This is a genomic window from Cryobacterium sp. TMT1-62, from assembly GCF_004403145.1.
Taxonomy (GTDB): Bacteria; Actinomycetota; Actinomycetes; order Actinomycetales; family Microbacteriaceae; genus Cryobacterium; species Cryobacterium sandaracinum.
Genome location: NZ_SOGZ01000023.1, coordinates 1 through 47,883, shown reverse-complemented (window position 1 = coordinate 47,883; position 47,883 = coordinate 1). Strand labels below are relative to the sequence as shown.

General features: G+C 68.6%; 41 protein-coding genes and 1 tRNA gene. 17 read left to right on the top strand and 25 right to left on the bottom strand.

Annotation, left to right across the window (positions count from 1 at the left end):
* Window positions 1-588 precede the first annotated feature (588 nt).
* The 3 genes from E3T34_RS16915 to E3T34_RS05645 are packed head-to-tail and all read right to left on the bottom strand — an operon-like array spanning window position 589 to window position 4,977.
* Window positions 589-2,796, bottom strand: coding sequence for an FAD-dependent monooxygenase (locus tag E3T34_RS16915; protein WP_370327276.1), 2,208 nt, complete (start codon window positions 2,794-2,796; stop codon window positions 589-591).
* 20 nt (window positions 2,797-2,816) lie between these two features.
* The gene (locus E3T34_RS05650) at window positions 2,817-4,070 is read right to left on the bottom strand and encodes a type III polyketide synthase (RefSeq protein WP_233191158.1); all 1,254 of its coding nucleotides are present in this window, start codon (window positions 4,068-4,070) and stop codon (window positions 2,817-2,819) included.
* 55 nt (window positions 4,071-4,125) lie between these two features.
* Window positions 4,126-4,977, bottom strand: coding sequence for a phosphatase PAP2 family protein (locus tag E3T34_RS05645; RefSeq protein ID WP_134342434.1), 852 nt, complete (start codon window positions 4,975-4,977; stop codon window positions 4,126-4,128).
* 283 nt (window positions 4,978-5,260) lie between these two features.
* Between E3T34_RS05645 and E3T34_RS05640 the strand changes: the two genes are divergently transcribed.
* Window positions 5,261-6,199 carry a phosphodiesterase gene (locus E3T34_RS05640; protein ID WP_174720204.1) on the top strand — a complete coding sequence of 313 codons (939 nt, stop codon included), beginning with the start codon at window positions 5,261-5,263 and terminating at the stop codon, window positions 6,197-6,199.
* Here E3T34_RS05640 and E3T34_RS05635 read toward each other — a convergent pair.
* The 6 genes from E3T34_RS05635 to E3T34_RS05610 form a co-directional block, all read right to left on the bottom strand.
* The gene (locus E3T34_RS05635; RefSeq protein WP_104099552.1) at window positions 6,129-7,859 is read right to left on the bottom strand and encodes a stealth family protein; all 1,731 of its coding nucleotides are present in this window, start codon (window positions 7,857-7,859) and stop codon (window positions 6,129-6,131) included. The two genes, E3T34_RS05640 and E3T34_RS05635, sit on opposite strands and share 71 nt — an antisense overlap.
* 149 nt (window positions 7,860-8,008) lie before the next feature.
* Window positions 8,009-8,212: a DUF1761 domain-containing protein gene (locus E3T34_RS16420; RefSeq protein ID WP_134342433.1), complete on the bottom strand. Its 204-nt coding sequence runs from the start codon at window positions 8,210-8,212 to the stop codon at window positions 8,009-8,011.
* 143 nt (window positions 8,213-8,355) lie between these two features.
* A complete protein-coding gene (locus E3T34_RS05625; RefSeq protein ID WP_104099553.1) occupies window positions 8,356-8,730 on the bottom strand; it encodes a DUF488 domain-containing protein in 375 nt (124 codons plus the stop codon).
* A 52-nt stretch (window positions 8,731-8,782) separates the two neighbouring features.
* The gene (locus tag E3T34_RS05620; protein WP_134342432.1) at window positions 8,783-10,786 is read right to left on the bottom strand and encodes a thioredoxin domain-containing protein; all 2,004 of its coding nucleotides are present in this window, start codon (window positions 10,784-10,786) and stop codon (window positions 8,783-8,785) included.
* A gap of 81 nt (window positions 10,787-10,867) precedes the next feature.
* Window positions 10,868-11,551 carry a nicotinamide riboside transporter PnuC gene (gene pnuC / locus E3T34_RS05615; protein ID WP_134342431.1) on the bottom strand — a complete coding sequence of 228 codons (684 nt, stop codon included), beginning with the start codon at window positions 11,549-11,551 and terminating at the stop codon, window positions 10,868-10,870.
* Window positions 11,552-11,687: 136 nt separating this feature from the next.
* Window positions 11,688-12,443: a metalloregulator ArsR/SmtB family transcription factor gene (locus E3T34_RS05610; protein ID WP_134342430.1), complete on the bottom strand. Its 756-nt coding sequence runs from the start codon at window positions 12,441-12,443 to the stop codon at window positions 11,688-11,690.
* 120 nt (window positions 12,444-12,563) lie between these two features.
* On the opposite strand from E3T34_RS05610, the gene hrpA reads away from it, so the two are divergent.
* The 4 genes from hrpA (at window position 12,564) to E3T34_RS05590 (ending at window position 19,100) form a co-directional block, all read left to right on the top strand.
* A complete protein-coding gene (gene hrpA, locus E3T34_RS05605) occupies window positions 12,564-16,460 on the top strand; it encodes an ATP-dependent RNA helicase HrpA (RefSeq protein WP_134342429.1) in 3,897 nt (1,298 codons plus the stop codon).
* A 224-nt stretch (window positions 16,461-16,684) separates the two neighbouring features.
* Entirely contained in the window at window positions 16,685-17,254 is a 570-nt protein-coding gene (locus tag E3T34_RS05600) for a hypothetical protein (protein ID WP_134342428.1), read from the top strand.
* Between the two features lie 77 nt (window positions 17,255-17,331).
* Window positions 17,332-17,991 (top strand): HNH endonuclease signature motif containing protein, encoded by a 660-nt coding sequence (locus E3T34_RS05595; RefSeq protein ID WP_134342427.1) that lies wholly within the window; start codon window positions 17,332-17,334, stop codon window positions 17,989-17,991.
* 98 nt (window positions 17,992-18,089) lie between these two features.
* Window positions 18,090-19,100: an aldo/keto reductase family protein gene (locus E3T34_RS05590; RefSeq protein ID WP_134342426.1), complete on the top strand. Its 1,011-nt coding sequence runs from the start codon at window positions 18,090-18,092 to the stop codon at window positions 19,098-19,100.
* Between the two features lie 139 nt (window positions 19,101-19,239).
* Here the strand turns inward: E3T34_RS05590 and E3T34_RS05585 are convergent, their stop codons facing one another.
* From E3T34_RS05585 to E3T34_RS05570, 4 genes are all read right to left on the bottom strand, one after another.
* Window positions 19,240-20,040, bottom strand: coding sequence for an amino acid ABC transporter ATP-binding protein (locus E3T34_RS05585; protein WP_369827922.1), 801 nt, complete (start codon window positions 20,038-20,040; stop codon window positions 19,240-19,242).
* Entirely contained in the window at window positions 20,037-21,071 is a 1,035-nt protein-coding gene (locus E3T34_RS05580; protein WP_104099561.1) for an amino acid ABC transporter permease, read from the bottom strand. Before E3T34_RS05580 ends, E3T34_RS05585 begins: the two co-directional genes overlap by 4 nt.
* A 3-nt stretch (window positions 21,072-21,074) precedes the next feature.
* Window positions 21,075-21,974 (bottom strand): ABC transporter substrate-binding protein, encoded by a 900-nt coding sequence (locus E3T34_RS05575; RefSeq protein WP_134342425.1) that lies wholly within the window; start codon window positions 21,972-21,974, stop codon window positions 21,075-21,077.
* Between the two features lie 195 nt (window positions 21,975-22,169).
* Window positions 22,170-23,033: a sulfurtransferase gene (locus E3T34_RS05570; RefSeq protein ID WP_134342424.1), complete on the bottom strand. Its 864-nt coding sequence runs from the start codon at window positions 23,031-23,033 to the stop codon at window positions 22,170-22,172.
* A gap of 37 nt (window positions 23,034-23,070) precedes the next feature.
* Between E3T34_RS05570 and E3T34_RS05565 the strand changes: the two genes are divergently transcribed.
* Window positions 23,071-24,279, top strand: a complete 1,209-nt coding sequence (locus tag E3T34_RS05565) for an MFS transporter (RefSeq protein ID WP_134342423.1) — start codon at window positions 23,071-23,073, stop codon at window positions 24,277-24,279.
* 114 nt (window positions 24,280-24,393) lie between these two features.
* The gene (locus E3T34_RS05560) at window positions 24,394-25,218 is read left to right on the top strand and encodes an aldo/keto reductase (protein WP_134342422.1); all 825 of its coding nucleotides are present in this window, start codon (window positions 24,394-24,396) and stop codon (window positions 25,216-25,218) included.
* A gap of 275 nt (window positions 25,219-25,493) precedes the next feature.
* Here E3T34_RS05560 and E3T34_RS05555 read toward each other — a convergent pair whose 3' ends face one another.
* Both E3T34_RS05555 and E3T34_RS05550 read right to left on the bottom strand, forming a co-directional pair.
* Window positions 25,494-26,489: an aldo/keto reductase gene (locus E3T34_RS05555; protein ID WP_104099566.1), complete on the bottom strand. Its 996-nt coding sequence runs from the start codon at window positions 26,487-26,489 to the stop codon at window positions 25,494-25,496.
* A complete protein-coding gene (locus tag E3T34_RS05550; protein ID WP_134342421.1) occupies window positions 26,444-27,391 on the bottom strand; it encodes an alpha/beta fold hydrolase in 948 nt (315 codons plus the stop codon). Before E3T34_RS05550 ends, E3T34_RS05555 begins: the two co-directional genes overlap by 46 nt.
* A 137-nt stretch (window positions 27,392-27,528) precedes the next feature.
* On the opposite strand from E3T34_RS05550, the gene E3T34_RS05545 reads away from it, so the two are divergent.
* Genes E3T34_RS05545 through E3T34_RS05535 form a run of 3 tightly spaced genes read left to right on the top strand, consistent with a single transcriptional unit; the run spans window position 27,529 to window position 30,940 of the window.
* On the top strand, window positions 27,529-28,425 hold the full coding sequence (locus E3T34_RS05545) for a DUF4349 domain-containing protein (protein WP_104099568.1): 897 nt from the start codon (window positions 27,529-27,531) through the stop codon (window positions 28,423-28,425).
* Window positions 28,426-28,434: 9 nt separating this feature from the next.
* The gene (locus tag E3T34_RS05540; protein WP_241977347.1) at window positions 28,435-29,601 is read left to right on the top strand and encodes an acyl-CoA dehydrogenase family protein; all 1,167 of its coding nucleotides are present in this window, start codon (window positions 28,435-28,437) and stop codon (window positions 29,599-29,601) included.
* A complete protein-coding gene (locus E3T34_RS05535) occupies window positions 29,594-30,940 on the top strand; it encodes a threonine/serine exporter ThrE family protein (RefSeq protein WP_134342419.1) in 1,347 nt (448 codons plus the stop codon). The genes E3T34_RS05540 and E3T34_RS05535 overlap by 8 nt, the downstream gene beginning before the upstream one ends.
* A 27-nt stretch (window positions 30,941-30,967) precedes the next feature.
* On the opposite strand, the gene E3T34_RS05530 is transcribed toward E3T34_RS05535, so the two are convergent.
* A complete protein-coding gene (locus tag E3T34_RS05530) occupies window positions 30,968-31,213 on the bottom strand; it encodes a hypothetical protein (protein WP_104099571.1) in 246 nt (81 codons plus the stop codon).
* Between the two features lie 186 nt (window positions 31,214-31,399).
* Here E3T34_RS05530 and E3T34_RS16695 point away from each other — a divergent pair, with 186 nt between their 5' ends.
* On the top strand, window positions 31,400-31,522 hold the full coding sequence (locus E3T34_RS16695; RefSeq protein WP_255408599.1) for a hypothetical protein: 123 nt from the start codon (window positions 31,400-31,402) through the stop codon (window positions 31,520-31,522).
* Between the two features lie 79 nt (window positions 31,523-31,601).
* Entirely contained in the window at window positions 31,602-32,489 is an 888-nt protein-coding gene (locus tag E3T34_RS05525; RefSeq protein WP_134342418.1) for a metal-dependent hydrolase, read from the top strand.
* Window positions 32,490-32,703: 214 nt separating this feature from the next.
* Here the strand turns inward: E3T34_RS05525 and E3T34_RS05520 are convergent.
* From E3T34_RS05520 to galU, 4 genes are all read right to left on the bottom strand, one after another.
* Window positions 32,704-32,776 (bottom strand) — tRNA-Ala (locus E3T34_RS05520).
* Between the two features lie 81 nt (window positions 32,777-32,857).
* The gene (locus E3T34_RS05515) at window positions 32,858-33,880 is read right to left on the bottom strand and encodes a hypothetical protein (RefSeq protein WP_104099573.1); all 1,023 of its coding nucleotides are present in this window, start codon (window positions 33,878-33,880) and stop codon (window positions 32,858-32,860) included.
* A 72-nt stretch (window positions 33,881-33,952) separates the two neighbouring features.
* Entirely contained in the window at window positions 33,953-34,612 is a 660-nt protein-coding gene (locus E3T34_RS05510; RefSeq protein WP_104099574.1) for a GNAT family N-acetyltransferase, read from the bottom strand.
* A 56-nt stretch (window positions 34,613-34,668) separates the two neighbouring features.
* The gene (gene galU / locus E3T34_RS05505) at window positions 34,669-35,562 is read right to left on the bottom strand and encodes a UTP--glucose-1-phosphate uridylyltransferase GalU (protein ID WP_104099575.1); all 894 of its coding nucleotides are present in this window, start codon (window positions 35,560-35,562) and stop codon (window positions 34,669-34,671) included.
* Window positions 35,563-35,596: 34 nt separating this feature from the next.
* On the opposite strand from galU, the gene E3T34_RS05500 reads away from it, so the two are divergent.
* From E3T34_RS05500 to mscL, 3 genes are all read left to right on the top strand, one after another.
* Window positions 35,597-36,175, top strand: a complete 579-nt coding sequence (locus E3T34_RS05500) for a 5-formyltetrahydrofolate cyclo-ligase (RefSeq protein ID WP_104099576.1) — start codon at window positions 35,597-35,599, stop codon at window positions 36,173-36,175.
* Between the two features lie 87 nt (window positions 36,176-36,262).
* Window positions 36,263-36,652: an FmdB family zinc ribbon protein gene (locus E3T34_RS05495; protein ID WP_104099577.1), complete on the top strand. Its 390-nt coding sequence runs from the start codon at window positions 36,263-36,265 to the stop codon at window positions 36,650-36,652.
* A gap of 102 nt (window positions 36,653-36,754) precedes the next feature.
* Entirely contained in the window at window positions 36,755-37,192 is a 438-nt protein-coding gene (gene mscL, locus E3T34_RS05490; RefSeq protein WP_104099578.1) for a large conductance mechanosensitive channel protein MscL, read from the top strand.
* Window positions 37,193-37,681: 489 nt separating this feature from the next.
* On the opposite strand, the gene E3T34_RS05485 is transcribed toward mscL, so the two are convergent.
* Together E3T34_RS05485 and E3T34_RS05480 are read right to left on the bottom strand one after the other, a co-directional pair.
* Window positions 37,682-37,963 carry a hypothetical protein gene (locus E3T34_RS05485; RefSeq protein ID WP_134342417.1) on the bottom strand — a complete coding sequence of 94 codons (282 nt, stop codon included), beginning with the start codon at window positions 37,961-37,963 and terminating at the stop codon, window positions 37,682-37,684.
* On the bottom strand, window positions 37,956-41,822 hold the full coding sequence (locus tag E3T34_RS05480) for an AAA family ATPase (RefSeq protein WP_241977346.1): 3,867 nt from the start codon (window positions 41,820-41,822) through the stop codon (window positions 37,956-37,958). The genes E3T34_RS05485 and E3T34_RS05480 overlap by 8 nt, the downstream gene beginning before the upstream one ends.
* Window positions 41,823-41,955: 133 nt before the next feature.
* On the opposite strand from E3T34_RS05480, the gene E3T34_RS05475 reads away from it, so the two are divergent.
* Window positions 41,956-42,975: an adenosine deaminase gene (locus E3T34_RS05475; RefSeq protein WP_134342416.1), complete on the top strand. Its 1,020-nt coding sequence runs from the start codon at window positions 41,956-41,958 to the stop codon at window positions 42,973-42,975.
* Here E3T34_RS05475 and E3T34_RS05470 read toward each other — a convergent pair.
* Window positions 42,953-43,969, bottom strand: a complete 1,017-nt coding sequence (locus tag E3T34_RS05470; RefSeq protein ID WP_104099581.1) for a magnesium and cobalt transport protein CorA — start codon at window positions 43,967-43,969, stop codon at window positions 42,953-42,955. The genes E3T34_RS05475 and E3T34_RS05470 overlap by 23 nt on opposite strands.
* 123 nt (window positions 43,970-44,092) lie before the next feature.
* On the opposite strand from E3T34_RS05470, the gene E3T34_RS05465 reads away from it, so the two are divergent.
* Window positions 44,093-44,875 (top strand): 4'-phosphopantetheinyl transferase superfamily protein, encoded by a 783-nt coding sequence (locus tag E3T34_RS05465; protein ID WP_166785839.1) that lies wholly within the window; start codon window positions 44,093-44,095, stop codon window positions 44,873-44,875.
* Between the two features lie 169 nt (window positions 44,876-45,044).
* Here the strand turns inward: E3T34_RS05465 and E3T34_RS05460 are convergent, their stop codons facing one another.
* A complete protein-coding gene (locus tag E3T34_RS05460; RefSeq protein ID WP_134342414.1) occupies window positions 45,045-46,463 on the bottom strand; it encodes a M1 family metallopeptidase in 1,419 nt (472 codons plus the stop codon).
* An 8-nt stretch (window positions 46,464-46,471) separates the two neighbouring features.
* Window positions 46,472-47,883 (bottom strand): Pls/PosA family non-ribosomal peptide synthetase (locus E3T34_RS05455; protein ID WP_370327267.1); only part of this gene is annotated, 1,412 nt, incomplete at its 5' end.

The window sequence follows — 47,883 nt, the reverse complement described above, 5'->3', positions numbered from 1 at the left end:
GCCGCGGCCCGGTCCGGCCCGTCGGCCGGCCCGGCTCGCCGCGGCCCGTCGGCCGACCCATCTCACCGTGCACACCCAGCTGCGCCTTCCATTCCGTGGCTAATTCAGGAGATTCCACGAGCAGCGGTCCCAGCCCCGCGAAGTTTCGCATGATTCTGCGGGCCGACCGCACCGTGCGCTCGTTTCTCCTGAGTTAGCCCCAACGACCTGCCCGACCGGGCCAGCCCTGCCCAGCCCGCACCACCCGGCCGGCCCGGGTCATCCATCGCCCCGGCGCATAACTCCTGCCAATTCCGGTGAGTGCCCGGAACCGCCCAGGCGTCCCGGGCATCCGTGCCGCAGCTCCGCCGAATTGGAGGAGTTGTGCGCACGGACCGACCTGCACCCCGAATCGGGCAGCAGCAGCAGCCGCCGCGCACACGTCGTGGCCAACTCAGGAGATTCCGGCGAGCGGCGGCCGAGCCCCCGCAAATTTCCGCATGTTTGCGCTGAGTTCTGCGATTCGGCCACACCATCCGCACGTTTCTCCTGAGTTAGCCCCAGCGCACCGGGCCGATCGAGTCGAGCGGGCGCACCGGCGGCGGCGAGCTACAGCCAGCGCATGGTGAAGGCGCGGGCGAGCACGGCGCTGGCGGGCGGCGCCGCGAGGGCGCGCACGAGGCCGTTCCGCGCGCGCAGGCGAAGCCCCTGCACGGGTCCGCCCATCGCCATGTTGAAGTCGGCCTGCCGGGCGGCCATCCGAGCGCTGCGCCGGCGGCGGCGGTCGTAATCCCCGAGCACGCCTGAAGCGGCCTCCGGATCCCGCAGCGCCCGCTCCAGCGCCGGGGCCAGTTGCAGCGCGTCGAGCCACCCGAGGTTCATGCCCTGCCCGCCGATCGGGCTGATCTGGTGCGCCGCGTCGCCGATGAGCACGACCCGTCCCGCTACAAGTCTCGTGGCGAGGCGCTGCTGCACCGAGAAGGCGCTGGCCTCCGCGGTCGTCGGAGGCAGCTGCGTGCCGGTGCGGGCACGGATGAGCGCAGCCAGGTCGTCGGACGTCGCATCGGCCTGCAGGGTCGGGGTCATGGCCACCCAGCGGCGTCGGCCTCCCGGCAACGGGAACGACTCGACCACACCACCCCGCTCGAAGAAGAGCACGGCCTCCCCGAGATGCTCCCCCGTGTCGGGGTAGTCGCTCATCAGATACGTCTCGCCGCCGGTGCGCGCGGTGCAGCGGATGCCGAGTAGGTCGCGCACGAGACTGCGGGCGCCGTCGGCGGCGACCACGTAGCGAGCCTCGAGAGTTTCGCCGGCAGACACGCCCCCCTCGCCCGTCCCGCCCGTCCCGATCCCCTCGACCGTCCCGTGCGTCCCGCCTGGCTTCGCCGTCTCGACTGTCTTAGCCGTCTCGACCGCGACCCGACCACCGCGCTCGGACACCCCGGTCACCGTTACGCCGCCGCGCAGCCGGCCGGGCGCGAGTTCGGCGAAGCGCGCGCGCAGCACGGCCTCGGTCTCGAACTGCGGCAGAGAGATCACGCTCTGCATCCGGTCGACGGTTTCGGTGAACGCCAGTCGGCCCAGCGTGCGCCCGTCCGAGCGCACCACACCGCCGCGGATGCGCACCGCCCGGGCGAGCACCTCTTCTGCCACGCCCAGTTGCTCCAGAGCCCGCAACGACGGCGGGTGGATGCCGATGGCCCGGGATCGCAGCGACGGCTTGGCTCGCTGCTCGACCACCTCCACGTCGACACCGCGCACCGCCAGCAGTCCAGCGAGCAGGATGCCCACCGGTCCCCCGCCGACCACGATCACGTCCCGAACCCGTGCCCCGCTGTCGTTCGCCTGCCCCCGCTCGTGCACGTGCACGCGTTCAGGTTCCCTTTCCGGTCGAGAGTGCCCGTTGCGCCGGTCACTTTTGACCGGAAAGGACACGCTCGCCGGCACCGTCTCAGCAAGAACCGACCCAGCCGACGCCGTGCCAGCAAGAACCGACACAGCCGACGCCGACACAGCCGGCGCGAGCCCGGCAGACGCCGGTCCGGTCGGCACCACCCGGCGCAGCACGAGGCGCGACGGATGTTCCCGCGTCACCTGCCACCCGGGCGGCACCACCTCGCGCAGCTCGGCCGCCGTAAAACTGCGGCGAATGGAGGTGAGCCCGTCGTCGCGGATGAACGACCGGCGAAAGAGCGGCCAGGTGCCGAGCCCGAAGCCGAGGTACGCGAACCGGCTGCGTTCGATGTCGGCGTGCAGCACCCGGTGCGCGGCGAGCCGTTCCGAGTCGGCGAGCAGTCCGCCGAGCTGTTCGCCGGTGAGGTGGTGCAGCACATGGTTGGAGACGACGACGTCGAACCGGCGCCTTTCTGCGACGAGATCGGAACTGAGCGCCCGCCGAAACGTCAGTCCGGGCAGTGGGGGCAGACTCATCGCGTAGGCGTGCGCGCGGGCATCCGGGTCAACGGCCGTGATGCGCAGGCGCAGGCCGTCCCGGGCGGCCCAGCGGGCCAGCGCCCGCGCCACGTCGCCGCCGCCGCAGCCGACGTCGAGCAGGGTGCTCTCCCGAGTGCTCGACAGCGATGGCCGGATATCGCGGCGGTACATCCCGCGCCACCCCGACACCACGCCGTTCACAAACCGGAAGTTCGCGTAGGTGCTGGCGAGTTTGACGGGGTCGCAGTCGGGGTCGTCCATGAGCTCGACGGCGTCACTCGCGCGCCGGCGCAGCGACGGAACGCGCAGCGACGGAACGCCCAGCGACGAGACGCCCAGGAAGGGACGACTCCGCGACGATCGGCGCGCCGAAGGGAAATGCATCGACGGGATGCCCACTTCCGCTACCCGGCGGTGACGGTCATCAGCCCGGATTCGACCGTGAGCCCCGGGCCGAACGCCATCGCGCAGACCCGCTCGCCGTCATCCGTGGCCGGGGAGTCGAGGATGGCCTTGAGCACGAACAGGATCGTCGCGCTGCTCATGTTGCCGTAGGTGCGGAGAGTCTCCCGCGAGGGCACGAGCTGCGCCTCGCTCAGCCCGAGCTTCGCCTCGGTCTTGTCCAGGATGCTGCGCCCGCCCGGATGGATCGCCCAGTGCGCGATCGCGGTGGCCGGTGTGGTGACCGGCGCGACGTCAACCGGTGCGACCAGGGTTGCGACCGACCCGGCCGAGACACCCTCCGGCACCCCGGCAGGCAGGAGCGACGGCACCCTGGAAGGCACAAGCGCCGGCGCCAACACTGCGCTGAGCGCGACGTCCCGCGCGAAGAGGGGTGCCAGCGCCCCCTCGATGTGCTGGTCGATGATGTGCGGCACGTAGGTGCTGAGGATCATCTCGAACCCTTCGTCGCCGATCTTCCAGGCCATGTCCCCCTCGCCGATAGGCGTGATCACGGTCTCGAACAGGTCGAGGTTGAGGGCGTTCTCGCCCGCCGCGGGGGCGCGGGAGCTGACGATCCCAGCCGCAGCTCCATCCGAGAACAGCGAGGAGGCGACGATCGTGTCCGGGTCGTCCGAGGTGCGCAGGTGCAGCGAACACAGCTCGGCGCTGACGACGAGCACGACGGCGTTCGGGTCGGCGTCGACGAACTGCTTCGCCGTGCGCAGGGCGGGCATCGACGCGTAGCAGCCCATGAAGCCGAGGTGGTAGCGCTGGGTCGCGGGGTTCAGGCCCAGCTCGCGCACGAGCATGTAGTCGGGTCCCGGAGCGTAGAACCCGGTGCACGACACGGTAACCACATGCGTGATGTCCGAGGCCTCGATGCCGGGGCACGCCTCGAGGGCCCGTCGCCCGGCCTCGACGAACAGCTTCGTCGCCTCCACGATGTAGAGCTCGTTGCGCACCCGGGTGCTCGGCTTGAGCAGCTCCTGCGTGGCGGCGTCGAAGAACTGGGGATCGGACGACGCCTTGTCGAGAGTGAGCTCGTCAATGACGGTGTGCCGGGTGTCGATCCCGGACAGGTTGAACGACGCGGTCACCAGGCGCTGGGCCAGGCGGCTGAGTCCCGGCTGGGCGGCGAAGATGTCGCGCACCTGATCCTGAATCAGTACTGTCGGGGGGACCACGGTCTGGAGCGCTCTAAGAGTGACGGGCATAGCCCAAGTGTTACACGTGGGCACGGCCCGGCACACCCCCGTAAATGCCGTCAGATCAGGGCAGTGGGGCGAACAAACGGATGCCCGTGAACCCGATCCCGAGCCCCGCGGCAACGATCGCGGTGACGCCGCCGATGTACGCGATGAGGGTTCCCGGGGTATCGCCGAACGCACGGAAGTACGTGACCAGAAACGCGGCGACCGCGACCGCGGCGAACGGGATCAGGATGCGCAGCTGCAGGCGGTCGACTCTGGGCGGGCGGGCGTTCGTCCCGCCGCGCGGTGCACCGCCCATCGACCACGGGCCGCGGGTCAGCACCAGGCCGGCCACGCAACCCCAGACCGCCACGACGAGCAGAGCCGCGATGACATCGCTGGGCCGATGCCAGCCGTTCGCCAGCGTGGCGACCCCGGCCAGGATGGCGAAGCCGGAACCGCCGAGGGCGGCGAGGCCGCGCGTGCGGGGACTCGCGACCAGGAAAACGGCGAGAGCGGATGCCGCCGCCACCGTTGTATGTCCCGAGGGGAACGAGTTGCCGTCGTAGCCCTCCACTCCGAGGTCCGGCCGGGTCAGGAGCATGATCTTCAGCAGCTGAGTGCTCAACACGGCGGCCAGCGCTACCCCGCAGGCCACGATCAGGGTCCTGCCGTTGCGCCGAACGACGGTCACGACCCCGGTGAGCAGCAGTCCGGCGATGACGGAGACCAGCGGAACGGCATCCAGCAGCTCCTGCGCGAGCGGGGTGACGCTGCGGCGTCCGAACTCCGCGCCGTCGAAGGCGAGCTGGTCCATGGTCTGGCCGGAGAGGGTGCGCACGAAGTAGAGGTAGAGCCCGGCGAACAGGATGATTGCGACGAACGCCCCCACCAGGTAGCGAACGGGGCTGATCGACGAAGAGGTGCGCACGCTCTAGCTTCGCACGCGGCGGCGCGGTTGACTCCGTTCGGACCTCGGGCCTGACCCATCCCTCGGTGAGCCACCTCGGCCGAGCAGCCGTTGCAGGCGCAAGAGGGTACGAAGGAGACCACGTCCTGATCTCGCGGTGACGACGGGCCCGGAGGCGAAACACCCGGGTTCTTCACCGTGTTCGCCTGGCATTCACCTAAGGTTCAGCTCATGCTGCTCAAATAATCAGAGTAGAGTCAGCCAACTCTTCGAAGAGCTCTTAGCCCCAACGAATGGATGCTCCGTGAACATTCGAACGGCCGAATACCCCAAGCCGGATCATTTTCTACTCCACCTCAGCGACACCCACCTGCTTGCGAACGGCGGGCGCCTGTACGACCAGGTCGACAGCACCGCCCATCTCGCGCAGCTGTTCGCGGAGGTCGAAGCCTCCTCCGGCCGACCCGACGCCATCATCATCACGGGTGACCTGGCCGACAAGGGCGAACCGGATGCCTACCGGGCCGCTCAACTAATCGTCGAGCCGGCCGCGGCGCGGCTCGGTGCCCGCGTCTTCTGGGTGATGGGCAACCACGACGATCGGGCGGCGTTCCGCAGCACGCTGCTGAACGAGCCGGCGACCACCGAGCCGATCGACCACGTCGACTACATCGGCGGCCTGCGCCTGATCACGCTCGACACCTCCGTTCCCGGCCACCACCACGGCGCCGTGACCGACGACCAATTGCGCTGGCTGGCCGGCCAGCTGAGCGTTCCGGCGCCGGACGGCACCATTCTGGCCATGCACCACCCGCCCGTGCCGAGCGTGCTCGACCTGGCCGTGTCGGTCGAGTTGCGCGGCCAGGCCCGTCTTGCACAGGTGTTGCGCGGCTCGGATGTGCGCAGCATCCTCGCCGGGCACCTGCACTACTCCTCGACCGCGACGTTCGCGGGCATTCCGGTGTCGGTGGCGTCGGCCACCTGCTACACCCAGGACCTGAATGTTCCGGTCGGCGGCACGCGGGGCCGCGACGGGGCACGCACCTTCAACCTCGTGCATGTGTTCGCTGACACGATACTGCACTCGGTCGTTCCGCTGGGTGACTACCCGGCGCTGGACTACGTCGACGCGACGGAAAGTGCGCGACGGCTCGCCGGCGACAACATCCGGATCATGCCCGCGGGTACTCTGCCAACGTTCCGCGAACCCCCGATGACCACACCGATCCCGGTTCTGCACTAGACGGCGGCGTGTGCCCGGCCTGGCCGGGAACGAGCTGGTTCTCGCGTTCCCACGGGGCGACGATCGGGAAGTAACGTTCGAGGAAGTCGGTCACGGCCGCGCGGCGAACCTCGTCGGAGATCTCCGGGTTGCTTCCGTCGTTCAGGCAGAACATGTCCTGGTCGCGGCGCTTGCGCAGGGCGTTCATCTGACGCAGTGCCAGCTTCAGCGTGGTTTCGATGTACAGTGAGCGCGCCTGGGTCTGCTCGACCGCCCGCCCGGTCATCAGCGCGTAGTAGTGGTACAGCGAGTTCGTGACCGAGATATCGGTCGCTGAGCGGAACTGGCTGGCCGCAGTGCGGGCGAAATCGCCGGGGAACTCCGCTTCGAGTTCCTGCATCACACTCCTGCGGAGCGGCGCCGCCGTGTGCTCGAGGTGCCGCGTGGTGACCTTGCCGAACCGATCGCGCAGCAGGGCGCGGTTGACCCGGGCGCCGTTCTCGAACCCGCTGCGGCTGGTGTTGTTCTCGCCGAGGCCGATCCGGGTGGATGCCTCGATGAACTTGGTCACGCCGCCCGGAGAGAAGAACAGCTCCGGTCCGACAGGGCGGCCGAAGAACATGTCGTCGTTGGAATAGAGGAAATGCTCGGCCAGTCCGGGGATGCGGTGCAGCTGACTCTCCACGGCGTGCGAGTTGTGCGTGGGCAGAACACTCAGGTCGGGGAAGAAATCCTCGCTGCGCATGATGGTGACGCGCGGGTGCTCGGCCAGCCACACAGGGGCCGGCGAATCCGTGGCGATGAAGATGCGGCGCACCCAGGGCGCGAACATGTAGACGCTGCGGAGGGCGTACTTGAGCTCGTCGATCTGGCGGAAACGGGCATCCGAATCGTCGCCGTCTCCGACGACATAGGCCTGCATGCGCTTGGCCCGTTCACGCTGGAAATCACTGGACGAGCCGTCGACCCAGGAGAAGACCATGTCGATGTCGAAACTGACGTCGCTGGCCAGGTCGTCGAACATGTGTTGCAGGGTGCGCCAGGTGCGCCCGAAGAGGTCGATCGTGGTCTCGCGGGCCTCCGAACGCGGCAGACGTGCCCGCATCAGCGAGTTCTCGACGGGCGCGACGATCTCATCGTCGCCGAAGTGCCAGAGCTCGAACTGGAAGGCCGTTTCGGCGCCGTAGCGCAGGCGGCCGATCGGCTCGATGCGCGGTCGGTAGACCCGGAAGACGGATGACTTGCGCAGCGTCGTCAGGGCGCCGTCCGCCAGGAGCAGGGCCGGGGTCAGATTCCCGTCGAGGGGCTTGGCGTAGAAGGGCTCGTTCGCGAAAGCCTCCGCAAGGATGCGGGTGAGGTTCTTGCGGCGTTTGCGGTCGACCGCGATCACCGGGCGGTCCCCGTCGCCGCGCACGAGCAGGAAGTCGATGCCGGCCCGTTCGAGCGCGTCGCGGACCGCGAGGAGGTCCTTGACCATCGACTCGTGGGGGGTGAAGTGACCGTTGATCAAGTTGATCTCGCCCTTGCGCACGACCACGTCATCACGGTCGAAACGGCGGGTGCGCGGGTCGGGTGAGAGCAGCACGAGCTCGGGTTCCTGGCTCAGCGTCAGCACGGGCAGGTTGTCTGCCGGTTCGTTCGAGGAGCGACGCTCGGTTTCCGGGCGATCGAACGTGGCCATGGTCCTCCTCGAGAAGAATTGGGAACACTCATTCACGAGGCAACCACACGCAGTGCCGGGGAGAGTGCGTCCGTTGATGCCGGACAGCAACGACCGGTTCAGAGACCGGAGCGAAGCAGCCGGCGGAACGCGGTGGCGCCGTTGTTATTCTACGTCTTCTGCGTCCCCCGCTCGCCGCGGTGACGGGACCGCCCGGTGATCGCGGTCGAACCCGTGCGCAGGCTTTCCTCGTCGTGGCCGACGGCTGTCATCCAGGAGGTACCGAACGCCAGCTGCGAGTACCCGATCGCGCCGACGACCATGCTGGACGCGGTGGCCAGGAGTACGGCCCCGATGGTGATTTCGGGAACCATCGCCGGAGTCCGTTCGGTCGTCGGCGCAGACCGATGAGGTCGGCTGGCGTGAGGTTGCCGGCTTGAGGTTACCGGCTTGTAGTTACTTCGGAGGCCCGACGGCCGGCGCGATTTCCGCTCAGGTATCGGGTCAGGCGAACGGGTCAGGCCCTGTCAATCACATACTCGGCCAGGATCCTGGCGTGGTTCACCATCGGGTCCCGAGCGCCGTAGACCAGCGTGGTTGTCGTCTGCTTCTCCTCGTCGCGGGCGATGAGCGTGCGGAGTTCCTGCACGGCCGCCGTCGTCTCGGGTGCGGTGTCGAGTTCGGCCCGGTAGCGCACCGCGAACTCATCCAGAAGTGCCCGGTCGTGGTTCCACCACCGGCGCAGCTCCGGGCTGGGCGCGATCTGCTTCAGCCAGGCGTCGAGCCGGGCTTCCTCCTTCGAGACTCCGCGCGGCCACAGCCGGTCGACCAGCACCCGGGTCCCGTCGCTCGCGGAAAGTTCGTCGTAGACCCGCTTGATCTGTATGCCCATCTGTCCATTCTGTTCCCGGCGCGGCCACCGGGCCGACCAGCCTCCGTCCGGGTCAGGCCATCGGCAGGTCGGCGGGATCGGTGACGGGCAGGCGGCAGACGAAGTCACGGCAGAGGTAGGCCGTCGGCAGACCCTGGTGTGCGACCCGGCCGCGGAACAGTTCGAAGCCGGCGTCGGCGAAGGCCTGCGCCTGAACCTCGGTGACGGATGCGACGAGCCCGCTCCCGCGTCGGCGCACCGCGTCGAGCAGTGCGGCGGGTTGCTCGGGGGCGGCCGCGTCCGGCCCTGCCCCCGGCCCGACCACGTCCGCCCCGACCACCACGAGTTGTTCCACGGGGCCGGTCAGAATGCCGGACAGTCGCAGGGCCGCCCCGAAGGCGAGCGGGCGTTCGAGTGCGCGCTCGGCGAGGGCCGCCATCGCGGCAACGGCGGCCGCGCGATAGCGGTCGTCGGCGGTCAGCAGGTAGAGCAGGTTCGCCGCCTCTGCGGTCGCCGTGATCCCGGACGGGTAGGCCCCCTCCGACGGGTCGACGTCCAGGGCGAGTCCCTGCGCGGCAAGCACCGGGTCGGGCCCGTCGGGAGCGCGAAACGGCATCCCGCCGGCGACAGTGCCGGCCGTGCCGGCGGCGTCGGTGGGGGCATTGGTACCGGGAGTGCCGGAGCCGGGGATGTCGGTGGCGGACGGTACCGTTTTGGCATCCGTTCCCCCCAGCGTGCCGTCGATGAGCCGGCGCGCGGCCGTGGCATAGCGCACCTCGCCCGTGGCCAGAGCAAGCTCGAGGAGACCCTGTGCACACATCCCGAAGTCCTCCAGGGTGGCCTGAGCGGCAGACGTGCGCCCCGCGATGGAGGCCCGCACGAGGCTGCCGTCCCGGCGCAGGTGACGCGTGAGCAGGTGGTCGGCGGCCCTCGCGGCCGCCGTCGTGAGGTCGGGATCGGCGAGGGCGAACCCGGCGCGGGCCAGGGCTCTGATGGCAAGGCCGTTCCAGCCGGTGAGCACCTTTTCATCGAGCGCGGGCGGCTCCTCCTGCCGCCGGGCGTCCTCGTCCAGGGTGTAGTACAAGCCCTCGACGCGGCGACCGGCAACGGTGCTCTCGGAGTCCTGGGCGCTGGCGAACCCGCCGCCGGGCAGGCGCAGCACGGTCGTGAGGAACCCGGCGACACCCTCCGCGACCGTCTGCGCCCATTTCTCGCCGGTGAGCTGCCAGGCCTGGGTGTAGAGGTCGAGCAGCTGCGCGTTGTCGTAGAGCATCCGCTCGTAGTGCGGGTCGCTCCAGTCCCGGTTCACGGCGTAGCGGAAGAAACCGCCCTCCACCGGGTCGCGCAGGGGCGAGGCACCCATGCGCTTCAGGGTGCGCAGGGCGAGGGCCTGCGCTTCCGGGACCTGTCCCACGACACCCGGCCGGCCGAGCAGAAACCCCAGCACCGGCGCTATGGGAAACTTGGGCGCGCCGCCGAATCCGCCGAAGCGGGGGTCTTCCAGGCCCACGAGTTCGGCCTGGACCCGGTCGAGCGCGGCGGGGCCGGGCAGCGCTCCGCCGGCACCCTGTCGTGCGGCGGCGGCCGCGAGCGTCTCGGCGACGAGGGACGCGCTCGCGGTGACCTCGGCGCGGCGGTTCGTCCAGGCATCCGTCACCGCTTCAAGCACCTGCCGGAACGACGGATGCCCCGGCAACGGCAGCGGCGGAAAGTAGGTGCCGGCGTAGAAAGCCTGCCCGTCGGGGGTGACGAAGACGTTGAGCGGCCAGCCGAGCCCGCCCACGAAGGCGCTGGCCGCGGCGAGGTAGCTGGCGTCGACCTCGGGATGCTCCTCCCGGTCGACCTTGATGCTCACGAAGTGCCGGTTCAGGTAATCGGCGAGCTCCGGGTCGCTAAAGCTCTCCCGGGCCATGACGTGGCACCAGTGGCAGGTCGAGTAGCCGATCGAGACGAGCACGGGCAGATCCCGCAGCCGAGCCTCCACGAAAGCCTCCGAACCCCAGCCGAACCAGGCAACGGGATTGTCGGCGTGCGAGCGCAGATAGGGGCTGATTGCGTCGGCGAGGTGATTGGACATGCCTCCATTGTGCCGCTGTCCCCGGCCCGACGCTCCCTGCGTATTTCCTCAACGAACCTGAGCGGAGCAGGTCAGGGCCGGTCAGAGCCGGGCGGCCACCAGGTCGACCGCGAGGGCCCTGCGGGCGCGGCGCTGCACGCTCATCCAGACGAAGAAGCCGGCGAGGGTGAACGCGCCGTAGAAGATGTAGAGGATGGCCGAGGCGTAGTAGCCGGCGCTGAGCAGCAACGGCACCCCGACGATGTCGACCGCCACCCAGATCAGCCAGAACTCGGTCCAGCCCTTCGCCATGCCGTACGTGGCCAGCAACGAGCCGGTGAAGATCCAGGCATCGGCCCAGACGGGCTCGAACGAGCCGAGCGCACGGAAGACCGGCGTGAGCACCAGAGTGCCCGCGACGAGCCCGAATCCGAGCAGGATGCGCGCGCGAGCACCGGCCCAGTGCGGGGCCACGGCAGCCTGCGCGCTCCCCCGACGATGGGTGGACCACTGGACCCAGCCGAAGATCGACACGACGATGAACATGATCTGCCGTCCGGCCTGGCCGAGCAGATTGACCGGGTTGGGCGTGCCGAACACGGCGCCGAGGAACACCGTGAACAGCAGCACGTTGCCCGCGATTCCGATCGGCCAGGCCCACACCTTACGGCGCATCCCGCCGACGGCGCTCAGGATGCCGAAGGCGTTGCCGATGATCTCGCGCCAAAGAATGGTCTGGGTTCCGATCTGCAGCTGTGCGTCGAAAAGCCACTCGATCGGGTTCATCCGTCATCTTCCTCGCCGGGCGGTTCCCGCCCTCCCCAACCTAACCCTCCTCCCGGGCTGTTATTCCCGGTGGCGGCAGGGCGGAACGAGACCGCGCGAGGCGGAGCGCGTCAGTTCACGTCGTCGGGCTGCGCGCTCACCCGGCCGGCGGGCTCGGCTCGGCCCACTCGCTTCCGAGGTGCAAATGGCACAGCTCGGGACCCACGAACGGGCGCAGCCCGACCTGGTCCGGGTCGTGGCCGAGCTCGCGGGCGACCCCGCGCACGAGGCCCAGGTGCACCGAGCAGATGACGTCGGGGGCGTCCCGCGCATCGGCGCGAAACGGGCAGGCCAGCAGGGTGATCAGCGGGGCGGCAACGTCGGCGACACCGTCGGAGGCACCGTCGTCCGCCGCGGACTCGGCTTCCGAAGCCGGAGCCGGCTCCACCGCCGAAACCAGCTCCGGATCGAAGCCGAGCCGGTCGAGGATACTCAGCAGCGGCGCGATGCCCTCCGCGGCGCTCCCCCGCAGCTCGTCGGCGTAGCTCTCGGCCCAGGTCTCACCGGCGCGGATTGCCCGGGCCCGCCCGCTGTCGGCGTCCTCGGCGAGCGCGGTGGCCAGCACCCGGCTCAGATCGTGCTGGGCGCCGCCTTCCCGGGCGGCGGGTCCAGCGGTGAAGAGGATTCGCGGGCGGCCACGCGTCCCCGCGCGCCCGACGGCGCGCCGGATCAGGTCGGCGTTCTCGAGCTGATCGAGATGGAACCGGGCGGTCGTCACGTGCAGTCCGATGCGCGCCGCGACCGCGGCGGCGTCGAGCGGGGTGGCCGATCCCATCAGGAGGTCGAGCACCTGGCGGCGCGCGTCGGAGGCAAGGGCGGCGTGCCGGTCCCCCGTCCCTTCGTCGTTGATCATTCTTTGATGCTAACATCGTGCGGTTAAAAACGCGCCGATACAGCCACAGCCGTCGGGCCGATCACAGGCGAACCCGGGCAGCATCCGTCGTTCACCGCGAGGTCATACGATGGAAGGCTCATGATCCCCGTCGAAGTCACCTTCCCACCCGAGCTCCCGGTCAGCCAGCGCCGGGAGGATATCGCGCGCGCCATCCGTGACAACCAGGTGGTCATCGTCGCCGGCGCGACGGGTTCCGGCAAGACCACCCAACTGCCGAAGATCTGCCTCGAGCTGGGCCGGGAGAACATCGGCCACACGCAACCCCGCCGTCTCGCCGCGCGCACGATCGCTGAACGCATCGCCGAGGAACTCGGACAGGAAGTCGGCCAGACGGTCGGCTACCAGGTGCGGTTCACCGACCAGGTCGGCCCGGACACCCGCATCAAGCTGATGACCGACGGCATCCTGCTCAACGAGATGCACCGCGACCGTCTGCTGCGCAAGTACGACACGATCATCATCGACGAGGCGCACGAGCGCAGCCTCAACATCGACTTCCTGCTCGGCTACCTGCGTCAGCTGCTGCCGCAGCGCCCCGACCTCAAGCTCATCATCACCTCCGCGACGATCGACCCGCAGAGCTTCGCCGAGCATTTCGCCACGCCCGACGGCACGCCGGCCCCGATCATCGAGGTCTCCGGGCGCACCTACCCGGTGGAGATCCGCTACCGGCCGCTGGTCGTCGAGGCGATGGACGGCGACGACGACGACACGACGGATGCCGCGCCCACGGTGGACAGGGACTACATCGAGGGAATCTCCGCCGCGCTCGATGAGCTCGAACGGGAGTCCAACGGCGATGTTCTGGTCTTCCTCAGCGGTGAGACCGAGATTCGGGACGCCGCGGACGCCCTGCAGGGCAAGTACGCCTCCTCGGGGCGCACCAGCCCCACCGAGATCCTGCCGCTGTACGGGCGGCTCTCCTCCGCCGACCAGCACAAGGTGTTCCAGCCGTCTAAGGTCGCCGGCGTGCGACGCCGCATCGTGCTGGCGACGAACGTGGCGGAGACCAGCCTGACCGTGCCGGGCATCCGCTACGTCATCGACGCCGGGACCGCCCGGATCAGCCGGTACAGCGTGCGCTCGAAGGTGCAGCGGCTGCCGATCGAGGCCATCTCGCAGGCCTCCGCGAACCAGCGCTCGGGCCGAAGCGGCCGCACCAGCGACGGTATCGCCATCCGCCTCTATTCGGAGGAGGACTTCACCCGCCGGCCTGAGTACACCGAGCCGGAGGTGCTGCGCACGAACCTGGCCGCGGTCATCCTGCAGATGATCTCGCTGGGCCTCGGCGACATCGCCGCGTTCCCGTTCCTCACCCCGCCCGACTCGCGCGGCATCAAGGACGGCCTCGACCTGCTCGCCGAGCTCGGCGCGGTGGCTGCGCTCACCGCCGGCCACAAATCCGGCATCTCCAAGCCCGGCATCTCCACACTGACCCGCATCGGCCAGCAGCTCGCAAAGCTGCCCATCGATCCTCGGTTCGGACGAATGGTGATCGAGTCGAAGACGCAGGCGGTGAGCCGCGAGGTGATGGTGATCGTCTCCGGGCTCACCATCCAGGACCCGCGCGAACGGCCCCTCGAGCGCCGCGCGCAGGCCGACCAGCAGCACGCCCGGTTCACCGACCCGACGAGCGACTTCCTGAGCCTGCTGAACCTCTGGAACTACCTCGAGACGCAGCAGAAGGAGCTCGGTTCCAGCGCCTTCCGACGCCTCTGCAAGAACGAGTTCCTCAACTATCTGCGCGTGCGCGAATGGCAGGACGTGTACAAGCAGTTGCGCCAGATGGCCAAGCCGCTCGGTCTCCACATCGGGGATCCCAGCGTGAATCCCGATGGGATCCACCGTTCGCTCCTCGCCGGTCTGCTTTCCCACATCGGTCTCAAGGACACCGCCAAGAAGGACTACATCGGCGCGCGCCAGCAGCGTTTCGTGATCTTCCCGGGCTCGGCGCTCGCGAAGAAGCAACCGAGCGCCGTGATGAGCGCGGAACTGATCGAGACCAGCCGCCTGTTCGCCCGGATGAACGCGGTCGTCGACCCCGCGTGGGCCGAGCCGCTCGCCGGCGACCTCTGCAAGCGCAGCTACTCCGAGCCGCACTGGGAGAAGAAGCAGGGCGCGGTCGTCGCCTACGAGCGGGTCACCCTGTACGGGGTGCCGATCGTGCCGCGCCGCCGGATCCAGTTTTCCCGGGTCGACCCGGCCTACGCTCGCGACCTATTCATCCGGCACGCGCTCGTCGAGGGTGAATGGGACCTTGACCGAATCGACCAGCGCGTCACGGCCTTCGACCGGGCGAACACGAGCCTGCGCAAGGAACTCGCCGAACTCGAGGAGCGCACGCGGCGCCGTGACATCCTGTTCGACGACGAGGCCGTGTTCGAGTTCTACCAGAAACGCATTCCCGCCGACGTATGCTCATCGCGCACGTTCGAAACCTGGTGGCGCCAGGCGCGCACCCAGACGCCCGATCTGCTCACGATGACCGCCGAGGCACTGGTGCCCGAGGACGCGCCGGAGATCGACGAGGCCGTGTTCCCGCCGATCTGGCGCCAGGGCGACCAGAAGTTCGCGCTCAGCTACCGGTTCGAGCCCGGCGCGGACGACGACGGCGTGACCGTGCAGATCCCGCTGGCCCTGCTCGCGAGGCTCTCTCCCACCGGCTTCGACTGGCAGGTACCGGGCCTCCGCGCCGACCTGGTGACCGCACTGATCAAGTCGCTGCCCAAGAGCATCCGTCGCAACGTGGTGCCGGCGGGGGACTGGGCCAAGCGACTGCTGAACGAGTTGCCGCCGGCGCCGGGCGAGGTCTCGGTCGGGGTGTCGGGCCTGGGCGAAGCCACCCGCGGCTCCATGTTCGACCGCGACGATGTCCCCTTCACCGAGACGCTCGCCGCCCTGATCCAGAAGCTCACCTACGTGTCCGTGAAGGCGAACGACTTCGAGCTGGTCCGGGTTCCGGCCCACCTTCGCATGACGTTCCGTGTCGTGGACGAACGCGGTCGCCCGAGCGCCTCCGGCAAGGACCTCCTGGAACTGCAGCGCCGGCTCGGCACCCAGGCCCGCGAGAGCGTGGCCGCGGCATCCGCTGCCACCCCCACCAATGCGATCGAGCGCACCGGACTCACCACCTGGGATTTCCCGGAGCTGCCCCGGTTCCTCGACACCAGGCAGGGTGACAACACCATCCGCGGCTACCCGACCCTCGTCGACGAGGGTGCGTCGGTGGCGATCCGCATGATGAGCACGGAGGCCGAGCAGGCCCGCACCCTGCCCGATGGCGTGCGTCGCCTGCTGCTGCTCGCCACGCCCTCCCCGGTGGCCTACGTGCAGCAGCACCTCACCGGGGCAGAGAAGCTCAGCCTGGCCACCAGCCCGTATCGCACCACCCAGGCGCTGTTCGACGACTGCCTCGCGGCGAGCGTCGACGACGTGCTTTTCCGGGTGAAGCCCGGCGGCCAGGTGTTCATGCACGCCGAGTTCGACACCATCCGGGACCGGGTGTCCGGCGTCGTGATGGATTCCATGTTCGATACGGTGGGCCTCGTCGCCCGCATCCTCGCCGCCGCGCGCGTCGCCGACAAGGCGCTCAAGGCGTCCACCAGCATGGCCCTGCTCCCGGCTTTGACGGATGCCCGCGCGCAGCTGACCGGGCTCGTCTACCCCGGTTTCGTGAGCGCCACGGGACTCGTGCAGCTGCGGCACTTGCCGCGATACCTCGGCGGCATCACCGCGCGCATCGTGAAGCTCAGCGACAATCCGAGCCGCGACCGGGTCTGGATGAATGAGAGCCAGGCAGCCACGGGCCGGTTCGAGGATGCCGGCGGCACGATCCCCCTGCAGGCGAACGCGGCCGCCAACCTGGTGCGTGCGCGCTGGCTGATCGAGGAACTTCGGATCAGCCTCTTCGCCCAGGAACTGAAGGCCGCGGAGCCCGTTTCCCTCCAGCGGATCCACAAGGCCCTGACCGGCTGAGGTCTCCGTCGTTCTCGGTATCCGGCACCGCTGCGCTGGATCATCGGTAGCCCACCTGCTTGAAGTCAGCGTTGAGGTGGTCCTCCAAACGATCCCTCATCGATACGGGTCCGGGCTGGGCTCCTGGCGGGGCTCCCTTGGAAGGCGTATATAACTACGATAAATCCTTAGTTTTTTCCAGGCTTACATGGTTTATTTGTTCACAATGAGATAAACTCGGGTTGGTGATCAACCTCCTGGAACAGCCCGAAGCGAATGCCGCGCACGGCCTGTCCGCGGCGGCTCGGGCGGTCGCGGGGCTGCATGCTCTCGCGGCGGGGCTCGGGGAATCCCTGCGGTGCTTGGCGGTGCGCGGTCTCGACGACGACGGCCTCCTGCAGGTGACCACGGCGGTCGAGGTCCTCGGCCGGCGGGTCGACGCGCTGCGGGTGGCGGCCGCGGCGGAGGTCGCCGACCGGTCCCGGCCCGAGCTCGGCACCGGGCAGCTCTCGGCGAAGCGGGGCTGCCGCACCGCCGGAGAACTACTCGAGCGCCTGACGCTCGTCTCCGGGCCGACCGCGGGGCGACAGATGCGGTTGGGCACGCAGCTGCGCACCGGCCGCTCCTTGGGGTGGCGAACCACTGCCGCCCACCTTCCCCGCCACGGCCATCGGCCTGGCCGCCGGGGCGATCGGCGTCGACACGGCCGACGCGATCCTCACCGCGTTGACGCCGACGCTGCGGTACACCGACCTGGACTCGGTGCAGGCAGCCGAGAGCGAGCTGGTCGCCTCGGCCACCGGCACCATTTCTGAGACCCCGGTTCCGGCGTCGGTGCCGGCGTCGGTGCCGGCGTCGCTGCCGGCGTCGCTGCCGGCGTCGCTGCCGGCGGATGAGATCCGGTTGCAGGGTGCGGTCTGGAGGGCCGTGCTCGCGCCCGACGGGTCCCGACCAGCGGCGCCACGACGTGCTCGCCGTGATCCTCGACGTCGTCTCCCGGGCCGGGGAGGCCCCGACCATCGGCGGCGCCCCGGCTACGGTTCTGGTCAGTGTGCGGGAACAGGACCTGAACGCGGACTTCGGTCAGGGCCGCGGCGTCGGCTGGATCGACGGCGTCGAAACCCCGATCTCGATCAGCGCCGTCACGGACCTGATCAGCAACGGCGGTCAGCAGAAAGTCGTCATCACCGACGAGGGACGCATCATCGCCCTCGGCTCACCCGAACGGTGCTTCACCGCCGCGCAACGCCGGGCGATTCAGCTCCGCGACGGCACCTGCGTCATCCCAGGCTGCAAAATCCCGGCCGGGATGACCGAGATCCACCACGTGATCCCGCACTCCGAGGGCGGACCGACGCACACCGACAACGGCGTCTGTTTGTGCTGGTGGCATCACCGCTACCTCGCCGCCTCCGGCTGGGCAATCCGGATGGTCCGCGGCGCCGTGCAGATCATGGCACCACCCTGGCTGGAGACCGGGGCCCGCAAATGGCGGAACGAGACCAAGTCCTGCCCCCGAATGACGGACGCGGCCGAACGGGAAAACGGATAGGGGGTCCCTGGCCCCTGGTCTCGACATGCTCGACAGGCTCGACATGCGTTCGCTTTTTCACCCAGCGACAGTGGGACCGCTCCGCTTAGGCTGTAGGCATGGAATTCCGCTATCTCGGTTCATCAGGCCTGAAAATCTCCGAAATCACCTACGGCAACTGGCTCACCCACGGTTCGCAGGTCGAGAACGACATCGCCACGCAGTGCGTGCATGCCGCGCTCGACGTGGGGATCACCAGCTTCGACACCGCCGACGTCTACGCCAACACGAAGGCGGAGTCCGTTCTCGGCGACGCCCTCAAGGGCCACCGCCGCGAAAGCCTCGAGATCTTCACCAAGGTCTATTGGCCGACCGGCCCGCGCGGCCACAACGACGTCGGGCTGTCCCGCAAGCACATCATGGAGTCGATCAACGGTTCTCTGACCCGACTGCAGACCGATTACGTCGACCTTTACCAGGCCCACCGCTTCGACACCGAGACCCCACTGGAGGAGACGATGCAGGCCTTCGCCGACATCGTTCGGCAGGGCAAGGCGCTCTACATCGGCGTCAGCGAGTGGACCGCCGCGCAGCTGCGAGCCGGCCACGCCCTCTCCCAGGAGTTGGGCTTCAGCCTGATCTCGAGCCAGCCGCAGTACTCGATGCTGTGGCGCGTCATCGAAGACGAGGTCGTGCCGACTTCGCGCGAGCTCGGCGTCGGCCAGATCGTCTGGTCCCCCGTGGCCCAGGGTGTGCTCACCGGCAAGTACAAGGCAGGCCAGGCCCCGCCGACCGGCTCGCGCGCCACCGACCTCAAGGGCGGCGCCGACATGATCAGCCGCTTCATGAACGACGACGTGCTCACCCGGGTGCAGAAGCTTGAGCCGATCGCCGCCGACCTCAACCTGTCGATGGCGCAACTGGCCGTGGCCTGGGTGTTGCAGAACGACAACGTCTCAGCAGCCCTCGTCGGAGCTTCCCGCCCCGAGCAGGTGCGCGAGAACGTCGAGGCCGCGGGAGTGAAGATCCCGGCCGAGAGCATGAGGCAGATCGACGAGGTACTCGGCGACGTCGTGGAGCACGATTCCGCGATGACCGCGGCTACCGCACCGCAGAGCCGCCCGGCGTAGGGCAGGCTCGGCGTCACACTGCTCGGCCCGAACGAGAGTCGCCGTTTGTGCCGAGAGTCGCCGCAACGGCGGGGACTCTCGGCACAAACGGCGACGGTCGCTGCGGTTTTCCTAGAGCAGCATTTCTAGAGCACCATTTCTAGAGCACCTTCGACAGGAACGCCTGCGTGCGGCGGTGCTGCGGGTTCGTCAGGATCTCGTCCGGGTCGCCCGCTTCGACGACCACACCGCCGTCCATGAAGACGAGCGAGTCGGCGACCTCCTTGGCGAAGCCCATCTCGTGGGTGACCACGATCATGGTCATGCCCGATTTGGCCAGACCCTTCATCACGTCGAGCACCTCGCCGACGAGCTCAGGGTCAAGCGCACTGGTCGGCTCGTCGAAGAGCATGAGCTTGGGTTCCATCGCGAGTGCGCGGGCGATCGCCACCCGCTGCTGCTGCCCACCCGACAGGTGCGCCGGGTAGTAGTCGGCGCGTTCGGCCAGACCCACCCTGGCCAGCAGATCGAGAGCGCTCCGCTCCACCTGGGCCTTCGGCAGCCCCTTCACCCGGATCGGCGCCTCCATCACGTTCTCTAGCGCCGTCATGTGCGGAAACAGGTTAAACCGCTGGAACACCATGCCGATGTCCCGTCGCTGACGGGACGCTTCCTTGGGTGCCATCTCGTAGAGCTTGCCGTTGGTCTCCCGGTAGCCGATCAGCTCGCCGTCGACGCTGAGCCGACCGGCGGAAAGCACCTCGAGGTGGTTGATGCAGCGCAGGAACGTGGACTTACCCGACCCACTGGGCCCGACCAGGCACATCACCTCGCCACGCTTCACCTCGAGGGAGATGCTCTTGAGCACCTCGTTCGAGCCGAAGCTCTTCGATACCTGCTCGGCCAGAACCATGGGAGGAATCGTGACGGATGCCCCGGCCTGCGTGTTCACGTCGGTCATTTCACGCCTCCGGGGTTGGCTGGTGGATCGTTCTCGCGCGGCGGTGCGATCACCGACGGCTGCCCGGAACCGATGACGGGGACGACCCCGGTGAGGGTTCCCGTTCCGGTGCCGACGGCATCCTTGCGATCCGGCTGCCGGTCGCCCACGCCGCGGGCGAACCGCTTTTCGAGGAAGTACTGGCCGACCATCAGGATGGACGTGAAGAACAGGTACCAGATCGAGGCCACGATCAAAAGCGGGATCGGGTTGAACGTCTCCGCGGAAATATCCCGCGACCGGGTGAACAGCTCGAAGCTGAACGGCACGGCGGTGACGAGCGACGTGGTCTTCAGCATCGAAATGACCTCGTTGCCCGTCGGCGGGATGATCACGCGCATCGATTGCGGCAGGATCACCCGCGTCATGGTCTGCGACCAGCTCATTCCGAGCGCCGTCGCAGCCTCCTCCTGGCCGCTGTCCACGGCCAGGAGGCCGGCGCGCACGATTTCAGCCATGTAGGCCGCTTCGTTCAGGGCCAACCCGATGATGGCGATGGTGAACGTGCTCAGTGCCGCGTTGGTCGAGAAGGACACCCACGGGTCCATGAACGGGATGCCGATGTCGATGCTCGAGTAGATCAGCGAGATCAGACCCCAGATCGTCAGCTGCACGTAGACCGGGGTGCCACGGAAGATCCACAGGTAGAACCAGGCCAGGCTCTTCACCACGGGGTTGGGCGAGAGCCGCATGACGGCCAGGATCACCCCGAGGACGATCGCGATGACCATGGAGTACACGGTCAGCTGCAGGGTCACGACGGCCGCCTGCGAGATGCGGCGGTCGAAGAGGTACTTGCCGACGGCGGGCCAGTCGTAGGCCGGCCGGAGCGCGGCGTCGACGACGATGGAGACGAAGACCACCACGAGCAGAATGGCGAACACCATCCTCCACGGATGCCGCAGCTTGATGGCCTTGATCGGCACCGATGGGGCCGGTTCCCCGGGCGGGCGGGTTGCCCCGCCCGCCTTCGGTGGAGTTGTGATGCTCATACGTTATCCGTTCGACGCGGCGTTGATCGTGATCGTCTCGATCGCACCATCCGCGACACCCCACTCGTCGAGGATGTCACCGTAGGTGCCGTCGTCGACCATGGACTGCAGCGCAGCCTGCACGGCCTTGGTCAGCTCGGAGTCCTTGGCGACCACGATGCCATACGGCGCCACATCGAAGGTCTCTCCGGCCGGCTGCAGCTTGCCCTCGGTCTGGGCGATCGCGTAGAGAGTGACGGGCGAGTCGGCGCTGAGCGCGTCGGCCTGGCCCAGCACGACCGCGTTGGTGGCCTGGTCCTGGGTGTCGTACTTCAGCTTGTCGATCGCCGGCTTGCCGGCCGCGACGCAGGCGTCACTCTTGGCCGGCACTTCGTCGGTGTCCTCATACGTGGTGGCCTGCACGGCGACCTTCAGCCCGCAGGCGTTGTCCGGATCGACGTCGTTGCCGACGGCCGAGGCCCACTGGATGCCGGCGACGAAATAGTTGACGAAGTCGACCTGCTTCTCCCGCTCGACGTTGTCGGTGAAGGAGGACACGCCGATATCGGCCTTGCCGCCGGTCACGCTCGGAATGATGTTGTCGAATTTCGCGACCTGGAATTCCGGCTCCAAGCCGAGCTTGGCTGCGACGGCCTCAGCGATCTCGATGCCCCAGCCGATCGGCTCACCGGCTTCGTTCTTGAACTCGTTGGGAGCGTAGGTCGGGTCGGTCCCGATGACGAGCGTGCCGGAGTCGGCGACCTCGGCGGGAAGCATCGCGGCGGCGGCGTCGTCCACGGCGATCTCACTGGCGGAGGAGTCGGCCATCGCTCCGCCCGTGGTGTCCGTGGAGTTGTCCACGCAGCCGGTGAGCAGGAGTGCCGTGACGGCGGCGAGAGCCGGGAGCAGGTATTGAGCGCGCATTGCGTAACCTTTTTCGTGGTTGTCGGATGTGTCTGGTTCGTCTTTGAGGTCCGTTAACGGAATTCGACAAAAGCGAGCATATAACAGCACGCTCACGCGGATTCCGTGCGCAGATAACGTTTTGGGCCAGCCCTACTGAGCGTGGACGGGCTTCCCCGTGTCTCAGTATGACCGGAAGCGTGTTTCGCGCGGATTTCATGCCCGCGGGTCGCCCGTCGCGACCGGGCGGCCCGGCAGGTTGGACCACTGCGACCACGAGCCGGGGTAGAGCGCCGGTGAGAACCCGGCGATGGCCAGAGCGGCCGCCTCGTGCGCGGCGGTGACGCCGGAGCCGCAGTAGACGCCCACCGTGCCGCCCGCCGTGACTCCGAGCGCCTCGAACCGGGCGCGCAGTTCGGCGTCCGGGAGGAAGCGCCCGTCGAGGGTGAGGTTGTCGGCCGTGGGCGCGCTGATCGCGCCGGGGATGTGGCCGGCACGAGGATCGATCGGCTCCGTGTCACCACGGTAGCGCTCCGCAGCGCGGGCGTCGAGGAGCGCGCCGGTCTGCGCGAGCGCGGCGGCGTCATCCGTGTCGAGCACAGGCAGCACCCCGTCGGAGAGGGTGATCGTGCCCGGACGGACCGTTTCCGCGCTCAGCTCTGTCGTGGCCAGCTCGCCGACCGCGAGCGGCAGGCCGGCGGCGCGCCAGGCGGCGAGCGCCCCGTCGAGAAGCAGCACGTCGCGCACCCCGGCGTGACGCAGCAGCCACCAGGCACGGGCTGCCGACACCCCGCCCAGGTCGTCGTAGACCACGGCCGTGTCGCCGTCACGAAGCCCCCAGCGGCGCGCGGCTGCCTGCAGCGTCGCACGGGTGGGCAACGGATGCCGCCCGTCGGCCGGTTCGCCGGGCCGGGCCAACTCGGTCTCCAGGTCGACGTACACGGCGCCGGGGATGTGGCCGGCCCGGTATTCGTCCGGCCCGGGCGGGCCACCCAGCTTCCAGCGCACGTCCAGCACCCGAACGTCGCTTCGGGACTCAAGCATGGCTGCCAATTCGTCGGCCGTGATCAGTATTCGCACGCGCTCACGCTACCTCGGCGGACGTAGACTTGAGTAAGTGAGCAGCTATTGGACCCTTTTGAAGACTCCGGGCGTTGCTCGCGTCATCGCCGCACAACTGACAGCTCGGTTCCCCTTTGGGATGCTGTCGCTCGCGTTCCTGATCCACATCGAGCAGGTCTTCGACTCCTATGGCGCCGCCGGCCTCGTGCTGGGCGCCATGAGCATCGGCCAGGCCGTCGCCGGGCCGCTCACCAGCCGACTGATGGGCCGCTGGGGCATGCGTCCGGTGATCACGGCCACCCTCGTCGTCTGCGCGACCTCCATCGTGACAATGGCTCTGGTCAGCATGCCCATTTATGTTCTGATGGCCGTGGGGCTCATAGCCGGGTTGTCCACACCGCCGATTCAGCCGGCCGTGCGCACCATCTACCCGAAGATCGTCAACTCCCGCCAGCTCACGCCGCTGTTCTCGCTCGACGCGTCGGCCCAGGAGATCATCTGGGTGCTGGGCCCGGTGATTGCCACGTTCGTGGCCATCCAGGTCAGCCCGGTCGCCGGCATCCTGCTCGCCGCCCTCTTCCTCATCGGCGGCGGCGTCTGGTTTCTGGTGCTGCCCGAGGTCGGCCGGGTGCGCATCCCACGTAGCCGCCGCAAACTCGGCGTCGTTCTCAAACGCCCGGCGGTCATGCTCAGCACCATCGTCGGTTTCATGCTGGTCGCCGCCTGCGCCTCGGTCGAGGCGGGTGTGGTGGCCGCATTCGGGCACGGCAGCGCGGACTCGGGCTGGGTGCTCGGCATCTTCGCTCTCGGCTCGCTGATCGGCGGGCTCGCCCTCGGCCACGCCCCGATCGGCCCTTGGGCGTTGGCCGCACGGATGCTCATCGTCACCGTCGGCCTCGGGCTCGCCACCCTCGGGCTCAGCTTCTGGTGGCTGGCCGCCACCCTGCTGCTGGCGGGAATCGGAATCGCGCCGGCCTTTGCCGTTCTGTTCGGCATCGTGTCCGCGAGCGTCAAGTTCAGTGACACCGCGGAGGCCTACGGCTGGGTGGGCACCGGCCAGCTGATGGGCGCCGCCCTGGGTTCCGCCATCGCCGGTTTCATGATCGACCAGAGCGGCGCCACGGCGGCCATCCTGGTCGCGGCCGGCTTCGCGGGGCTCGGCACGATCATCCCCGCGCTCGGCCGGCGCTGGCACCCCGACCTGCGCGGCCGCGATGCGAGCCCGCTCCCCGACACCGCACCGATCCAGGTGCAGGTCTCCTAGCCGCCTCCGCTCATCGCGCGGTGAACCGACACAATTGCGGGGTTGAGCGTCCCGCGCACCCCTCAATCGTGTCGTTTCACGCCTCGGCGCAGTAGGACGAGGTTAGATGGGGGAATGACGCTCTCACCGTTACTTCCCCTGCATGACGGACACGGTATCCCCCAGCTCGGGCTCGGCGTGTACAAGATCGCGGATGCCGCGGCGGCCGACGCTGTGCAGGTCGCCCTGGAGGCCGGTTACCGCCACATCGACACCGCGGCGCTCTACGACAACGAGACCGGCGTCGGCCAGGGTATCGCCCGCTCCGGCCTGCCCCGTGAGGACGTGTTCGTCACCACGAAGGTCTGGAACGACCAGCACGGCTACGACAAGACCCTGCGCGCCTTCGACGTGAGCCTCGGCAAACTCGGCCTCGACTACGTCGACCTCTTTCTGATCCACTGGCCCGCACCCCGCCAGGACCTCTTCGTCGATACCTGGCGCGCCCTCGAGACGCTGCGCGCCTCAGGTCGCGCCCGGTCGATCGGGGTGTCCAATTTCCAGCCGCACCACCTGGACCGTCTGCTGGCCGAAACGGATGTCGTTCCGGTCCTCAACCAGGTGGAGCTGCACCCGTGGCTGCAGCAGTCCACCGTGCGCGAGTACGACGCGGCCCACGGCATCCTCACCGAGGCCTGGTCGCCGTTGGCCCGCGGCCGCGCGATCGGCAACGAGACCCTCGACGCCATCGGCGCCCGGCACGGCAAGACGGCCGCACAGGTGGTCATCCGCTGGCACCTCGAGCTGGGCAATGTGGTGATTCCGAAGTCGGTGACACCGGTGCGCATCCGGGAAAACTTCGACGTCTTCGACTTCACACTCAACGCCGGCGACCATGCCGCCATCGCCGCCATCGACGCCGGCCAGCGCACCGGCAGAGATCCCGACGACCTGGACTGAATCTCGGCTCGACCCGGATCGGTGCCCGCGGGTCGCGCTGAGGGCCCCGCGCCACTCTCCCGCGCCCCTCTCCGCACGCCTGACGAATTCGACGGAGATTTCGACCGAATCCCGCCCAAACAAGCCGGAAACCGGCTTCAACCCAAAAATCTCCGTCGAATTGGTTCGCCGGAGCCGCAGTGCCTTGCGACAATGCCGCCCCCACAGGTCCACGCGAGAGTCCCCGTTCCGGTCGAGAGCGACCCGCGGAACGGGCACTCCCGACCGGACAGGTGCTACCAGCGGCGGTGGATCTGCTCGCGCAGCATCCGGTCGTAGATATCCTGCACGCCCTCGTTGAGCCCGAGGCTGAGCGGGGCGACCGAACCGGCAGCGGCGTTGCCGCGAGCCTGCTGCACCGATCGGGCCCCGGGGATGACCGAGCTGATGCCGTCAATCTGGGCCACCCAGGCCAGCGCGGCCTGCGCGGGCGTGAGCTCCTCGGTCAGGGAGCCCACGAGCGCCGCGAACTCCGCGGCGGCTGCCAGGCCGGTCTCATAGTCCACACCGGAGAAGGTCTCGCCGACGTCGAAGGCGCTGCCGTCGCGGTTGTAGTTGCGGTGGTCGTTCGCCGCGAAGGTTGTCTCCCGGGTGTACTTTCCGGTCAGCAGGCCGCTCGCCAACGGAACGCGGGCGATGATGCCCACACCGGCGGCGCGCGCGGCCGGCACGACGGCCTCGAGCGGCTTCAGCCTGAACGCATTCAGGATGATCTGCACGCTGGCCAGGCCGGGCCGTTCGATGGCTGCGAGAGCCTGGTCGCAGGTCTCGACGCTCACCCCGTAGCCTGCGATGGCTCCCTCGGCGACGAGTGTGTCGAGCGCGTCGTAGACCTCGTCGGATTCGATCACGTCGCTCGGCGGGCAGTGCAGCTGCACGAGGTGCAGGGTGTCCATGCCGAGGTTCGTGCGGGACCGGTCGGTCCAGGCCCGGAAGTTGGCGAGCGTATAGTTCTCGGCCAGCTGGTCGACCCGTCGGCCCATCTTGGTGGCCACGGTGATGCCGGCTGCGGCGGCGCTGCCGGCCAGGAATCGACCGATGATCTGCTCGCTGCGGCCGTCACCGTAGACGTCGGCGGTGTCGAAGAAGGTGACGCCGGCGTCGACGGATGCCGCGAGCACCGCGGTCGCGTCGGCCTCCGACACGTCACCCCAGTCCGCTCCCAGCTGCCAGGTGCCCAACCCGATCACGGAGACGATTCGGCCGGTTTTTCCGAGGGTTCGTGTGTCCATGTCTCCAGCCTAGCCACGGAAGTCAAAGTGGAAGCAGTGACCGACGAGGCAGCAGCCGCGGACAAGGCCCCGGCCCCGACCCTGTCGTCCGCGTCGATGACCCGGGCCAGTGCCCGGGCGAGCCGCGGCCGGATGAGATGGTCGTTCGCTTCGACGCGGTGCATGGTGACGTGGAGCATCCGTTCGATCACCGTCATGGAGCCGGCCGCGATGAAGGCGTCTAGCACACCGTAGACCACGTCGACCGGCACTCGCACGGCCGCGATGTCGCTGACCACGGTCTGCGATTCGATGCAGTGCTCCAGCGATTTCACGAACGGGGTCCAGTTGCGCTCCGTCAGCTCGAAGATGCCCTTCGGCAGCAGCCGTGCGATGATGGCCGCGTTCGCGAGAGTGAACTCCTTGTTCAGCCGCAGGAAATCGTAGGCGCGCAGGTAGGCGTTCACCCGGGCCCGCACCCAGCGTTCACCGATGTCGGTCGGCGACAGATAGACCGGTGGCCCCACGAGCACCACCCGGGACACCTGGGTTCGACGGGACGCGCGGGTGCGGGGCATCGCCGCCAGCCGGGCCGCGATCAGGCTGCCGAGGGAGTGGCCCACCAGGATGAACGGCTCGCGGAGCTTCAGCGACCGGATCGTGGTGGCCAGGGCCTCGACGTGGTCCTCGAGCCGATACTCGCACCCTTCGGGGATCGGTGATTCGCCGAAACCCAGGATGTCGACGGCGATGACCCGGTGCCTGGGCACAAGCAGTGGCACCAGTTCCCGGAACGTTTCCGAGGAGGAGGCGATGCCGTGCACGAGAATCACGACCGGACCGGTTCCCTCATCGATTGCGATGTGCAGCAGCGGCGGGCGTGTCCAGCCGAGCCGTTCGCAGAGGGTCGCCCACCAGGTCATGGTTCCAGTATCGCCGTGAACGGCGTCCCCGATCCATTCAGCGACCGGTGTAGGCGGCGCATGCACGCGAAGCGCGCGCCGCATGCCGAGACTCGATTGTGATCCAGAGCCGGCGACAGCGGTCGTACAGTGGGGCCATGAAGCGTTTGCCCGCGATCGCCGCGGTACTCCTGAGTGCACTGCTGCTGGCCGGATGCTCCGTGCCCGGCGCTTCCACCGACTCCGGCGGCCCCGCCACGTCCCCGGGCCTCGCCGAACCGGGCGTCGTCAATCCGGGGACCGTCACACCCGGCGCCGAACCCGGCGAGTCTCTCGACTCGCGCACCTTCCCGGACGGCAGCACGGGCGAGATCGCCTCCAGCCAGCGCGACGTGATCACCACCGGGATGGTGTCGATCACCGTGAAGGACCCGATTGCATCCGTGCAGGATGCCGTCACCATCACCGAGCAGGCCGGTGGTCGGATCGACAGCCGCACCGAGAACCCCGCCACCGGCAACCAGCCGGCGAGCGCGAACCTCACCCTGCGCATCCCCTCGGATGAGCTCGACCGCACGCTGGCGGAGCTGAAGCAGCTCGGCACCGTCAACTTCGTGTCACTCAATGCCTCGGACATCACCCAGCAGACCCAGGACCTCGATGCCCGGATCACCTCGCTGCAGACCTCGGTCGACCGGTTACTCGCCCTGATGACGAGCGCCACGAACACGACCGACCTGATCGCCGTCGAGAACGCGCTGGCCGAGCGGCAGAGCGAGCTCGAGGGGTTGCAGGCGCAGCGGGACTACCTGTCCGACCAGGTTGATTTCTCGACCATCACGCTCGACCTGTACTCGACCGGCACAGTGGATCCCGGCACCCCGGACGACTTCTGGGATGCCATCGCGGCCGGCTGGAACGCCCTCCTGACAGCCCTCGGTACCGCGATCGTGGCCATCGGCTTCGCGCTGCCCTGGCTGCTCGCTCTCGGCCTGGTCGCAGCAATCGTCTACCTGGTGATCCGGTTAGCACGCAAGCGGCGCACGCCTGCGTAAACTTATTTGGTGTACACGTCTACCGAACTCTCCCCGCTCGGTGACGAGCTGCTCGAACGCATCCGTTCTCGTGCCGCGAAGCATGACCGGGACAATACGTTCCCCGCCGACGATCTGGCCGACCTGATCGCCTGCGGTTACCTCCGCTCGCTCGTGCCTGTCTCCCATGGTGGCCTCGGGCGCAGCGTGCAGCAGGTCGCCGACGACCAGATCCGGCTCGCCGCCCACGCCCCGGCCACGGCCCTCTCCGTCAACATGCACCTCGTCTGGACGGGCGTGGCTCTCACCCTGCATCAGCGCGGCGACGACAGCCTCGCTTACGTGCTGCACGGCGCCGCCGCGGGCGAGATCTTCGGCTTCGGCGTGAGCGAGCCGGGCAACGACCTCGTGCTCTCCGATTCGATCACGACGGCCACCCCACAGCCAGACGGCGGCTACCGATTCACCGGCACCAAGATTTTCACCACGCTCTCCCCGGCCTGGACCCGGCTCGGCACCATGGGGATCGACCGGGACTCCGTTGACGGCCCGAAAATCGTCTGGGCGTTCATCGATCGGGGCGACCCGGGCGTCAGTCAGAAGAATGACTGGGACACCCTGGGCATGCGAGCCAGCCAGAGCCGCAGCACGGTGCTCACCGGCGCATCCGCCCGCCCGGAGCAGGTCTTCCGGCGGCTGGATCCCGGGCCGAACCCTGACCCGCTGATCTTTGCGATCTTCGCCAATTTCGAGATCCTGCTGGCGGCCGTGTACACCGGCATCGGCCGGCGCGCGGTCGAGCTGGCCGTGCTGGCGGCGAAGCGGCGCACGTCGCTCAAGCACGACGGCCGAACCCTGGCGCAGGACCCGGACATCCGTTGGCGCGTCGCGGAGGCCGCGATGATGATGGATGGCCTGTACCCCCAGCTCGACGCCCTCGCCCACGATCTCGCCACTCAGGCCGACCACGGCCCGCGGTGGTTCCCGCTCCTGTCGGGACTGAAGTATCGCGCCACCGAGACCGCGCGCCTGGTCGTCGACCAGGCGCTACGGGTCAGCGGCGGCTCGTCGTACTTTGCCGGGAACGAGCTCGGGCGACTGTACCGCGACGTTCTTGCCGGGCTCTTCCACCCGTCCGACGCCGAATCGGCGCACGCCACCGTGGCTGCCGCCTGGCTGGGTCCGCTCGATGTCTGATGTCACCCGCGCGATCAACGTCTTCGACAGCGCCGCCTACACCCGCTCGGTCCTCGACCTCACCATGCGGCTCGCGGAGGTCATCTTCGCGGCTGGCGCCGGAGCCGAAGACGCCACGGCCGCCATGGAAGCCATCACCCGCGCCTACGGGCTGAGGGGAACCGAGGCCAACGTCACGCACACGATCATCGCGCTCACCCACGAGGACCCGGCCACGCACGAGTCCATCACCCGGAGCCGCAACGTCAAGTACCGTTCGCTCAACTACAGCAAGCTCGCGGCCACCTCCGAGCTGATCGCCGAGATCCTCGACTCGCCGCCGGATGTCGCCGATGCCCGCAAACGTCTGGCCACCATTGTCAGCGCCAAGCCGCAGGTACCGGCCCTGTACCGCCGGCTGGGCTGGAGCCTCGTCGGAGCCGGGGCCGCCGTGCTCATCGGCGGCGGCCTGGTCGTCTGCGTCGCCGCCTTCGTCGCCACCTTCTTCATCGACCTGATCACGACCTCGCTCGACCGCCGGCAGGTTCCCGTCTTCTACCAAAACGTGGTGGGCGGGGCGATCGGGCCGATTGTCGCCGCGATCGTCGCACTCATCGACACCTCGGCGAATCCGTCCCTGGTCGTCATCGCGACCATCATCATGCTCCTGGCCGGCGTCACCACCTTCGGCGCGGTCCACGACACACTGTCGGGCTTCTACCTGACCGGCACGGCACGGATGATGGAGGCCCTGTTGATCACGGGCGGCCTGGTCACCGGCGTGGCCGGGGCGTCACTGCTGGTGGCCCGCTTCGGGTTCCAATTGCGCGTCGATGCCAACCTCACGCCGACTCTGGCCGACTTGCCCGTGATGCTCGCCGCCGCCATGGTCATCGTCGCCGGTTTCGGCCTCGCCGTGCAGGTGCCGTGGCGGGCGTTCTGGGTGGTCTGCCTGCTCGGCGCCGTCGCCGAGCTGCTCTATCTGGGTGGGGCGAGCGCCGGCTTCGGCCTGGTCTGGTCGTCGGCTCTCAGCGCAATGGGTGTCGGTCTGCTGGCCGCGATCGCGGCCCGGGTCGTGCGCACTCCCCCGCTGGTGATCGTCGTTTCCGCGCTCGTCCCCCTCGTTCCGGGGCTGATCCTGTTCCGCGGCCTGCTGCAGCTGTCCGACGGCAACATCGACGGCCTGCTCAGCATGCTGACCGCAGGTGCCGTGGCCGCCGCGCTGGCGGCGGGCGCCATCCTCGCCCAGTACGTGGTGCAGTTCGTCTGGGGTCCGGCGCGCAGGCTGCAGCGCCGCTTCGTGGGGCCGCTGATGGCTTTGCCCGTTCGGCTCGGCCGCGGCCCCGGCACCCGGATCTGACCCGGTGGACGAATCAAGCGGTTCCGGCTAGTTGGGAATATCCGCTTCGCCCTGCGGGTCTTCGGTATCCTCCTCAACGAAGCGGTAAGGGATCGGTTCCTCGGTTTCGTGGCCGATCCGGAAACTGCGGCGCACGGTTGAGCCGTCTTCCGTCTCCTCGAGCACGACCTCCTGCTGGTACTCGCCGTTCACGTACTCGAGTTTCCGGGGCGTGCCGGCGGCGATCACGTTGGGTCCGTAGAAAATGGCCTCGTAGGTGGTCGTGTCGCTCATATTTGGATCCCTTTCTCCGGGTGGAGACGTCTGCCTCTCTGGCGGGGCGCGTCGGTCTCAGCCTACGGCCGGGCGCGCAAGTTGCACAGGCCCGGGTGCCGGTGCGAGCGGGAAGGTGCCGTTTCGCGGCAACCCGCGTAGGGTCGAAGTCACGGTGCCGCTGGGGCTCGGTTCGAAGGAGTACACATGGCTGACAAATCACCCAAGAAGGACGCATCCAAAAAGGTTGCCGGCAAGTCCTTGAAGGAGAAGCGTGCCGACAAGCATGCCAAGGCGAACGAGACGACCGAGAAGGCGCGCAAGGCCTAGCGCCTGCTCCACGATTAAACTCAGGGTGTTGCCGCGCTAGCCGCGGCAACACCCTTTTATGTTCCGAAAGGACCTGCCGATGACCCTTCCCACCATGGACACCCAAGTGAGCTACCCGGCCGGGCAGACCGAGAGCACCGCGACGGTGCTGCACGTCGAGCCGCTCCCGACCGGACTGCTCGCCGTGCTCCTCGACACCACCCCCGTGCACCCGGTTGACGCGGGTTGGCCCGACCAGGGTCCCGACCGGGCCGTGCTGCGCGCCCAGGGAATCGAGCTGCCGGTGCTGGACTGCGTCGTCGGAGCAACGGACGGGTCGGCGCTGCATCTCGGCCGGGACATCCCGGTGCCGAAGGGAACGCCCGGCTGGGCGTTCGTCGTGGCCCACATCGTGCAGCCCCATGCCGCCCTGATCGAGGGGCAGCCGGTCGACGCCGTCGTTGACACCGGCTACCGGCGACGGATGTCCGCGGGCCACACCGCGTGCCACCTCGCCTCCCTCGCCCTCAACCTGGCTCTCGCAAACCGGTGGAAGAAGGACGTGCGCACCGACGCTCTCGGCAGCCCCGACTTCGACGGCACCGCGATCGACGTGTCCCTCATCGGCGAGAACGAATCCGTGGACACCTACCGGCTCGGCAAATCCCTGCGCCGCAAGGGCTTCGTCACGGAGGAACTGGCCGACCAACTGGCCGAGATCGAATCGATGCTGAACACCTCTCTCGCCGGGTGGGTGGCTACGGACGCGAGCGTGCGCATCGACCGGGACGGCCCACTGCTGACCGACCGCCGGTACTGGGTCTGTGAGCTGCCGGCACACGACGTGCGCATCCCCTGCGGCGGCACCCACGTTTCCTCCCTGGCCGAGCTCGGTGCTGTGCGCGTGGCGCTGTCCACAACCGACGTGGAGGGCACGACCGTGCTCACCATGGAGACGTTCGTCGGCCGATCGGCGCTCGGCGGCTGAGGCCGGCGCAGGTCGGCACGTGAACTCGGCTTGGATCAGAAACTCCCATTTCGGAGATTTTTGCGACACGCTGTTCACCACGGCGCACCACGCCGCATGAACCGAAATCTCCGAGTTCGGCGACGGAATGGCTCGTCGGCCTGAAGACGAAGACAGAAAGAAGAAGGCCCCCGGTTTCCCAGGGGCCTGCGACTGACGATTGTCACTATCTCGGTGGAGCTAAGGAGATTCGAACTCCTGACCTTCTCATTGCGAACGAGACGCGCTACCAACTGCGCCATAGCCCCTAACCGCTTATGCAGAATATCACGCGCGGCGACCGAGTTTCGCCGAACCGCCCGCTAGAGCCCGAATGGGCCCGGGTTCGGTCAGCCGACGGCGCGGCGACGGCGTAGCACGTCGTCGAGGTCGCTCATGCCGGGAGCGGTGTCTCCGACGACCCCCATCGACGCGAACCGGCTCGCTGCGGGCACGGCCGGAGCATTCTCGCGACCGGGCGCCGCACGCGTGAGCGGGGTGACGGCCACCTCGAGGGCCGCGGCCCGGCGGGCGAGTTCCGCCTCTGCGGCTACCTTCCGCAGCTCGGCGGCGGCATCCACGGATGCCATCGCCGCCTGGGCGACGGATCCGCGCGACAGGTGCATCGGCCGAGGCAGCGGCAACGGCGTCCAGCTCGGAGCGACGACCGGCGTCTCCTCGAGGTGCACGGACTCGAAGGCCTGCCCGACACGGGCGGAGGGGTAGCTGACCTCTGAGCCATTCGCGGCGGCAGCGTGCTGGTGGGCGCGGCGAGATGTGCGGGCGAGGCGCGACAGCGCCCCGACAGCGAGCGCGACCGTAGCCAGGCCGGCGAGGACTGCGGTCCAGGCTCCGCCCGCTGCCACCGCGAGAACCCCGGAGACGAAGAAGAGGATGCCCCCGAGCAGGATCAGGGAGGTCAGCGCTCGCACCCGGCGCAGACGCAGAGCGCGAGCGCGACCCGGCAATCTGGCCACGACCCCGGCGCCCACTGCGCCGGCACGCACTGCGGAAGCCTGGGCAGCGACCTCTCGGGCGGCAGCGGCGCGGTTTGTGGCGGCCAGGGCCGCGGCGGAGCGCCGAGCGGACGCGGCGGCATCCGTCACCGCCTTCGCCTCGGCTCGGGCATCGTCTTCGGCCTGGGCCAGCAGCTTGCGTTGGGTCAGGACGGTTCGGGCATTCGCTTCGAGCCGCACCTGCTGGGGCACCTCGGACGTCTCCGCCAGAATGCGCATGGTCTGCTGCAAGCGAACAGCGTTGCGCTCGGTGGTGAGGTACTGGCGTCGGCGCGCCCAGGTCGGCATGAGGTAGGTCACCCACAGGGCAGCCGCGACCGCAATCATCACTCCCCCGCCCAGGATCTCGCTACTCATAATCTCTAAGGTAAGAGGGCCGTAGCCATGCGGTGATGATTATCGAGGGTGTGTCACGGGCAATTCTTGCACTCATCGGTCACTCACCGTCAACGGATGCGCGGCCGCGGCCCGATCGACGTCCGTCACCCGGGCGGCGTCGGCCGGCGCCTGGCCGAACTGCCAGCGGTGCAGCACGCCCTGGCGCACCTCTTCGGCCACCAGCCCGAAGCAAAAATGGTCGCGCCAGTCGCCGTTAATGTGAATGTACCGGCGACGCAGACCCTCGTAGCGGAAGCCGAGTTTCTCCACGACCCGCAGCGAGGGCACGTTCTCGGGTCGGATGCAGATCTCCATGCGGTGCAGCCCGAGCTGGCCGAAGCAGTAGTCGGTGGCCAGGGCTACGGCTGTGGGCGTGATCGCCTTCCCTGCGAATTCCTCGCCAACCCAGTAGCCGATGGTGGCCGACGACAGGGAGCCCCAGGTGATCGACGACACGTTGAGCTGGCCGGCCAGCTCGCCTTGGTATTCGACCAGGAACGGCAGCCCGCTGCCGGCACGAGAGTGCGCAAGCAGGCTGCGGATGCTGGCGCGGGTGTCGAAGGACATCGGCGCATAGGGGCTGGTGGCCTCCCAGGTGCGCAGCCAGCCCCGGTTCTCCATCAGGGAACGGTCGAGGTTGCGGTCGTCGCGCAATCGGATCGGTCGCAGTGTGACGGGACCCTCATGAAGCGTCGGTATTGCGATCGCCACAGTGTGCCCGTCTACTCAATGCCGAAATGGTGTTCCCTTAATCTACCGCGCGTGTTTTAGTCGAGAGTGGCGACGAACTCGTGCAGCCAGGGCCGCAGGTCCGGTCCGAGGTCCTCGCGGTCGACGGCAAGCTGCACAATGGCCTTGATGTAGTCGAGGCGGTCGCCGGTGTCGTAGCGGCGGCCACGGAAAATGACCCCGTACACGCCGCCGCTGGTGACCGGGTTCAGCGCCATCTCCTGCAGCGCGTCGGTGAGCTGGATCTCGTTACCCTTGCCCGGCTGGGTGCGCTCGAGCACCTCGAAGACCTCGGGGCGTAGCACGTAGCGGCCGATGATGGCCAGGTTCGACGGGGCATCCTCGGTGCTGGGCTTCTCGACCAGCCCGGTGACCCGCACCACGTCGGGATCGTCGGTGGCCTCGACCGCGGCCGCCCCGTAGAGGTGGATCTGTGAGGGCTCCACCTCCATCAGGGCAATGATGCTGGTATTGCGCGTGCTCTGCTCGGCGAGCATCTTCGACAACAGCGGGTCGCGCGCGTCGATGATGTCGTCACCGAGCAGCACCGCGAACGGTTCGTTGCCAACATGCATCTTGGCTCGCAGCACCGCGTGGCCGAGGCCCAGCGGGTCACCCTGGCGGACGTAGTGGATGTCGGCCAGGTCGGTGGCGTGGTTGACCTTCTCCAGTCGGCTGTGGTCGCCCTTTTTCTTCAGGATCGCCTCGAGTTCGGTCATGCGGTCGAAGTGGTTTTCCAGCGCGTTCTTGTTGCGCCCGGTGACCATCAGCACGTCGGTCAGGCCCGCGGCCACGGCCTCCTCCACCACGTACTGGATCGCCGGTTTGTCGACGACCGGCAGCATCTCCTTCGGCATGGCCTTGGTGGCCGGAAGAAAACGAGTGCCCAGTCCTGCAGCAGGAATGACGGCTTTGGTAATTGGTGTCCCCATGGTCCCTACGATATCGGCATCTAGGATGAGATATATGGATTCCGTTATCGGTCACCGAAAGCGCGCGCTTCGCGCCGAGCTGCGGGAGCGCCGCCAGAACCTGACCTCGGTCGAGCGGGAGGCCGCGACGGCCGGATTCACTCAGAATCTGCAGAGCATCACTCTGGATCTGTCGGCCCGGTCCATCTCCTGCTACCTGTCCTCCCGCAACGAACCGGACACCCGCCCGTTCGTGAACTGGGCGGAGGCCCAGGGCATCCGGGTGCTGTTTCCGGTGTCCCGCGATGACGGACTCCTCGACTGGACCGTCGGCGAGGACCAGACCGAATTCGAGGGTCTCTCGGGCGCGCCCGAGGCAGGCGGCAGCCTGCTGGGCCCGATCGCGATCAACGACGTTGACCTCATCATCGTGCCGGCCGCCGCCGTCGATGCGACCGGCCTGCGCATGGGCTGGGGTCGCGGCTACTACGACAAGACCCTAGGCTCGATGGAGAAGTGCCCGCCGGTGTATGCCGTCGTCTTCGACAACGAATTCGTCGACGAGGTGCCCCGTGAGGTTCACGACCAGCCGGTCGACGGCCTGGTCACCCCCACGCGCATCATCGCGTTCTGATCGGCACTCCCCCTACTTCCTGTTCAACGAAAGCCATTTCATAATCGGAGATTCCGGCCCACGGGCCGGTCCCCCATCGGAGTTCCAGTGCCTACCTATTCCTACCGCTGCACCGAGTGCGACACCGCGTTCGACATCCAGCAAGCATTCACCGACAGCTCGCTCACCACGTGCCCGACCTGTGGCGGCAAGCTGCGCAAGGTCTTCTCGTCGATCGGCGTGACCTTCAGCGGTTCCGGCTTTTACAGCAACGACGCCCGATCGGATGCGAAGCGCTCGCTCGAGCGCTCGTCGAAGACCCCAGACAAAAAGTCAGATAAGAGCTCAGACGCGAAGTCGGGCGATTCCGGCTCCGGCACCGGTTCCGGCTCCTCCAGCGAGAAGTCCGCGGCCCCCGCGAAAGACAGCTCCGGCCCGACGAAAGTCGCAAGCACCAGCACCAGCAACACGCCCGCGTCCGCCGCGAAGGCCTCCTAGCCCCCAGCACCTCACCGCCTCAGCACCTCAGCACCTCAGCACCTCAGCACCTCAGCACACCACTCGCCTGTCCCGGCGCCGAGACCTCACCGGAGTATCACCATGATCCAGGGCTTCAAAGAATTCATCATGCGCGGCAACGTCATTGAGCTTGCTGTCGCCGTGGTCATCGGCGCGGCGTTCACCGGGGTGGTCAGCGCGATCGTCACGGGCATCTTCAACCCGCTGATCGCGGCGATCTTCGACTCGGAGAGCCTGACGGAGGCAATGGTCATCGGCCTTCCCGGCGGGGGCGGCCTGTCGTTCGGTCTCGTCCTCGCCGCGGCCATCAACTTCCTGCTGGTCGCGGCCGTCGTCTATTTCGTCTTCGTGATGCCGCTCAACCACCTCAAGCACACGCAGGAGCGTCGCCGTGCAGCCGGAATTCCCTCCACCGCCGATGCCGCCGCCCCCACAACGGAACTCGACCTCCTGACCGAGATCCGGGACCTGCTGGCCGCCGGCGCGACACTCGACCAGGGTCCGAAGCACACGCTCTAGATGAGTGAGGCCTCATCGATTGGTTATCGCTCCCGGCAAGCCAATTCTGACCGGCCCCCGTTGACGCTGCTCAGTACAGGCGGAAGGGCGTGTCCGGGGTCGAACCAATTCGACGGAGATTCTGACGTTTGAGCGGGATTTCGGCCTGTTTCCGGACGATACGGGCAGAATCTCCGTCGAATTCGTTCGGGCCGCGGGCGGAGCGCGTGGTGGATACCGAGCGGCACAAGCGCTGCTGCACAGCGGGCAGGCGTTGTGGCCAACTCAGGAGATCCGTCCGGCCGGGTCGGGCATCCGCGCCGGTTCCGCACTGCTCCGCGCCGGTTCCGCACTGCTCCGCGGCGGCTGGTGAATGCGGCCGACGGATGTCCTGAGTTAGCCACACACACACACACACACACACACACACACACGCGGGCTCGGCGGGCCCATCGCCCACGACGATGCGGCCTCACTCATCCACGGCAGTCACCGACTCCGTCCCTTCGGCTACCAGTGCGGCGGGCGGTCCTGACGGAGCCGTTCGTCGTTGACGCCGCGGGTGCCCGGTCCGGCGGGATCGGCGGGCACGATGCCGCCCTCCTCGCGCAGAACCGGTGGGTGCGGATCGGGGTCGGTGTCGGGCGCGGGCGTCAGCCGAGCACGCCGGGACGTGCCGGCCGATTTGACGACGGACTGCCGGGGAACGACGGATGCGTCCCGGTGGCCGACCTTATCCCGGTGGTCGAGCTTGTCGAGACCATCCCGCTCGGGTGCGTCGCGCTCAGGCACCGGGTCGGCGCACCGGACCGGACGAACCAGGCCCCGTCGAACCACGCCCCGACGAACCGGGCGCCGTCGAACCACGCCCCGTCGTACCAGGCGCGGCCGAGCCATGCGCGGAGGATCCGGCAGCCGCCGGCGGCACCGACAGGCCGACGAGTGCCGCCACGCGGGCGGCCACCGCGTCCGGGTTGCTGAAGAGTTCGAAGCTATGCACCCGCAGGTAGTGCCAGCCGAGGCGGCGCAGCACTTCGGGGCGGAGCCTCAGGGACTCGCGCAAGCTCGACCGGCCGACGACGGCATCCGTTTCGACGACGACGGCACGGCCCGCGTGCGAGCCGGCGAGGGCCAGCTTGCCGCGGTGGCCGAGCGACACGGTGAGGCCAAGGCGTTCCAGGCGGCGGGCCAGGTCGACCAGCATCGCCTCGCTCGCGTCGGGAACCTGGGCCTCGTTGCGGCGCGCCTCGGTCTCGCTGAGCACCTGGGAGAGCGCGAGGATGCCGTGGCGCTGGCGATCCTCGTCGATGTCGGAGGGGCGGAAGCAGGAAACGATGTCCATGGCCCGGCGGGCCCGGGTCATGCCGATGGCAAGCAGCCGCTCGCCGCCCGGTTCACCGAGCGAACCGAAGTTCGTCAGGAGACGGCCGTGCGGGGTGCGGCCGTAGCCGATGGAGAAGATCACCCGGTCGCGGCTCTGCGCCACGGCCTGCTCGAGGGTGAGCACAGTGAATGGCTCGGCCCGGTCTTTCAGGATGAAGTCGGAGAGGTCGGTACGCTTGGAGAAGGCGGACAGCACGGCCTGGTGCACACGCACGGAGTGCCGCGCGCTGGCCGTGATGACCATGAGTGATTCCTTCGGGCGCTTGACGGCGTGGTCCATGACGAGTTCGACGACCTTGGCCACCTCGGCGTCGACGCTTTCCACGGCCCCGGAGTCGGCGTCGGGCATGCCGTGCCCGCCGGCCACGTAGTTGATGGTGAGGCTGCCGTGCCCGAGGTAGCTGCCCGCCCAGGGCAGGGAGTCGATGCGCCCGCCGTAGAAACGGTGGTTGACGAGTTCCGCGAGGTCTTCGCCGCCAGCGCGGTAGCTGCGGGTCAGGGTGAGGGTCGGCAGCAGCTCGCCGAGGCGGGCCAGGGCCGAGTCGGCGTGCAGGGCGTCGACGTTGGTCTCCTGCTCGACGCGGTCGTCGGCGGCGGCCGTGATGCCGGTCTCGAACGACGACGGTGTCTGCGTGACCGGGTCGCCGAACGCGACGATCTGCCGGCCGCGACGGATGGCGCCGACGTTCTCGGCCAGAGTGGTGGCGCCGGCGTCGACGAGCAGGACGGTGTCGAAGCTCATCTGGTCGGCGAGTGCCGCCACCTCGTAGGGCGAGGCCAGCCAGACCGGGGCGAGCACGCGGCCCAGGTGCGGGGCGGCCTTGTGCAGGCGGGTGGGGGTGGCCCGGTCGGCGCGCAGCAGGCGCCTGAGGTTGTCGGCCTCTTCGGGCCAGTCGACGACGCCGATCTTCCAGGTCTCGGCGAGCAGCCAGGCGAGGAGCTGCCCGGTGGTCGAGGCGTGCGCCTCGTCGACCAGGCGGAAGTCGGCCTCGAGCCGGTCGAGAACCTGCGTGTTGGCGTTCAGGAGGGCCTTGTCGCCGCTGAGCATGGTCTCGAGCACGGACTGCCACCAGGCGAGTTCGAGCTCGTCGGCGACGTCTCTCTCGGACACGTGGCGCTGGGCCAGGTCGGTCATCAGCGGGTCGAGATTGTGTTCGCGCAGGGTAGCGAGCAGCGCGGTGCGCTCATGTAGGTTCGCCAGCACCTCGCTCTCGGCGGCCAGGCCGGAGATCGTGTAGATGAGCTCCTTCACCGGGCGGTTCGACAGCTGACGCGTGGTTCCGGCCGCTCCGAGCGGAACGTCGAGGCTCGCGAGGTCTTCCGAGACGCGCTGGTAGGCCACGTGCACATCCGAGATGCCCACGGGCACCTCGGGGGTGACGCCGGCGACTACGAAGCGCTGCCACAGGGTGCGCTGCTGCTGGATGCGGCGCAGGCTCTCGTTCATGTCGCTCACGTGCACGCCGGGGCGCAGGTATTCCACAGCGAGCTTGCGCAGACGGCGACGGTTCGCGCCGGTCATCTCGGGCGACTCCCGGCGGGACGCGGTCGCGGAGATCAATTCGGTCAGGGACCGGTCGAAGACGGCCGGCTGGAACTTGTCGAGCGTCTCCCGGATGTCGAGCAGCAGCCGCAGGTAGACGCCGAGCTCGGCGATGGTCTCGAACGGTCGCAGTCGGGTCTGGCCGACGAGTCCGGCGGCACGCTCGAGCAGGCGTGGGAGTTCGATCTGGTTGACCCGTTTGGCCAACTGGTGCGCCGCCGAGGCGTCCGCGGTGGAGGAGAAGGAGGCTCCGTACCAGGGCGAGTCGCCCGGTCCGTAGCGGAATTCACCGAGTGCAGCCGCCTTGATCAGGGTGGCGGCGGCGGCCGGCCGACCCTGCGCCAGGCGTTCGAGCGCGCGCCGGTCGAGCCTGGCCGTGGTCGAAGGAGGTGAGGGCAGCTGCGCGAGGCGTGCCAACTCTCCGAGGGCGTCGAGAAGGGACACCCCGAGCGCCGGGTCGCGGCGGGTGAGCGCCGACCGGTAGTCGAGTAGCACCTTGCGCAGGCGCACAAGCGCGTCGTCGACGTCGCCGACCATGGGCTGGGTGGCCTTCTCGTTGCGGGTGATCGCCTGGATCAGGTCCCGTCGCAGGGTGCGCGGGGTCACGGCGACCCCGGGCAGCCCGACCTGCACCAAGCGGTGCGCGATACCGTCGAGGCTGGAACGGCGGGCGCTGACGACGAGCACGCGCTTGTGCTGAGCGATAAGCGAGCCGATCGCGTTCACAATCGTCTGCGTGCCGCCGGTGCCGGGAAGGGTTTTCACGACGAGCGAGTTGCCGGCCGCGATCTGCGCGACGACGTTCTCCTGCTCGGAGTCCGCGTCAAGCAGAAGGATGTCGGTGGCCGGTGGCCGGGAATCCTGGCCGAGCGGGACGACCGGGTTGTAGGCGGTCTCGATGGCGCGCCGGGCGTTGGTGTTGCCACCGATCGCGTCGAGCAGCGGATGGTCTAGGTTGGCCGCATCGGCGGCGAGAGCGCGGCCGACGTCGGCGAACACGGAGGCCACGAGGCGCGGTACCACGTTGAACCAGGGCAGGTGCGAGGTGAGGCCGCGCAACCGGTCGATCACGGGCTGCGGTTTGAAGGCGCCGTTGGTGACGGCCAACGCCACGAACGCATCCGCATCCAGAACGATCTCGAACTGGTCCTTCAGCGCGCGGGCCAGTTCCGGGTTGAGGAACGGCTGGCCCTTGAGCTTGAGTTCGAAATCGCGGCCGTAGCGGCGGATGGCGAGGGGGCGCAGCAGCACGGGAGCGCTGTAGTCCACATCGTTGTGGCGCCACTCGGCGAGGCCGATGGCCAGGTGAACCGATTCGATGCCGCGCATGGAGCGCAGTTCGATGCCCTTCTGGGTGATCTCGCCGGCCGCCAGCCGCGCGTTGCGCAGTGCCAGCTCGTCGCGGATCAGGTTGGAGAGCAGAGCCGTCTTGCCGGTGATGAACTGGGGCAGACCGCCCGGATGGGTGGCGCTCAGTTCGATCCGCGTGCGGGGTCCGTCGCTGAAGTGCAGCAGCGGGGAACGCCCGCCCACTTCGGCGAGTTCGTCGCGCCAGCGCTGCCAGACCGGGTCGGCCACATTGCCCACGGTGAGGGACGGATCGCCCAAGCTGACCGCGTGCGGAGCCGCGGAATCGTGCGGGTCGGTGGGCGGAGCATCCTGAATCTCCGTCAGGATGCCGTCGTCATCTAGTTTCTTATCGAGGCGCCACACACTCGACACCATAAGCCAAATCCCTCCGATTCCGCGGCAGGCGGCCCGGAATTGCGCGGATTCAGCCCCGAATTGTCTCAAAACGGGGCTTCCGGATGCGCGTGCGGCCGTCAGCGATTCGGCTCGCCTCGGCGAGAATGGTGCAATGAAACTCCCCCTCGTCGAACTCCACCTGCACATCGAGGGAACCCTCGAACCGGAGCTGCTCTTCGAGCTGGCCGCGCGGAACGCGGTGACTCTGCCGTGGGCGTCGTTGGCGGAGCTGCGCGCCCAGTACGACTTCGCCGACCTGCAGTCGTTCCTGAACCTCTACTACCGCGCCCTGGACGTGCTGCGCGAACGGATCGACTTCACCGACCTGACCCGCGCCTACCTGGCACGCGCCCGCACGGCCGGGGTGCGGCACGCGGAGCTCTTCTTCGACCCGCAGGCGCACACGAGCCGGGGCGTCCCGCTGGTCACCGCCCTGGCGGGGGTGCGCGACGCCCTGGACCGGTCGGTCGACGAGTGGAGCATCAGCACGAAGCTGATCGTGACGTTCCTCCGGGACCGTCCACCCGCCGAGGCCCTGCAGATCCTGCGAGAGATTCTCGCCGGTGGGGTGCCGATCGATGGCATCGGGCTGGACTCGGCCGAGGTCGGCTATCCCCCGGAGCTCTTCACCGAGGTCTTCGCTCTGGCCCGCGAGAACGGTTTGCGCCTGGTGGCGCATGCGGGCGAGGAAGGACCGCCCGACTACGTCTGGCAGGCCCTCGACCTGCTCGGGGTGGAACGCGTCGACCACGGCATCCGCAGCCTGGAAGACGAGGTGCTGCTTGACCGGCTTGTGCGGGACCGCATCCCGCTCACGGTCTGCCCGTTCTCGAATGTGCGACTGCGCGTGATCGACACCCTCGCCGACCACCCCATCGTGCGGATGCTCGACCGCGGGCTGCTCGCCTGCATCAACTCCGACGACCCGGCCTACTTCGGCGGCTACATCGACGACAACCTGGCCGCGGTCGATGCGGAGTTCGGCCTGGGACCGGACCGGCTGGCCCTGCTCGCCCGGAACGGGATCGAGGCGTCGTTCCTGACGAACGGGGAGAAGGCGGCCCTGACTGCCGAGGTCGATGCCTGGCGTGCTGCCCAGCCGGCGCCGGCTACAGCCATCCGTTCTTCTTGAAGACGCCGTAGAGGCCGACGCCCATCGCGAGCATGAGGGCGAGTGCGAACGGGTAGCCGAACACCCAGGTGAGCTCGGGCATGTGGGTGAAGTTCATGCCGTAGATGGTGCCCACGAGCGTGGGCGCGAAGAGGATGGCCGCCCAGCTCGAGATCTTCTTGACCTCTTCGCTCTGGACGAGGCTGGTCTCGGACAACCGCCGGGTCTCCTCGTTCTGGCGCTGGGTCACAAGGGTGCTGTGCACAGTGAGGGCATTGTCGAGGAGTTGGCGGAACGCATCGCCGCGCTCGACAACCCGAAGGGTGTGGTCGAGCACGTCACGCAGGTGGTGGCTGAGCTCCGCGGGGACGTTGTAGGTGGTGAAGCCCTTCTGCAACGACTCCAGCATGCCCACGAGCGGCTGCGTCGCACGCTGGAACTCGATGACCTCGCGGGAGAGGTCGTAGATGCGCCGGGCGACGGCCTGATCGCCGTCGAAGAGCTGGTCCTCGATCTCGTCGATGTCGTTCTCCAACCCGGCGACGACCGGCCCATACTCGTCGACGATCTGGTCGAGGATGGCGTAGAGCACGGCCTCCGGCCCGAGGGCCAGCAGCTCCGGCGTCTTCTCCATGCGCTCGCGCACCTGCGCGAGGTCGGGCGACTCGGCGTGGCGAATGGTGGCCACGAAGTCCGGGCCCACGAAAACGTGCAGCTCGCCGAACTCGACGCGTTCTTCCTGGTCGAGATAGCGGGCCGGACGCAGCACGACGAAGAGGATGTCGTCGAAGCGTTCCAGCTTCGCCCGCTGGTGGCCCTTCAGCGCGTCTTCGACCGAGAGGTGGTGCAGGCTGAATTCGGCCGCGACCGAGCGCACCTCGTCGGGTGAGGGCCGGTACATCCCGATCCAGGCGAAGCCCTGGTGGGCCTTCATCACCTCATAGGTCTCGTCGAGCGTCGTCGGGTTCGCGGCCCGGCGGCCCTTCACATATACAGCGTTGTCGATCAGTGCCACGCGCGCTCTCCTTAGCTAACAGCTACCAGTGTCGCACCGGACGGGCCGCCCGCTGAGCGGGCTCGCGCACTGACCGGGCACACGCACTGACCGGGCACGCGCGGGGAAGATAGGTTGGGGGTCGTGAACCCTGAGCGAGCCGGCGACGTCTTCATCGTCGTCGCTCCCCGCGGGTCCACGGATGCCGACGACCGGCGGTTCCTGGCGGCCGCGGCTGCCTGGGCGCTCGGCGTTGATTCGCGCCTCGTGCGCATCGAGCGAGACTGTCCGCACTGCGGCGGCCGGGACCACGGCCGGCCGCTGGTGGCGGTGTCGCCCGGGGCCGGGACGGGGACCCGCCCGCTGCACGTCAGCCTCAGTCGCGCCGTCGGGTGCGTCGCGTTCGCCCTGACCTTCCTCGGCCCGGTCGGGGTGGACATCGAGAGCGTCGCGGACGTCTCCCGGGCCGGGTTCGATGCGGTCGCGCTCGGGCAGGCGGAGCTCACCGCCCTGGCCAGGCTGTCGGCCCCCACCGCGGGCGCCGCCGCGGGCGCCGCCGAAACCGCACGCGCGCGGGCCCGGTTGTGGACCGCGAAGGAGGCGGTGCTGAAGTGCACGGGCGACGGGCTCCGAGTGGACCCGCGCAACCTGACCGTCTCGTTGCCGGGCGGCGGCGGCCGGGGCTCGCCGCGCCTCGACGCCTGGCGCGGAGCCGACGTTGACGTTGACGTCGACGCGATTGGGCTTCGCGACTTCGACCCGGGCGCGGCGCTCATGGGTGCCGAGTACGTGGGCACGGCGTTCGTCGGCACGGTGCTAGTCGGCACGGTGGCCGTTCTCGGCGAGGGCAGGCGCGCCGCGGACGGACCGACCGTGCATATCGTGTCGAATGCGGACATCCGTCACCACCTGAATGGTCCGGCCTAGCCGGTTGAGTCCGAGACCGCCGTACAGCACTCCGCCCCGAACGAATTCGACGGAGATTCTGGCCGAAAGGGGCTCAAAAACCGGAAAATGACTCTCATTCGAGAGAATCTCCGTCGTATCGGTTCGACGCCGGGCGGGAGGGTCGGTCGGCTGGACCAGCCAACCTCGCCTAGAGCTTGGGCAGGGCGCTCCGATAGATCCAGCGGTCGACGATCCGGCGAATTTCACCGCTATCGGTGTGCACGGAAAGGAACTCCACAAGGTCCTCGGTAGTGATGGAACCGTGACGGCGCGCCCGCGTGTAGGCGCGCACGGCGCCGAAGAAGGCGTCGTCGCCGAGCGACCGGCGCACCGCGTGCAGGGCCAGGGCGCCGCGCTTGTAGACCCGGTCGTCGAACATGTCGTGCGGCCCCGGTTCGCCGACGACGATGTCCCGCGGCAGGGCCTCGATCTCGGTCCGGTGCACGGCGGCACTCGCATCGGCCGTTGGTCCACCGCCGGCCTCCGCCCACAGCCACTCGGCGTAGCAGGCGAACCCCTCGTGCAGCCAGATGTCCTGCCACCGCACGACGGTCAGGCTGTTGCCGAACCACTGGTGGGCCAGTTCGTGGGCGATCAGCCGGTCGCTGCCGTGCGCACCGTCGACGTGGTTGCGACCGAAAATGGCGAGGCCGTGGGCCTCGAGCGGGATCTCCAGCTCGTCGTCGGTGACAACGACCGAGTAGGCGTCGAACGGGTAGGGACCGAAGCGGTCGGCGAAGAGGGAGATCATCTCCGGAAGTCGGGCGAAGTCCACCGCCACCTCGCGGGCGAGGTTTGCCGGGAAGAAGATGCGTTGGGCCACCGGGGCGGCGGCGGCGTCGGTGCGCCGGTAACGGCCGATCAGCACCGTGGCCAGGTAAGTAGCCATCGGCTCCTTCACCTCGTAGGTCCAGCTGGTGCGGCCAGACCGCGTCGTGCGCGCGATCAGCGTACCGTTCGCCACGACCGTGTAGGGGTCCTCGCAGCTGACCCGGATGCGGAACGAGGCCTTGTTGCTGGGGTGGTCGTTGCAGGGGAACCACGACGCCGACCCGGTCGGCTGGCCGGCCACGAGCACGCCGTCGTCGAGTTCCTCCCAGCCGACCTCGCCCCAGATGCTCTTCAACGGATGCGGCGCGCCGCGATACCGCACGATCACCTCGAACAGAGCCCCGGCCTCGATCGTCGCCACCACCGTGATGGTGAGCTTGCGCGCGCTCTGGCTCACCTTCAACGCCCGCACCCCGTCGACGGTGACCCGGTCCACAGTGAGACCATCGAAGTCGAGGCTGAACCGGTCCAGCCTCATCGATGCCCGGGCCTGCACGGTGGCTGTGGCCCGCAACTGGTTGGTGGTCACCCGGTAGTCGAGGTTCAGGTCGTAGTGCAGGGCGAGGTAACCGCCGTTTCCGTTGCCCGGCAGGTACGGGTCGCCCGCGGTGGCGGCGCCGTGGGTGGGAGCGGCCCCTCGAACGCCGGCCGGGCCGAGCGCGGATCTGGGCGGCAGCGGGGTGAGGCGCTTGGCCGGGCTCTGAGCGGGGCCTGAGGGCGGTGGGGTGCGAGGCATGGTGGGCGTCAAGTCTGCCATGGCAGACTGCGCCACGGCGAAATGGGGTTGCCCGACCACACCGACCCGGCCGGCACGCGTTCCCCGCGCATCACCAGCGAGGCAGGCCCCACAGTGGCGCCCTCCTCGATGTCGGCCGCCGGCAGAATCACGCTGTGCGGCCCGAGCGTGGCGCCCGCCGCCAGGGTGACCCGGTCCAATTGCATGATGCGGTCGTGGAACAGGTGCGTCTGCACCACGCAGCCCCGGTTCACGGTCGCACCGTCTTTGATGCTCACCAGGTCCGCCTCCGGCAGCCAGTAGGTCTCGCACCACACGCCGTACCCGATGTGCGCGCCGAGAGTGCGAAGCCACACGGCGAGCGCCGGCGTGCCGGCCGCCTTCGCCGCGAACCAGGGTCGGGCGACCATCTCGACGAAGCTGTCCGACACCTCGTTGCGCCAGATGAACGACGACCAGAGCGGATGTTCCGTAGCGTCGATCCGGCCCACCAGCAACCACTTCGCGGCCGTGGTCACCAGGGCGGCGACGGCCCCCGCGGCCAGCAGCACCAGACCCGAGAGCACGATCGTCCACCCCAGGCCGATCGTGAGCCAGAGCGCATCAAGGGCGACGAGCACGCCGAGGGCGATCAGGACCGTGACGATGACCGGGATGATCCGGAGCATCTCCCACAGCGCCCGCCAGGTGACGAGCCGGGCCGGTGGGTGGAAGGTGCGGGCCTCGTCGACATCCGTCACCGTGCGGCGCAGCCGTTCGGGCGGGTTGCCCAGCCAGGACGACCCGCGTTTCGCCTTGCGCGGCGTGGAGGAGAGCACCGCGACGAGCCCGTTGCGCGGCACCGTGCGGCCCGCACCCGCCATGCCGCTGTTGCCGAGGAACGCCCGGCGGCCGATCTTGGCCGGCCCGATGTGCAGCCAGCCGCCGCCGAGTTCATAGCAGGCGACCATGGTGTCGTCGGCGAGAAACGCGGCCGGGGCGATGGTCGTCAGGGCGGGGATGAGAAGCACGGTGGAGGCTTCCACGCCGGCGCCCACCTTAGCGCCGAGCAGGCGCAGCCAGATCGGGGTGACCAGGCTCGCGTAGATCGGGAACAGGAGCGTTCGGGCGCCGTCGAGGATTCGCTCGGTCATCCAGACCTGCCAGCCGATCCGGCTGCGCACAGGGTAGTACCCCTCCCGCAGGCCCACACCGAGCAGCCGAACGGAGCTGAGCACCAGCAGCGCGTAGACCAGCCCGGCTGCCACGACCGCGAGCGGGGTGGCCAGGGCGGCCCGCCCGGCCGCGTCGGCCAGGGTCGCAGCGTCGCTGATGGACGCCCCGACGATGAGCGCGCCGACGAGCACCGCGATCGCGGGCAGGGCCGTCATGGCGATGGCCCCGGTCGCGAAGGCGGTCAGCCAGCGGGTCCCGCGCGGCG

What these genes read in the sequence shown, in the direction of transcription:
- E3T34_RS05625 (WP_104099553.1), bottom strand. Translation starts at nt 8,730, where the DNA reads ATGGGCATACAGATCAAGCGGGTCTACGACGAACTTTCCGCGAGCGAC.
- E3T34_RS05595 (WP_134342427.1), top strand. Translation starts at nt 17,332, where the DNA reads ATGAGATCCGGTTGCAGGGTGCGGTCTGGAGGGCCGTGCTCGCGCCCG.
- E3T34_RS05535 (WP_134342419.1), top strand. Translation starts at nt 29,594, where the DNA reads ATGTCTGATGTCACCCGCGCGATCAACGTCTTCGACAGCGCCGCCTAC.
- E3T34_RS16915 (WP_370327276.1), bottom strand. Translation starts at nt 2,796, where the DNA reads ATGCATTTCCCTTCGGCGCGCCGATCGTCGCGGAGTCGTCCCTTCCTG.
- E3T34_RS05525 (WP_134342418.1), top strand. Translation starts at nt 31,602, where the DNA reads ATGACCCTTCCCACCATGGACACCCAAGTGAGCTACCCGGCCGGGCAG.
- galU (WP_104099575.1), bottom strand. Translation starts at nt 35,562, where the DNA reads ATGGGGACACCAATTACCAAAGCCGTCATTCCTGCTGCAGGACTGGGC.
- mscL (WP_104099578.1), top strand. Translation starts at nt 36,755, where the DNA reads ATGATCCAGGGCTTCAAAGAATTCATCATGCGCGGCAACGTCATTGAG.
- E3T34_RS05515 (WP_104099573.1), bottom strand. Translation starts at nt 33,880, where the DNA reads ATGAGTAGCGAGATCCTGGGCGGGGGAGTGATGATTGCGGTCGCGGCT.
- E3T34_RS05480 (WP_241977346.1), bottom strand. Translation starts at nt 41,822, where the DNA reads ATGGTGTCGAGTGTGTGGCGCCTCGATAAGAAACTAGATGACGACGGC.
- E3T34_RS05650 (WP_233191158.1), bottom strand. Translation starts at nt 4,070, where the DNA reads ATGCCCGTCACTCTTAGAGCGCTCCAGACCGTGGTCCCCCCGACAGTA.
- E3T34_RS05530 (WP_104099571.1), bottom strand. Translation starts at nt 31,213, where the DNA reads ATGAGCGACACGACCACCTACGAGGCCATTTTCTACGGACCCAACGTG.
- E3T34_RS05575 (WP_134342425.1), bottom strand. Translation starts at nt 21,974, where the DNA reads ATGCGCGCTCAATACCTGCTCCCGGCTCTCGCCGCCGTCACGGCACTC.
- E3T34_RS05460 (WP_134342414.1), bottom strand. Translation starts at nt 46,463, where the DNA reads ATGCCTCGCACCCCACCGCCCTCAGGCCCCGCTCAGAGCCCGGCCAAG.
- E3T34_RS05545 (WP_104099568.1), top strand. Translation starts at nt 27,529, where the DNA reads ATGAAGCGTTTGCCCGCGATCGCCGCGGTACTCCTGAGTGCACTGCTG.
- E3T34_RS16695 (WP_255408599.1), top strand. Translation starts at nt 31,400, where the DNA reads ATGGCTGACAAATCACCCAAGAAGGACGCATCCAAAAAGGTTGCCGGC.
- pnuC (WP_134342431.1), bottom strand. Translation starts at nt 11,551, where the DNA reads ATGAACCCGATCGAGTGGCTTTTCGACGCACAGCTGCAGATCGGAACC.
- hrpA (WP_134342429.1), top strand. Translation starts at nt 12,564, where the DNA reads ATGATCCCCGTCGAAGTCACCTTCCCACCCGAGCTCCCGGTCAGCCAG.
- E3T34_RS16420 (WP_134342433.1), bottom strand. Translation starts at nt 8,212, where the DNA reads ATGGTTCCCGAAATCACCATCGGGGCCGTACTCCTGGCCACCGCGTCC.
- E3T34_RS05550 (WP_134342421.1), bottom strand. Translation starts at nt 27,391, where the DNA reads ATGACCTGGTGGGCGACCCTCTGCGAACGGCTCGGCTGGACACGCCCG.
- E3T34_RS05610 (WP_134342430.1), bottom strand. Translation starts at nt 12,443, where the DNA reads ATGATCAACGACGAAGGGACGGGGGACCGGCACGCCGCCCTTGCCTCC.
- E3T34_RS05475 (WP_134342416.1), top strand. Translation starts at nt 41,956, where the DNA reads ATGAAACTCCCCCTCGTCGAACTCCACCTGCACATCGAGGGAACCCTC.
- E3T34_RS05635 (WP_104099552.1), bottom strand. Translation starts at nt 7,859, where the DNA reads ATGGCCACGTTCGATCGCCCGGAAACCGAGCGTCGCTCCTCGAACGAA.
- E3T34_RS05620 (WP_134342432.1), bottom strand. Translation starts at nt 10,786, where the DNA reads ATGTCCAATCACCTCGCCGACGCAATCAGCCCCTATCTGCGCTCGCAC.
- E3T34_RS05560 (WP_134342422.1), top strand. Translation starts at nt 24,394, where the DNA reads ATGACGCTCTCACCGTTACTTCCCCTGCATGACGGACACGGTATCCCC.
- E3T34_RS05555 (WP_104099566.1), bottom strand. Translation starts at nt 26,489, where the DNA reads ATGGACACACGAACCCTCGGAAAAACCGGCCGAATCGTCTCCGTGATC.
- E3T34_RS05590 (WP_134342426.1), top strand. Translation starts at nt 18,090, where the DNA reads ATGGAATTCCGCTATCTCGGTTCATCAGGCCTGAAAATCTCCGAAATC.
- E3T34_RS05585 (WP_369827922.1), bottom strand. Translation starts at nt 20,040, where the DNA reads ATGACCGACGTGAACACGCAGGCCGGGGCATCCGTCACGATTCCTCCC.
- E3T34_RS05580 (WP_104099561.1), bottom strand. Translation starts at nt 21,071, where the DNA reads ATGAGCATCACAACTCCACCGAAGGCGGGCGGGGCAACCCGCCCGCCC.
- E3T34_RS05500 (WP_104099576.1), top strand. Translation starts at nt 35,597, where the DNA reads ATGGATTCCGTTATCGGTCACCGAAAGCGCGCGCTTCGCGCCGAGCTG.